Here is a 56,690-nt window from a genome sequence, read left to right on the forward strand (position 1 = left end):
GAACTCAGGCCGAACGGCGAGTCGTTGGCGATCAGCACGGCCTCGTCGAGGTCACCCGCCCGGTACAGCGTGGCCACCGGGCCGAACGCCTCCTCGCGGTGGACGCGCATCTCGCGGGTGATGCCGGCCAGGACGGTCGGCGGGTAGAACCAGCCGGGCCCGTCGGGCCGCTCACCGCCGCACAGCACGGCCGCGCCGCTGCGCCTGGCGTCGTCGACCAGTTCCTCCAGGTCGGCCCGGCCCTGTTCGCTCGCCAGCGGCCCGACGTCCGTGTCCTCCTCCAGCGGGTCGCCGACCTTCAGCGCCGCCATGCCCCGCGTGAAGCGCTCGGCGAAGGCGTCGTAGACGTCCGTGTGCACGATGAAGCGCTTGGCGGCGATGCACGACTGCCCGTTGTTCTGTACCCGCGCGGTCACCGCGACCTGCGCGGCCCGGTCCAGGTCGGCGGACGGCATCACGATGAACGGGTCGCTGCCGCCCAGTTCCAGCACCGTCTTCTTGACCATCTCCCCGGCGGTGGAGGCGACCGCGCGGCCCGCGGGTTCGCTGCCGGTGAGGGTGGCCGCCCTGACCCGCTCGTCGCGCAGGATCTCGTCGACCGCCGCGGAGCCGACCAGCAGCGTCTGGAAACAGCCCTCGGTGAAGCCCGCCCGGTGGAAGAGGTCCTCCAGGTAGAGGGCGGTCTGCGGCACGTTCGAGGCGTGCTTGAGCAGGCCGACGTTGCCCGCCATCAGGGCGGGCGCCGCGAACCGGACCACCTGCCACAGCGGGAAGTTCCACGGCATCACCGCGAGCACCGGGCCGAGCGGCCGGTAGCGGACCAGGGCGCGGGAGGCGCCGGAGTCCCTGACATCGGATGCGGCGGGCTCCTCGTCGGCGAGGAGTTCCTCGGCGTGCTCGGCGTACCAGCGCATCGCCTTGGCGCACTTGGCGGCCTCCGCGCGGGCCTGCTTGACGGGCTTGCCCATCTCGGTGGTGAGGAGCCGGCCGACCTCCTGCTCGTCCTCCGCGAGGAGATCGGCGGCCCGGTTGAGGAGGCGGGCCCGCTCGGCGAACGCGGTCGTGCGGTACGTGCGGAAGGTGGCCTCCGCGAGCTGGAGCCGGCGTTCGATCTCCTCGTCGCCCATGGCCTCGTACGTCTTGAGCGTCTCGCCGTTCGCCGGATTCACCGTCGCGATGGGCATGACTGACCTCCTGGGAGCGGACTGTGCTTAGACCTTCCCGCGCGGCGGTGGCGACCGCAACGCGGGTACGTCTGCGGCGGGTACACGTGTGTCTCAGCCCGAGTGCTCCGCCAGCCGGTCGAGAAACGCGGCCTGCGCGCCGACGATCACCTCGCGGGCCCGGTCGAGGCCGAACCACGCCACCCGGTCCAGCTCGGGGAACTCCCGCGTCCGGCCGGAGCGCGGCGGCCACTCCATCCGGAACGTGCCCGGGTCGATCGTCGCCGGGTCGAGGTCGGCCTCGACCGCCCAGGCGGTGACGGTCTTGCCGCCCGTCTGCCTGACCTCGCCCAGCGGCAGCGCCGGGCCGTCGGGCGGCGCGAGGCCGAGCTCCTCGCGGAACTCACGGCGGGCCGCGTCGAAGGCCGGCTCGTCGGGCTCGTACTCGCCCTTGGGCACCGTCCACGCCCCGGCGTCACGCCGGGCGAAGAACGGGCCGCCCATATGGCCGAGCAACACCTCGAGGCCGTTCCCCGTGTGGCGGAACAACAGCAGGCCCGCGCTCCGCCTCGCCGTCACGGCAGCACCCGCGGGTGGGCGGCCAGCAGCGTCTCCACGGTGTCGGCCTCCTCGGGGCGCTTGTCCTCGCGGTAGCGGACCACGCGGGCGAAGCGCAGGGTGACGCCGGCCGGGTAGCGGGTGGACCTCTGCAGGCCGTCGTAGGCGATCTCCACGACGAGTGCGGGGCGTACGGTCACCACGTAGCCGCTCTCCTCGACGGCCAGTTCCCGCAGCCGGCCGGTCTGCCACGTGAGCATCGCGTCCGTCATGCCCTTGAAGGTCTTGCCGAGCATGACGAAGGAGCCGTCCGCCGCGCGGGCGCCCAGGTGCAGGTTGGAGAGCTTGCCGGTGCGCCGGCCGTGGCCCCACTCGGCCGCGAGCACCACCAGGTCGAGGGTGTGCACCGGCTTCACCTTCAGCCAGGACGCGCCACGCCGGCCCGCGCTGTAAGGGGCGTCGAGGGACTTCACGACGACGCCTTCGTGGCCCCGGTCCAGGGTCTCGGCGAGGAACCCCTCCGCCGCGGCCAGGTCCCCGGGCCCGGACACCGGCGTGCGGCGTACCCGCATCGGCTCGGGCACCAGCCGGGCCAGCTCAGTGTGCCGCTGGCCGAAGGGCAGGTCGAGCAGGTCACGGCCGTCCACGGACAGCGTGTCGAAGAACACCGGGGAGACCGGGACCGCCTCGGCGGCCGTGGCCACGTCCACGCGTGAGCCGACCCGCCCCGCGGTCTCCTGGAAGGACCGGGGCCGCCCGTCCTCGCCGAACGCGACCACCTCGCCGTCGAGGATGAACCGCTCGCCGCGCAACCGCCTTACCGCCGACGTCACTTCGGGGAGCCGGTCGGTGATGTCGTCGAGGGTGCGGGTGTAGACGCGCACGCTCTCGCCGTCGCGGTGCACCTGTACGCGGATGCCGTCCAGCTTCTCCTCGACCACGCAGGTGCCGAGCTTGTCGACCGCCTCGGCCACCGAGGTGGCGCTGTGCGCGAGCATCGGCAGGACCGGGCGGCCGACCGTGAGCCGGAAGCGGTCCAGGGCGGCGGGGCCGTCGGCGAGCAGGGCCCGCGCGACGGTCTGCAGCGAACCCGCCAGCATCACCGCCCGCCGTACGTCCCCGGACGGCGCCCCGGTCGCCTCGGCCAGCCCCTCGACCGCGACGGCGTCCAGCGCGCCCTGGCGGACCTCGCCGCTGAGCAGTCCGAGCAGGAACCGCTGCTCCTCGGCCGTGGCCGCGCCCATCAGCTCCCCGACCAGGCGCACCCGCTCGGCCTGCGAGCCGGCGCCCGAGACCCCGCCCAGCTCGGTCAGCCGGGCGTCCACCTCGCGGACGGTCAGCGACGGTTCGGCGGCCGGGTCGACGGCGCGGCCGATCACCTTCCAGCCGACGCCGAGCCGCCCCTGGGGCAGTCGTCCGGCGAGGTAGGGGATGACGATCGGCGCGTCCTCGGCCTCCGCGTCCCGGAACAGCTCGGCGAGCAGCGCGATCTTCCGGGACCGCGCCGAGGTGGCGGCCACCTCCTGGGACACCTGGGCCAGCCGGGTCAGCAGCATGCAGTCATGGTGCACCGCGGACGGGGGGTCCACACCCGGACAGATCCCTCCCGCGCCCCTGCGCGCGCGTCGAGGCCGGTCATCAGCAGGCCGCCGTCGATGGTGGCACCGGCCGGCAACCGCGGCCGGCCACCTCCACCGGCAAGGTCGCTCGACATGCCGGGTTGACAAACAGGCTTGCCGAAACTGCAATGGGGGCCATGAGCGGCGATGACACGGACGAGGTGCTCGCGGAGGTCGGGCCGAGGCTGCGGCGCATCCGCAAGGAGCGGGGGGCGACGCTGGCCGGGCTGTCGGAGGCGACCGGGATCTCGGTGAGTACGCTCTCCCGGCTGGAGTCCGGGCTGCGCAGGCCCAGCCTGGAGCTGCTGCTGCCGATCGCGCGCGCCCACGAGGTGGCGCTGGACGAACTGGTGGGCGCGCAACCGGTGCGCGATCCGCGGGTTCGGGCCGACCCGATCCGCAGGCACGGGCGTACCCACTGGCCGCTGACCAGGCAGCCCGGCGGTCTCCAGGCCTTCAAGGTGCTGGAGCCGCAGCGGAAGGAGGAGCCGGAGCCGCGGACCCACGAGGGTTACGAGTGGCTGTACGTGCTGTCCGGGCGGCTGCGGCTGGTGCTGGGCGAACACGACGTCGTGCTGTCGGCGGGAGAGGCGGCCGAGTTCGACACCCGGGTGCCGCACTGGTTCGGGTCGACGGGGGAGGGGCCGGCGGAGTTCCTGAGCCTGTTCGGACCGCAGGGGGAGCGGATGCACGTCCGGGCCCGCCCGAGGAAACGTGGCGGAGACGACTGACTCCGGTCGGCCCCGGCTGTTCCCTGATCGGCAAGCGACCGCTTAGTATGCGGTCGAGCCCGGTCAGACGAAGCAGTCCCGTGGAGGCCCCGCATGCAGGCATGGCAAGTGCACGAGAACGGTGAGCCGAGCGAGGTGATGCGCCTCGCCGACGTGGCACAGCCGGTACCCGGCGACGGCCAGGTCCTGCTCAGGGTGCGTGCCGCGAACATCAACTTCCCGGACGTGCTGATGTGCCGGGGCCAGTACCAGGTCAGGCCGCCGCTGCCGTTCACGCCCGGCGTGGAGATCTGCGGCGAGACCCCGGACGGACGCCGGGTGATCGCCAACCCGGCGCTGCCCCACGGCGGCTTCGCCGAGTACGCCGTCGCGGACGCCGCCGCCCTGCTGCCCGCGCCCGACTCGCTGGACGACGCCGAGGCCGCCGCCCTGCACATCGGCTACCAGACCGGCTGGTTCGGCCTGCACCGGCGGGCCCGCCTGGAGGCCGGCGAGACCCTGCTCGTGCACGCCGCCGCCGGCGGGGTCGGCAGCGCGGCCGTCCAGCTCGGCAAGGCGGCCGGCGCGCGGGTCATCGGCGTGGTGGGCGGCGCCGACAAGGCCGCCGTCGCCCGCGAGCTCGGCTGCGACGTGGTGATCGACCGGCGGAGCGAGGACGTCGTCGCCGCCGTGCGGGAGGCCACCGGCGGCCGGGGCGCCGACGTGATCTACGACCCGGTGGGTGGTGACGCCTACGCCCAGTCCGCCAAGGTCGTCGCCTTCGAGGGCCGCATCGTCGTCGTCGGCTTCGCGAGCGGCACGATCCCCCACCCGGGCCTCAACCACGCCCTGGTCAAGAACTACGCGATCCTCGGCCTGCACTGGGGCCTGTACGCCACCAAGAACCCGAAGCTGATCCAGCACTGCCACGAACAGCTCACCGAGCTGGCCGCGCGGGGCGCGATCCGGCCGCTGGTGAGCGAGCGCGTGCCGCTCGGCGGGGCCGCGGCCGCCGTCCAGCGCGTCGGCGACGGTGTCACCACCGGCCGCGTCACCGTGCTGCCCGGCCTGGAGAACGGAGCCGCCGCATGACCGACGCCGACGAACTGCGCCGCCGCACCCGGGAGTTGCTGGCCGCGCACCCGCCCGCCGAGACTGCCAGGCAGGACTTCCTCACCGCCCGCTTCGACGCGGGTCTGGCCTGGGTGCACTACCCCGAGGGCCTCGGCGGACTCGGCGCCCCGCGCTCCCTCCAGGCCGTCGTGGACGCCGAACTGGAGGCAGCCGGCGCCCCCGACAACGACCCCCGGCGGATCGGCATCGGCCTCGGCATGGCCGCGCCGACGATCCTGGGCTACGGCACCGAGGAGCAGAAGCGGCGGTTCCTGCGGCCGCTGTGGGTGGGCGAGGAGGTCTGGTGCCAGCTCTTCAGCGAGCCGGGCGCCGGGTCCGACCTGGCCGCGCTCGGCACCCGGGCCGTCCGCGAGAGCGGGGGAGACTGGGTGGTCAACGGGCAGAAGGTGTGGACCTCCAGCGCCCATGTCGCGCGCTGGGCCATCCTCATCGCCCGTACCGACCCGGACCTGCCCAAGCACCAGGGCATCACCTACTTCGTCTGCGACATGACCGACCCCGGCGTCGAGGTGCGGCCCCTGCGGCAGATCACCGGCGAGGCCGAGTTCAACGAGGTCTTCCTGACCGACGTCCGCATCCCGGACGCGCACCGGCTCGGCGCGGTCGGCGACGGCTGGCGGGTCGCCCAGACCACCCTCATGAACGAACGCGTCTCGATCGGCGGCATGCGCCTGCCCCGCGAGGGCGGCATGATCGGCCCCGTCTCCAGGACCTGGCGCGAGCGCCCCGAACTGCGCACCCACGACCTGCACCAGCGGCTGCTCGGCCTCTGGGTCGAGGCCGAGGTCGCCCGCCTCACCGGCGAACGACTGCGCCAGCAGCTCGTCGCCGGCCAGCCCGGCTACGAGGGCTCCGGCATGAAGCTCGCGTTCGCCCGCCTCAACCAGGAGATCAGCGGCCTGGAGGTCGAACTCCGCGGCGAGGAGGGCCTGCTGTACGACGACTGGACCATGCGCCGGCCGGAACTCGTTGACTTCACCGGCCGCGACGCCGGCTACCGCTACCTCCGCTCCAAGGGCAACAGCATCGAGGGCGGGACCAGCGAGGTCCTGCTGAACATCGTCGCCGAACGCGTCCTGGGCCTGCCCGCCGAGCCGCGCACCGACAAGGACGTCGCCTGGAAGGACCTCGCCCGATGAGCACATCGCCCGACCTGCTGTACTCCGAGGAGGAAGAGGCCCTCCGCGCCGCCGTCCGCGACCTGCTCACCGACCACTGCGACGCCCCCGGCGTGATCGCCCGCACCGAGTCGGACACCCCGCACGACCTGTCGCTGTGGAAGGCGCTCGCCGAATCCATGGGTCTGGCCGGCCTGCTGGTGCCCGAGGCACTCGGCGGCCAGGGCGCCACGCACCGCGAGGCCGCCGTCGTCCTGGAGGAGCTGGGCCGCGCCGTCGCCCCGGTGCCGTATCTGACGAGCGCGGTCGTGGCCACGGAGGCCCTGCTCGCGTGCGAGGCCGACGACCTCCTCGCCGAGCTGGCGTCCGGCCGCAGGATCGGCGCCCTCGCCGTCGCGCTGCACGTCGCCCCGGGCGGCGCCCACCGCGCCGTACGCCTGGAAGACGGGCTGCTGTACGGGCAGTTGACCGGGATCGCCGATGCCGCCGCCGCCGACGTGCTGCTGGTGCCGGCCGAGGACGGCGGGCTGTACGCGGTCGGCGCGGACGCCGTCACGCTCACCCCGCAGGTCTCCCTCGACCTGACCCGGCCGCTCGCGACGCTCACCCTCGACGGGGCCCCGACCCGCCGGCTGGGCGCCGCCGAACCCGCCGTACGACGCGCCCTGCGCGCCGGTGCCGGACTGCTCGCCGCCGAGCAACTGGGCGTCGCCGACTGGACGTTGACGGAGACCGTCCGCTATCTCAAGGAACGCAAGCAGTTCAACCGGCCGGTCGGCGGCTTCCAGGCGCTCAAGCACCGGCTCGCGCAGCTGTGGCTGGAAGTCGTCAACCTGCGCGCGGCCGCCCGCAACGCCGCCGACGCGCTCGCCCGGGACGAGGACGCCGACGTGGCGGTCGCCGTCGCCCAGACCTACGCGGCGCCCGTCGCCGTCCACGCCGCCGAGGAGGCCGTCCAGTTGCACGGCGGCCTCGGGATGACCTGGGAGCACCCCGCCCACCTGTACCTGAAGCGGGCCAAGGCCGACTCGATCGCCTACGGCACGGCCGGCGCCCACCGCGCCGAACTGGCCGACCTGATCGACCTCCGCGCCCCCTGACGTACACCTGGGCAACGCCCGCGAGAAGCCCGCCCCACCAGGGGCGGGCTTTTTCGTGTGCCCCACACGGACGAAGTGAACTCGTGACGGCGGACCGGACAACTCCCCCCGCGGCGCTGCTCCCTGAGCCCGGCGGATCGCATACTCGCTGAGGTTCCCCACGACTCCACCAGGGAGGCAGAGCATGGCCCTCACCACCCGTCGCAGAGCCCTCAGCACCCTCGGCGCAGCCCTCGCGGGCACGGTCGCCCTGCCCGCCGCACGCGCGGCGGCGGACGAACACCGGCACGGCACACGGCCGTTGTGGCGCGCCCACGCGCACAACGACTACGAGCACCCGCACCCCCTGTTCGACGCCCTCGGCCACCGCTTCGGCAGCGTCGAGGCCGACATATACCTCGTCGGCGACCAGCTCCTCGTCGCCCACGACCCGGTCGACCTCGACCCGTCCCGCACCCTCGAATCCCTCTACCTCGCCCCGCTGGCCGCCCGCGTCCGGGCCAACCACGGCTTCGTGTACCGGGGTTACCGCAAGCCCCTGCAACTGCTCATCGACATCAAGACCGAGGGCTCCTCGACCTACCTCGAACTCGACCGCCATCTCCGGCCCTACCGGCACCTGTTCACCACCTACGCCCACGGCCGCGTCCACCCCGGTCCGGTCACCGCCGTCGTCTCCGGCGACCGGGCGGCCCGCATCCCGATGGAGGCCCAGACCGTGCGCCGGGCCTTCTACGACGGCCGCCTCACCGACCTCGGCAGTTCCGCGCCCGCCTCCTTCGTCCCGCTGATCTCCGACAACTGGACGCTCAACTTCACCTGGCAGGGGGAGGGCGCCTTCCCCGAGGCCGAGCGGCAGAAGCTGCGGGACATCGTCCGGGCCGCGCACCGGAGCGGACAGCGCGTGCGCCTGTGGGCCACCCCCGACCTGGCGGGCCCGGCCCGGGACGCGGTGTGGGCCGAACTGCTCGCCGCCGGCGTCGACCACCTCAACACCGACGACCTCGCCGGACTCGAGACGTTCCTGGACACGCACCGGTAACGCACAGACACCACACGTTCGGAGGACAGGTCAGCCGCCCGGACGAACCCTCCGTTACGCCACACTTGCGGCCGAACGCCGCGAAGTGGACGTGGCGGAGGAGGTTGACGATGGCCATTTCCATCTCTGTGGTGCTGCTGCTCATGATCCTGGCGGTGATCTTCCTGCGCAGCGGCGGACTGAAGGTCTCCCACGCCCTGGTGTGCGGGCTGCTCGGCTTCTACCTGGCGAGTTCGAGCATCGCCCCCGCCATCCACAGCGGCGTCTCCACGACGGCGGAGATCGTCAGCGGCCTGAGACCGTGACCGCGCGCGGTCTCACGGTGTGGAGAACACCCCGATGCCGTTCGGCACGGGGCGTTCGGCCCCGCCGCTGGGGTGGTTGCGCACCGACACGACGCCGGCGCCCGGCGCGCGGGCGACCAGCGTCGTCGATCCGCCACCGTCCAGGCTGAACGCGTCTACCGAGCCCAACGTCCGCATGAGGTAAGCCACTTCGGCGATCGTCAGACCGCTCCGGTAGGCGGGGGCCCCGTCCACCGCGAGCAGCAGCAGGCGCCGTCCGCCGTCCGCGACGCCCACGGCGGTACGCACGGCCGAGACCGCGTCGTCCAGACCGGGCAGCGGCCGTCCGCCCCTGAGCACCGGGTAGCCGCCGAGTGCGAAGCGGTACGGTGCGCGGGACGCGGACGGCACGAGCCGGTAGCGGACCTTCACCGCCTGGCCGGTGGAGAGTTCACGCAGGCGTCGCGCTCCCGCCTCCCGGCCGACGAGCACCGTGGTGCCGCGGGCGACGGGACCACTGCCCGGTGTGCCGGCCGTGGACACGACCCGGCCGCCGCGGACCGTCACCTCGTAGGTGTCCGTGCTGCAGGGGGCGGCCCGGTCCGTGTCCGTGCCGCACGTCGCACGGACCCGGGAGGCGGCGCCCCAGCGGGAGGTGAAGGCGCCGACCGCTCCCACGGGCAGCGCGTACTGGTTGAGCCCGGCGAGCGGCAGCCTCCCGGCGGGGGTGCCGACGGTGCCGGCGAGGGTCAGGCTGTCCAGCCGTGCCCGGCGGTCGTCGCCCACGCCGATCACGTTCCTGGTGTTCGTGCCGGGTGGCAGGGCGGGGCCGAAGCGCTGGCCGTCCGGCACCGCGGCCTTCAGCACCCGCCCGTTCGCGATCGCCGGTCCCACGGTCGCGCCGGTGGCCTCGACACCCGGATGCTGGGTCTCGGTGATGTTGAAGAAGTCGCCGTTGACCCCGGCCACAGCGCCCTGCGCGTCCGCGAGCCGGGAGACGGCGGCCCGCGCGGCGACCGCCCCCGGGTACAGCAGACCGAGGCGCACGCGCCGCTCGCGCAGGTCGACGCTCAGCACATGGACGTGCGTGGGGCCCTTGGCGGCCTGGAGGTCGAACTGCCGGTAGTCGACGCCCGGCGCGACCTCGACGGCTCCTCGCGCGGCGGCCGCCGGCGTCGCCCCCACGAGGGCCGCACCGGTCAGCGTGCCGAATGCCGCGAGGAGGGTCAGGACCGACCTGCCTGTCCTCGATCGCCTCTGACGACGCGTCACGACTCCCCCTGATGTCTCGTCAACTGTCCCAGGACTCGGGGGAAGTGCACCAGACGGCGGGGTCCCGCGGGGTGGCTAGCCGTCGACGACCCGCGAACGGGTGAGGAAACGCACCCCCTCGGGTGCTTCGAGGGAGAAGCCGCTGCCCCGGCCCTCGACGACGTCGACGATCAGCCGGGTGTGACTCCACACCTCGTACTGGCTCCTCGACATCCAGAACCCCACCGGCTCCGCGACCCCCTCGACGTCGAGCTCCGCGAGCAGGACGTCCGAGCCACCGGTGCGGAACTCGCCCTCCGGGAAGCACATGGGGGCGCTGCCGTCGCAGCAGCCGCCGGACTGGTGGAACATCAGGGGACCGTGCGTCTCGCTGAGCCGGCGCACCAGCCGGGCGGCGCCCGGGGTGAGTCGCACCCGGGGGACGTCCTCGTCGTCGGTGCGCGGGGATTCCTCCTGCATGCCGTCCGCCCCCATCCGGTCGCCGGAAACCTGGTCACCGGCCCTGCGCCGGGCCGGTGACCAGGGCAGCAGACGGAACGTTGCGACACGGTTGCGGACGGGGCGCCGTACGGCGTGAAAGGGGTGTCGGGGCGGGTTCCCGGACGAGCCGGGGAGAGCCAGGTGACGCCCGGCGGCTCGGCTCCGGGACCGGCGTGCGGTACGCGCGAGGTCCGGAGGGGAGTACGGTTGCGGGACCGAGCGCATCTCGCACGCCGTCATCGGTTTCGGCGTCGCTCTCGGGGAACGGCACAGGCCGGCGTACCCCGCGTCCGGCCGGAAAAGAGCCGCATCATGCCTCCTGGCTCGTGCTCTCCCGCCGTCTTCCGTGTCCGGACCCGCGCAGCGCGGTAGCGGATCTCCCGGCTTCCGGGATGCCGTGGAGGCATTCCGGCATCTCGCACGCGGCCCTGGACCGATCAGCACGTCCGGACCGGTCGGCGGGGCTCTGAACCGCTCTAGAGGATGCGAGACACATGTATTCACAGGACTCGATCTCCGGCCGCCGGCGCGGCCGTCCCGAACCGTCCGCGGAGGTGCTCGCCGGACTGGCCTGCCTCATCTGCGGCGCCGACTACCGCGCCGCGCCCGAGCCGCAGGCGGTGGTGGTCTCCCACCGCGACGACAGACAGCTTCTCGCCTGCCACGGGACGTGCGCGCGCATGGCGAGCGGGTCGGTCGACGGCCTGGACGAGACGCCGCTCCCGCTGGCCGAGCGCGTCGGAAGGTACCGGCCCGGCGGCTCCTGACCCGGACAGCGGGCCGCCACGACCAGCACGCCTGGAACAACTGAACGAAATGATGAGGAAGCGCATGAGCCTGATGAGTCTCGGAGTGCTCGCCTCCTCCCGCAAGGAGAACGAGTTCCGTCTGCCGCTGCACCCCGCCCACCTCGACCGGATCGCCCCGGACCTACGCGAGAAGATCTTCCTCGAACAGGGCTACGGCGAACGGTTCGGCGTCCCCGACGACGCGCTGCGGCCACTCGTGGCCGGCCTGGTCCCACGCGAGCGGATCCTCGCCGAGTCCGACATCGTGCTGCTGCCCAAACCGATGCACGACGACATCGCCGCGCTGCGCGAGGGCCAGGTGCTGTGGGGATGGCCGCACTGCGTGCAGGACGAGAAGATGACCCAGATCGGCATCGACCGACGGCTGACCCTGATCGCCTGGGAAGCCATGAACCACTGGACCTCCACGGGCGCCTTCAGCGTCCATGTGTTCCACAAGAACAACGAACTCGCCGGATACTGCTCGGTCCTGCACGCCCTCCAGCTCGGCGGGCTGACCGGCAGCTACGGGCGGCGTCTGCGCGCGGTGGTCATCAGCTTCGGCGCCACGGCGCGCGGAGCGGTCACGGGCCTGGGCGCCATGGGGGTCTCCGACGTCACGGTCCTCACCCAGCGCGCCGCGGCGGCGGTCGCCTCACCGATGCCGTCGGTGGTGATGGGCCACTTCGAGGAGCAGGAGGACGATCCGTCCCACCTGCGGGCCGTCACCGCGGCCGGTTCCGCGCCGCTGGCCGAGTACCTGGCCGGGTTCGACATCATCGTCAACTGTGTCCTGCAGGACACCGACGCGCCGCTCATGTTCGTCAACGACGAGGAACTCGCCCTGTTCCGGCCCGGGACGTTCTTCATCGACGTCGCCTGCGACGAGGGCATGGGCTTCGCCTGGGCCCGTCCGACCAGCTTCGGCGAGCCCATGCTCGCGGTGGGACCGGACTGCCACTACTACGCGGTGGATCACAGCCCGTCCCACCTGTGGAACTCCGCCACCTGGGAGATCAGCGAGGCGCTCCTTCCCTACCTGGGCACGGTCATGAGCGGCCCGGCCGCGTGGGACGACGACAGCACGGTCACAAGGGCCATCGAGATCCGCGACGGTGTCGTCCAGAACCCGAAGATCCTCTCCTTCCAGCACCGGACAGCCGCCTACCCCCACACCCCGGCCCCGGACCCCTCCGCGGCCCCCGCACACACCTAGGTCCCCCCGCACACACCTAGGTCCCCCCTCACGCCGGTGTCGCATCCGTTCGCGCAGCCGGCCTGAGACACCCCGAACCGGGCGGTGGTCACTTCCTCCGCGGCGGTGCCACCGCCCGGGACGGGAACGCGGCGCGAGCGGTCCAGCCGGGTTCGGACCCGGTGCCATGATCGCGTCACCGACCTGTGGCCCCCGACGCCGCGGCCGGGGGCGCCGACCGACGCGCTGACGCCAACCGTTCGTCCACGTATGCCAGTTGGCAGGAGCCCGTCATGACCACGGCACTGCAGCCTCCGCTTCCCTCCCAGCCTGTGCTGCGCCTGCGCCTGGCGCCCCGCGGGGGCATGTCCCGGCCCATCGACGGAGCGTGGTGGCCGCGCTCCTACGACCTGCTCGGCGAACTCCCCCAGCTGCTCGCCGGACTGCCCCGCGCGTGGGGCGACATCGGCAGCGCCACGGTCAGCGGGCCGATGTGGTCCGCGCCGCCCGGTCGGATGCTCGTGGCCAACCAGGTCGTACGACTGCGCAGAAGCCTGATGGCGTCCGCCCCGCACACCATCGTCCTGCTCGCTGCCGGCCGGGGGCGCCGGGAGCTGCTGGTCGTGCCTCCGGACACGACCGCGGAGGCTGCCGAACCGCTCATGGCGGCCGCCTCGGGCGGTCACGCCTGAGACCTCCGCGCCCCGGCCCGCCCGGCCGGTCACGGGGGCAGTGACGGCCAGGCGGGTGGTCACTCGACGTGCTCGCCGAAGTCCGGAGCCGCGATACGCCGGTGAGGGCCCAGGCGTGTGGTCCAGCGCCGTGCGGGAGGGTGTCGATGACGAGGGTGGCCGGCAGGCCGGGATCCTGAGCGGCCGGTCCCGCTCGTCGAGCCCGCCTGGACCAGCACGGCCTTCGACGCCGCCGGCGTCCGCCCCGACCAGCCGCTGAGGGTCTACGCCCACCAGCGCCCGGTCTTCGAGGGGTACATGGCCCAGGCGGTCAAGGACGGTGAGGCCCCCGCCGTCGTCGCCCGGCAGATCGTCGCCGTCAGTGGGGAAAGGCGCGCATCCCGCCATAATCGGACCATGGGAAAGAGCTACGAGCGGATAGACGGCAGGCTGCGTGCCTTCATCGAGGCGCAGCACATCTTCTTCACCGCCACGGCGCCGCTGGACGGCGACGGCACCATCAACCTTTCGCCCAAAGGCCTCAACGGATCCTTCGCCGTACTCGACGAAGTCACCGTCGCCTACCTCGACTTCGCCGGCAGCAACGCCGAGACGATCGCGCATCTGCGCGAGAACGGCCGTATCACCTTGATGTGGTGCGCCTTCGACGGTCCGCCCAACATCGTGCGGGTCCACGGCCGGGGAGAGCCCGTCTTCCGCGACGACGCACGCTGGGGCGAGCTGCTGAGGCACTTCCCGGACATCGACGGGGCCCGGCACGGACTGCGCGCGATCATCGTGGTGACCGCGGAGAAGATCCGCGACACCTGCGGCTACGCCGTCCCGTTCATGACCTACGACGAGGACCGGTCCCTGCACGCCTCGCGCTTCGCACGCGAGAGCGATGACACGCTCGACGCGTACTTCCAGAAGAAGGAACACATCGCGACCAGCATCGACGGCCTGCCCGGACTGCCGCTGCCTCCACTGTCACGTACCGAGTGAGACCTCCGACGGTCAGGCTCGCCACGTCGACCGGCGGCCCGCGGGCGGGCAGCGACGCGGCGCGTGGACCGGCCTGTTCGACGTCGGTGACCTGAGGGGCCGGTGCGGGTGCCGGTCGCGCCCGGCCGGGGAGGGGCCGGGGTCCGGTGGGTGGAGGTGCAGGTTCCGCTGCTTCACCGGGCCCCAGCCACAAGGGCCTGGTGCCCATGAAGATGTCGGTTACACCCTTTTTCGCCTCATCGGATGTTCTGGTGGTGGGCATGACTGCGGGCCCCGGAAGTCTTCCGGGGCCCGCGGTGTGGTGTGTGCCGGTCGCTGGGTTACCAGCGATACCAGCGACCCTTGCGGCCGCCGGTGTCCGCCGACCGCATGACGAAGCCCAGCAGCCAGACGACCAGCACGATCACGGCGATCCACCACAGTGCCTTCAGGGCGAAGCCCGCACCGAAGAGGACCAGAGCCAGCAGTAGAACGAGAAGCAGGGGAACCATAGTTATCAACCTCCGAGGCTCCTGATGCCCGGCCGATCACAGAACACACGGCCTTTTTCCCTTGTTTCTCCACGAGTCCTGGGGGCACCCGACGCGCTTTCGACCACCGCGCCATTCGCCCCCGAGTCGACCGGAGAACCCACTCGTGCCACAAACGGAAGCCCAACACCCGTACGCAAGGCGGATGTTGCATGACGCCGGTCGCGGGCAGCCGATGGACGGGAGGGAGAACCCGTGAAGCGACGCTCCGATGCGTACACACCGCCGTCATGGGCCAGGGCGGGCAACCGGTGGACCCCGTGGGTCTTCTGGCCGCTGCTCTGCCTGAGCAGTGCTCTCCTCGTGTGGCGGGTGGTCGAAGGCGACAGCGCGGTTCGCATCGTGGTGGCGGCCGCACTGGTCCTCTTCTACGCCTGGCTGCTGGCCGCCAACCGGACCGCGAGGCGCAAACGGGACAGGCTCTGATCCACTGCCTCGATGTGACCGTGGTCTCGTCCTTCCCGGTGGGGCAAGGGGTGGGGGTTACTCGTCGTGGAGTTCGTCGCGGACGCGGCGTGAGGGCTGGAAGGCGTACAGGTCGAGGATGCCGGGCGGATCGGCCAGGCCGGGCCCGCCGTCGCCGACCCAGGTGGCGATGTCGGCTGCGGCGCCGGGGTCGTTGACCTGGCCGAGCCAGACGGGGCGTCCGCCGGCGTTGCGTCCCTCGGCCGAGGGCTGGATGACGACGACGTTGGCGCGCTCGCACGCGTCGAGGCAGTCGGTGCGCCGGACCATCGCGACGCCGGCCAGGGCGGTGCGCAGGTCGGTGAGCTGGCCCTCGTGGTCGAGGTGGGGAACCTTGGCGGCTGTGCCGCAGCAACATCCCCGGCAGACGGTGACAGTGCAGCGGGCGCTGCCGGCACCACCCGTTGCTGTCGGGGCGGGGGTGCGGCTGCGCCGGGCGCGCTTGCTCACGCGAAGTCCTTTCCGAGGGCGTTGGTCCAGGCGTGTTCGCGCAGCAGGCGCAGGCCGTTGAGGCCGACGACGGTGGAGCCTTCGTGGCCGGCCACGCCGAGGGGCAGCGGGAGGGTGGCCACGAGTTCCCAGGCCACCCGTGCGGTGATGCGGCCTGCGGCGATGACCACATTCTGCACGACGAGGCGACGGGCCCTGCGGGAGAGGGCCACGACGGTGGGGAGGGTGGCGAGTTCGTCGCGGACGACGACGGCGCCGGCCGCTTCCAGGGCGAGGTCGCCCCCGCCCGCCGCCCCCGGTCACCGCCCCAGGCCACCGCAGCGGGTTCGCCATGTGGCCGTGCGATGCGGCTCGGGATGACCGGAGCGGCTTCGCCGTGCTCAGGTGGGTGAGGGTGCCGACGCAGTGCGCGGCGGCCGTATCGAAGATCGAGTGAGGCGAATCACTAAAGATCTACGCGCCGCACGCAACTGCGAGCCGTGCCAACACTGTCTGACAGGGAGTCGGGCCCATAGGGGGTCGGGGAGCGAGAGAGCGGGGTAGGTCGTGGGGCGACGCAGTGGCGGCATAGGAATCGCACTCGTCACGGTCGCGACGCTGGTGGGCGTGAGTGCCTGCGGCGGGGGCGGCAGTGACAAGGCGAGCGGGAACGGGAACGACGCGAAGGCATCGGGAAAGGCGAGCGCGAGTGCCTCGCCCAAGCCGACGAAGCCGGCGGGCCCGCCGATGCTGCTGGAGACGATCACCCCGCAGACGGGCACCACGGTCGGTGTGGCCATGCCCGTCTCGGTGATCTTCACCGACCCGGTGGCGGAGAAGGCGCGGGCCGCGGTCGAGAAGCACATGAAGGTCAGCGCCTCGCAGCCGGTGGCCGGCGCCTGGCACTGGATGGGCGACAAGCGTGCCGACTGGCGGCCCAAGACGTACTGGCCCGCCCACACCACGGTGAAGGTCGACGCCGACATGAAGGGCGTCAGCAACGGCAACGGGCGCTACGGCGTCCACGGCTACACGCACACCTTCAAGATCGGTGACGACGTGCGCGCGGACGTCTCGGTCACCGGCCACACCATGAAGGTGACCCGCAACGGCAGCCCCGTGCGCACCCTGTCGATCAACGCAGGCAGCCCCGAGTACCCGACGTGGAACGGCACCATGGCCGTCATCGACAAGCAGGAGAAGGTCCACATGACCTCCTGCAGCGTCGGCATCAGCTGCGACAAGGGCAGCGCCAACTACTACGACCTGACCCTGCCCTGGGACGTCCACCTGACCCAGTCCGGCACCTACGTCCACTACTCGACCGGCGACCCCAACCCGGGCAGCGGCAGCGCCCGCGGCTCCCACGGCTGCGTCCACCTGTCCATGTCCGATGCCAAGTGGTTCTACGGGCAGGTCAAGCAGGGCGACCCGGTCACCATCACCGGCTCCTCCCGCGCCAAGGCGCCCGCCGACAACGGCTACGCCGACTTCAACCTCGCCTGGGACCAGTGGCTGGCCGGCAGCGCGGCGGGAGAACAGACGACCGCGACCCTGTGACACCCCGGGGCGACGACACCGGTCGGCCCCGCCCGCTCGCAGACGGACACCCCGGCAGGCTGCCGGGGGCCGGCGAACCTGTTCGCCGGCCTCTGGGAACCCGGGCTTGCCGGAGCGGAGGGCGGGGCCTCACGCCTTGACGGCCGCCGCGACCCGCAGGGCGGCCTGGGCGGGCGTGAGGTGCGTGGTGTCGACGACCTCGGCCTCGCCGTGCAGCCACGTACGGGCCGCCTCGGCGTAGGGACCCAGGTGTCGGAGGCGGAACGAGGAGGGACCCATGACGGTGTCCCCCTCGATGCGCCGGCGGAGGGTGTCCTGGTCGGCGTGGAGGACGAAGTGCCGTACCGGGACGGCATGGTGGGCGAGGCCCGCGCTGATCTCGCGCCAGTACTCCTCGACCAGGACGGGCCCCGCCCGGGGAGGCTGCGGCCTGTTTCCGGGCGGGGCCGGTGTCAGGAGGCGTCGTCGTCCACCGGACACGTGTAGCGGCCCTCGGGGCCCCAGCTGGTGACCGACCGGGCGCCGTCGGCCAGAACTCCGCAGGTCAGGTCGGTGACCTTGGTCCCCTGGGGGGTGATCTCGCGGATGTGGATCTCCTTGTTCTGCGGGTAGTTGTGGCTGCCGTCCAGGGTGATGACCCCGGACTCCCCGACGTACTCGCGGACGCCGGGATCCTGCAGGTAGGTGACGAGCGCGCTGGGGGAGAAGGAGCGGTCGGTGGTGAAGATGGCGTCCATGGCCTCGGAGAGGATGTTGACGGCGTCGTAGCCGACCGCGGAGTCGGCCTCGGCGGACAGGCCGAAGGCGTCGTGGAAGCTTCCGGCGAACGGGCCGCCGGGGGCCGGCAGGCTGAACTGGTTGTAGAAGAGGGTCAGCGCGCCGTACCTCTGCGGCATCAGCTTCGGGTGCAGGATCAGGTCCGGGGCGGGGCTCTCCGCGAGCACCGCGACGCCGCCTCGGTGGGCGCGGCAGGCCCGGTTGTGCTGCATGTAGAGGAACAGGTCCTCCATGACGCTGGAGCGGCCCGCGTAGAGGACGAATCCGTCGGTGCGCTGGACCAGGGTGCAGACGGTGTCGGCGACGGCGCGGGTGCGGCGGCCGTCGTCCACCTCGCCGTAGGGCACCAGGCGCACGAGTCCGCTCGTGCGGTAGGCGGATTCGAAGCGGTGGGCGAGGTCGGCGCTGAAGTACTCGTCCTGGGGGTCGAAGACGACGACGGCGGCCGGCCCGGTGCGGCCGGGGGCCGGGGCGGCCAGGGTGTGCAGCCGGGGTGAGTCGCGGGCGAAGGCCGCCACCACCTCGGCGATGCGTGAGTCGGGCGGGGACAGCTGGAAGTACGACACGGGGGAGGCGCCCTCGACCATGCGCTGCCCGGAGACGCCGGTGCCCAGCACGGTGATGCCGCGCGCCCCCAGCTCGATCGCGGCCTGCTGCGATTCCGGGCGGCTCTGGGTGAGGCCGATGACCGCCGCGACGTGGTCGCGCTCCGCGCGGTCGATGATGGTCTGCGAGACGTCCACGGCGGAGTGGCTTTTCCCGGTTCCGGTGCCCGTGGTGTCGGCTGCGCCGCGAGAGCCGTAGCGGAAGTATTCGCCGGCGTTGGCGATGAGCAGCCGCACGGGCACCTGCGACTTCAGGTGGCTGTCGTTGACCTGCTTCTGGGCCAGCAGCGCGCCGCGCAGCATCTGGAAGCCGGTGGGCACGGTGCGCTTGGACTCCGAGCCCACGCTCAGCGGCGCGAAGAACACGAGACTGCGATACGGCCGGCTGGTGTCCACCTGGGCGTTCTGGCGGCCGAGGGTCCTCTCCAGCTTCCTCAGGTCCGGCGCGTACAGGCCGTGCGCGAGGTCGCAGCCGTCGGTGCCGTCGGTGAGCCCGACCACTTCCCCGCTCGGCACGTGCCGGCAGGAGGCCGAGGCCGAGGCGGTGGTGGCGGTCGGGGTGGGGGTGGGGGAGTGCGCGTCGGAGAAGTGCTCCACCACCGCCCGGGACAGGAAGAAGCCGCCGGCGCACAGCACCGCCGCGGCGGTGACGGCGGCCGACGGCCTCGCCCAGTCCAGGCGGCTGGGGCGGTGGGGCGTCACGGCGCGGTGGACGGCCAGCCAGTCCTTCGCCGTGCCGTCGTCGTCGGTGCGCGGCAGGGGCAGCACGTTCACGGCCTCGGTGGCCCGGCCCGCCGCGGCCGCCGCGAACAGCGCGGTCAGCGCCTGTTCGGCGCGGCGGGTGTCGGGGACGCCGCCCTGCGCCGGTACGGCCGGGCGCGGGGGGCCGGCGGCGTAGGAGGGGAGCTCGGCGGTGGCGGCGCCCAGCACCAGCAGGGGGCCGGTGCCGGTGTCGCGGGCGACGGCGGCGTAGGTGTCCAGGAACTTGCGGCAGGCCGAGCCCTCGCCGCCCACGGTCGGCAGGAGCACGACGAACGCCCAGCGGCGGCGCGGGCGGCGCCGGCTCCACACCCGGGGCCGTGCCGCCCTGACCAGGTCCCGGATCAGCGCGGTGAGCAGGACCTGCCGGACCACCGCCTCGTCGCGGACCGCCAGGGCAGCCGCCTCCGGGTGCCGGGGCTCGGCCGAGTCCTGGGCGAGGGTGTGCCGGTGCGCCGCGCGCAGGGCCGATGCCGCGTTGAGGAAGCTGCGCCCGGTCTGGTTCAGCATGCGGCCCACCCACGGGTGATGCCGGTCGACCCGCATGCCGTACCACTGACGCCACAGCCAGCCGGCCGGTACGACGGTCAGCAGCCGGACCAGCGCCCCCCATCTCCCGCCGACGGCGTCGCCGAGCTGCGCCGTGTTGGGGGACGGTTGGTATCGCTGGGTGAACCGGTTGCAGAGCATGCTCTGCAGGGCCCGGCGTTCTTCTTCCGCGCCGGGCGGCAGCGCGGCGCGCAGGACCGCGAGGCAGGTGTCGAACTCGGGCAGCCGCAGGGGTCCGGCCTTCTCCGGCATGGAGGCGCGCAGCTGGAACGCCACGTCCTCCAGCAGCTGTACGTGCGGGGCGGCCGCGGCGTCCTCCGGCGGGCCGGTGCGCGCGGGCCGCGCGTCGTCGACGACCGCGTGCGGCGCGAGGCTGGCCAGATACCGGTCCGGCTCGTTCTCGGAGGACACCAGGCGTTGCCGGTACGCCAGCACGAGGGTGGTGAGCCCCTGGTCCGGCTCGGCGGTGGCCGCGCCTGGTGCCGGGTCGCCGTCCGGCTCGCGTGCCAGCAGCAGGGCCGGCAGCCGGTGCCGGCGGGACTGCGGCAGGTGCGGCCGGCCGGTCTGCCGCTCGGCGACGTACTGGTCGATGACCTGGACGACCTTGTCGAAGCCGGCGGGCAGGACGAGCTGTTGCTCGTCTCCGGGGGATGGGTGCAGCACGCGGTACCTCCAAGTCACCTCTGTGCGTGGAGTGTTCCGCGCCCCCGGGAGGCACATGGGCGATACGGAGATTTTGTCGCTATTCGCTGGCTAATGAAACGATGTGGCCGCCGTGCAGCCGTATTGTGGTCGCACGGCACGTCGTTTCTCTCCCCTCGCGCGGCGAACGGTGGACCGCGCCCCTTGGTGGCCGGCGAGCTGCTCACCCCTGCGGGCAGGCACGCACGGGGAGCGGTGCCACCGGATCGGCGGATCGCCGCCGGCCCGGCCGGGGTGTGTTCCGCGCCGGACTCAGGGGCGCGGTGCGCCACAGCCACGCGCGGCTGCCCAGTGTCAGGGCAAACCAGTCACAGGTTCCCGCCGGGCGGCGGGTGGCAGCATGGCGCTCTCGCAGTCCGCCACGACGTCCGCGACATCCGCGTCCTCCGGGCATCCCGACCTGACCCCTCCCTCCCCTCCGCGCGTCTTCGCAGGTCCTTGACGGTCTCTTGACGTCAGCGGCGGGCATGGAGGGTGCGTCCCGGGTTACGAGCGCAATGTGACACGTATCGGATTGGTCGCCCTGACACTGGCCGCGGGACTCGTGGCCGCCGCCGCGGCATGGGTCTCGCCGTGGTGGCTTCTCGCCGCCGTCCCACTCGTCCTGCTGGGAGCCCTGGGCACCTGGGACCTGCTGCAGCGACGGCACACCGTGCTGCGCAACTATCCGGTCCTCGGTCACGCCCGCTACCTGCTGGAGCGGATCCGCCCCGAGCTGCAGCAGTACTTCGTGGAGCGCAACTTCGACGGCCGCCCCTTCGACCGGGACGTGCGCAGCATCGTCTACGAACGGGCCAAGGGCACCGACGCCGAGCAGCCGTACGGCACCGAGCAGGACGTCTACCAGCCCGGCTACGAGTTCCTCATCCCCTCCATGGCCCCCTGCGCGGTGCCCGAGACGCCGCCGCGGGTGCGGATCGGCGGCCCCGACTGCACCCGCCCCTACGACATGGCGCTGCTGAACGTGTCGGCGATGAGCTTCGGCTCCCTGTCGGCCAACGCGATCCTCGCCCTGAACGGAGGCGCCGCCGCCGGCGGATTCGCCCACGACACCGGGGAGGGCGGCCTGTCGGAATACCACCTGCGGCCGGGCGGCGACCTCGTCTGGGAGATCGGCACCGGCTACTTCGGCTGCCGGACCCAGGACGGCGCCTTCGACGCCGGAGAGTTCGCCGACAAGGCCGCGCACGACCACGTGAAGTGCGTGTCGCTGAAACTCTCCCAGGGCGCCAAGCCCGGCATCGGCGGAGTCCTGCCCGGAGCGAAGGTCAACGCCGAGATCGCGCGGGTCCGCGACGTTCCCGCCGGGCAGACGGTGATCTCACCGCCGTATCACCGGGTCTTCTCCACCCCGCGCGAACTCGTCCGCTTCGTTGCCAGGATGCGGGAGCTGTCCGGCGGCAAACCGACCGGCTTCAAACTCTGTCCGGGCTCGCGCAGCCAGTTCCTCGCGGTGTGCAAGGCCATGCTGGAGGAGGGCACGGGTCCGGACTTCATCATCGTGGACGGCGCCGAGGGCGGCACCGGCGCGGCACCCCTGGAGTTCGCCGACCACGTCGGCACCCCGCTCACCGAGGGCCTGCTGACCGTACACAACGCCCTGGTCGGCGCCGGCCTGCGCGACCGTGTCCGGATCGGCGCCAGCGGCAAGATCGCCACCGGCACCGACCTGGTCAAACGACTCGTCCAAGGCGCCGACTACGGCAACGCGGCCCGCGCGATGATGTTCGCCGTCGGCTGCATCCAGGCGCAGCGCTGCCACACCAACACCTGCCCCACCGGCGTCACCACGCAGGACCCCCGCCGGGCCCGCGCCCTCGACGTCGGCGACAAGACCCTCCGCGTCGAGCGCCTGCAGAAGGCGACCGTGGCCAGCGCCCTGCAGCTCATGGCGTCCATGGGCGTCACCGACCCCGCGCAGTTGCGCCCGCACATGCTGCACCGGCGCATCGACCCCTACACCGAACGCTCCTACGAGCAGCTCTACGAATGGCTGGAGCCCGGCCAGCTGCTCGCCGAACCGCCTCAGTCCTGGGCGGCCGACTGGCACGCCGCCGACCCCGACCGCTTCACCGTGTGATCTGGAGGATCCCCTGTGGCACCCACCGTGGCCCGCGTCATCGTGGACGCGCTGAGCGAGCTTGGCGTACGCCAGGTCTTCGGCGTCGTCGGAGACGCACTCAACCCGCTGACCGACGCCATCCGCACCACCGAGGACCTGGAGTGGATCGGCTGCCGCCACGAGGAGGCGGCCGCGTTCGCCGCGAGCGCCCAGTCACAGCTCACCGACACCCTCGGCGTCTGCATGGGCACCGTCGGCCCCGGCTCCGTCCACCTCCTCAACGGGCTCTACGACGCGGCCAAGAGCCACACCCCCGTCCTGGCGATCACCGGCCAGGTGCCCCTCGCCGAGATCGGCAGCGACTACTTCCAGGAGGTCGACAACGACGCCCTGTTCAGCGACGTGGCGGTCTTCCGGGCCACCATCACCTCCCCCGACCAGCTGCCGCAGATGCTGGAGACGGCGGTGCGCACCGCGCTGGGCCGCAAGGGCGTCGCCGTCCTCACCGTGCCGGGAGACCTCGGCGAGCAGGAACTGACCACCGACCGGCCCGCCCGCTTCTCCCTCAACGCCCCGCTGACCCGGCCGGACGAGTCCGCCGTACGCCGTGCCGCCGAGCTTCTCGACCGCGCCGAGCGCGTCACCCTGCTGGTCGGGCGGGGTGCCCGGGCCGCCCGTGAGGACGTACTGGCCCTGGCCGACCGGCTGGCCGCACCGATGGTGCTCACCCTGAAGGCCAAGGAGGGCTTCGAGGACGAGTCGAACACCTTCCAGGTCGGGCAGACCGGACTGATCGGCAACCCCGCCGCCGCTGCCGCCCTGCAGGACGCGGACACCCTCCTGCTGCTGGGCACGGACTTCCCCTACCGCGACTGGTATCCGCAGGACCGCACCGTCATCCAGGTGGACACGGAGGCCGCCCACATCGGGCGCCGGGTGCCCGTCGAGATCGGACTCGTCGGCGACACGGGCGCCACCGTCCGCGACCTGCTCGGCCACCTGAACGCCGCGCCCGCCGGTACCGAGGGCGCACGCGACCGCTCGCACCTGGAGAGCGCGCGCAAACACTTCACGCACTGGCGCGCGGGCCAGGCCCGGCTCGCCGACCCGCAGCACGACACCAACCTGGTCGGACGCATCCGCTCCGCGCTGGACAACCGGACGCACGACATCCGTCCGGAGGCCCTGGCGGCCGTGGTCGACCGGATCGCCGACGACGACGCCGTCTTCACCTCCGACACGGGCATGGCGACGGTGTGGCTCTCACGGTTCGTCGAGATGCGCGGCGACCGGCGGCTGATCGGCTCCTACAACCTCGGCTCGATGGCCAACGCGATGCCCCAGGCGCTCGGCGCCCAGTGCCTGGACCGTGACCGCCAGGTCGTGGCGTTCTGCGGCGACGGCGGACTGAGCATGCTTCTCGGCGACCTCATGACGCTGAAGACCAGCCGCCTGCCCGTCAAACTCGTCGTCTTCGACAACCGCCGCCTGGGCATGGTCAAGCTGGAACAGGAGCAGGCCGGACTGCCCGAGTTCGGCACCGTACTGGACAATCCCGACTTCGCCGCCGTCGCCACCGCCATGGGCATCACCGGCATCCGGGTCACCGACCCCGCCGACCTGGAGGAGTCCGTACGCCGCGCCTTCGACACCCCCGGCCCGGTCCTGCTCGACGTCCTCACCAACCCTGACGAGATCGCCGTCCCGGCCAAGCCCACCGTCCAACAGGGCTGGGGATTCGCGGTGGCCAAGATGAAGGAGGTCGTGCGCAGCCACGGGGACACCGACGGGCGCTGACTCCGAAGGGGAGAAGGGGAGCGCACCGGGGCCGGAAGGGGCCTGTGGGGACTCCTTCCGGCACTGCCCGCGGCGCCCTCGCCCTCGGCACCCACCCTCGGGGCTCGCGGATCGCTCGCAGGTCACCGCGTCGATGCCGCCGCCCCCGACCGGGTCACGGGCCAGGGCATCGGCCGGTGGGCGACTCGCCGGGCCCTGCCGCGGTCATGCCTTGACGGACCCGCCGAGCCATACGGCGCGGTGGCCTGCCGGGTGCCGCACGCTCCCGCCGCACACCCGGGCACGACGACATGCACGGTGCGCACGCCTTCACCGGTCTCGACGTCGAGGACATCTCCCGCGCGGACCGCCACAGAGCATCGCCCTCATTTGCAGACCGGGTCCGAGGCGGCGCCCGCCGGAACGGAGGCGTCAGCGCCTGACGCGCGGGCTGACCTGCGAGGCAACGTACGCGCGACACCCGCAGATCAGGGCCGCGGACGCCTGGAACCGCCCCAGGTCTGCCCATGCCCGGCACAGGTGCCCACTGAGAGGTGAAGACGCCGGGGATACTGTGGCGGAGTCGTGAATGGGGAGGGGTGGTGGCGGTGGCGGTGGAGTGGCGGGAGTTCGCCGAGCAGATGGCTGGGCTGGCGCGGGATCTGCTGGCGCAGGATTCGGTTCAGGCGACGCTGGATGAGATCGCGGCGTCGGCGGTGAAGCTGGTGGAGGGCTGCGACGAGGCGGGGATCCTCGCGGTGCGCAAGGGCCGGGCGGTGACGCTGGCGGCCTGCGGCGGGATGGTGCGGGAGGCGGACCGGCTGCAGGGGGAGCTGGGCGAGGGGCCCTGCTTCGACCTGGCCCGCCGCAAGGACGGCAGCCGTGTGTACCGGATCGAGGACATGCGGCAGCCGCAGCCCACGTGGCAGCGTTTCGCCGCGGAGGCCCGCAGGCTCGGGATGGGCAGCATGACCGGTGTCCTGCTCTACACCGACAACGACGACTTCGGTGCGCTGAACCTGTACGCACGCCGTCCCGGAGCGTTCGGCAAGGACATCGAGACGGCGGGCTGGATGCTGGCCTCGCACGCCGCGGTGGCGCTGGACAGCGCCCGCACCATCGACCAGCTGGAACACGCGATGGAAAGCCGGCACGCCATCGGTGAAGCGCTCGGCATCCTCATGGAGCGCCACGGCCTGAGCGAGGACGACGCCTTCGACGTGCTGCGCCGCGTCTCCCAGGACCACAACATCAAACTGCGCGACGTCGCCCAGCGCGTCCGGACCGAGAGCGTCGCTCCGGCCTGACCGCTCCGGCCTGACCCTGAGCCGAGCGGTCCGCCCGCACGGGGAGCGCACCGCGCGGGGCGGCATGGGGCGGGGCGGGCAGGTGACGGAGGGCGCACCTGTCCGCTTCCGTGCGTGTCGACCCGCCGGCGGGGATCGCGGGTCGTGCGGGGCCGTGGGTCGCGGTCCCCTTCCGGCCCGGTGGTGCTCGACGACAGGCCACCGGAAGGGTGGGCGGCAGGACCCAGCCCCCTGGTGTGGAGGGCCGGTTTCCGGGTAAGCGCGGGCGAATAGCCGTTCACCGGTGGCTGACACAACGAAAGAGCCCTAAATGATCATCCCGCTTATGAAGCAGGCGGCCGATGAGCAGGGCACGGGTGAGGACGCCACGCTGGGTTCCAGCGTGGCGTGGGATGTCGGCGCGATTCGCGCCGCCGACGCGCGCCGCACTCCGCGCGCCTTCCTCGCCCGCGCCCGGCAGCACGGCCCCGCGCAGGCGGCCGCGCTGGCGCCGGACGCCGAACTGGTCGTCGGCGAGCCCATCACCCGCACGCCCCGGCATGCGCCCGGTCCGTGTCGCCCGCCCCTCCGCTTACGGCTCCCACCTGGCATACGTCGGCGCCGATCCGCGGCCCGGCGATGAGTTCCCTGCCTGCGGGTGAGGACGGCGTCGTCCCCGACGAGCAGGCTCCGCAGGTGACCGTGGCCCTGGAAGGCGACGGCGCGGACATCGCCCGCGCCCGCCACATGGCCGCGGACTTCTTGACCCGGGTGCAGGCCGAGCACGGCCTGCCGGTCTCCGGCTGGGCCATGGACGTCACGCAGCTCGTGGTGAGCGAGCTGGTCACCAACGCCTGCAAGTACGCGCCGGGCCCGGTGTTGCTGGATCTGCGCATCACCGACGGCATGACCGAGGTGCAGGTGTGGGATTCCAGCCCGGTCCTGCCGGTGGCCCGCGCCGCGGATGCGGGGAGGGTGGGCCAGCACGGCCTGGAGATCGTGATGAGTGTCGCCCAGGGGTTCGAGGCGCAGCGGAGGCCGGTCGGCAAGCGGATCACGGCCCGTATCGCCCTGCTGGACAGCCCGGGCGGCGCCGTCGCCGGGCACGACCCGCTCTAGTGTCGCGACCAGGCGACGTTCGCCCCGTCGTGACGCACGGCACGGGGCTGAGACGAGGCGGGCAGGGTGTCGGGGCAGGCAGCGGAGACGAGGCGGCGCTGACGGGGCGAGGAAGCAGAACCCTTCGTCTTGCTGCCGGTGTGCACGGTTCGTCCCGCTGCCTGTGTGCACAGCTCGTCCCGTTGCCGGTGTGCACGGTCGGGTTACGGGGGTGTGCCTTCGGCAAGCCGGTCAAGAGCGGCGAACGTGCCGAACGACGAGCTTGGCGCTGGCCAGGCCGATGGCGGCGCCTGCGGCGACGTCACTGGGGTAGTGGGCGCCGGACTGTACGCGCTCGACGGCCACCATGGCAGCCGGGATCGCACAGACCAGGGCGGCGGCCGGCCAGGCGGGAGCGACGCCCGCCGTGAAGGCGGCCGCGGCCGCGGTGTGGCCCGAGGGAAAAGAGGAGGAGTCGGGGCGGTCGTGGACCTCGTCGTGCGGGATCCACTCCTTCGGCGGCCGGGGACGGTCCGCCAGCCGTTTGCCCAGACCGTTGGCGACCACCTGCGCCATCGCGAGGGAGGCCAGCCCCGCGGCTGCCGCGGTACGGCCGCGCCGCCCACCGAACACGGCCATCACCGCCGCGGCACCGCACCACAGTTTCGTGCTCTCCGCGGCCTCCTCCACACCGGACAACGCCTTGGCCACACGCGTGGGGATGCGGGACGCAGCCTGCTGCGTCACCACGCGGTCGGCTTCCCGCAGACCCTTCAGCAAGTTCATGAACTGCCCGTATCCGCTGGAGCGCTCTTCACACCGAAGCGGTTCCCGACGTGCCGAGGCACGGGTCCGACGCGGGACGATCCGCCTCCGCCTCCCGGAGGCGGACGCCCCCAGGCGCCGGCCCGCTGCCCTTCGCGGAGCAGCTTCGTGCGGAAGGTGACCGCGGATCTGACCGCCCCTCGGGCCCCAGTCTGCGGGAAAGCGCCCTTGTCACGCCCGGTGGCGACTACCTCGCTGCCGGGCACGCGAAAATCTGTCCTGGCCGGAGTAGACATTGGCTGATCGTGCGGTTATGGTTTCTCTCGTAGCCGAGATCGAGAAGGGCCCGGCAGAGATGAACTGCCGGGCAGCAGTACGCAGTTGCAGTGTGCATGGCGGTGCGGTGGTGGAGTTTCGAAGCCAGAGCAGGTGCAGGACGGCGACGGGACTGACGACCGGACCGGGTGGCCCGCAGTGATCAGGGGCCGCCACCAGCAGGACCGCGGTACCAGCAGCGCAGTTCCGAGTGGTTCCCCGGGTGAAGGCGTCTGGCTGCGGACGCGCGCACCGGGAGGTTCGGCAGTGGGGTTCCAAGCCAGAGCAGGTGCAGGACGGGCGACGGGGCTGGCTGCCGAAGTGTGGCGCTTGTGCGAGGCCACCAGCAGTGAGTAGTACCAGCAGTTCGCAGTACCAGCAGTGAGTAGTACCCGTACGGCAAGTGATTGATTCAGAGGGAAGAACGGAGGAGTGGAACGCCATCAGGATCGCCCGGACGGCAACAACTGGTCCGGGTACCGCAGGACATCGATAGTGAGGTGGTCTCCGGTCACGCATCCGCGATCCCCGCATCCCCGGCAGCATCAAGGCCGGGTCCGCGGAAACAGAGGGCCGGCGCAGCACGAGGGCCGGCAGATGGTGTAACAGTTCCTTCGGGGCCCTGGTGCCGGTACGGCACCAGGGCCCCTCGACGCATTCCACGAAGAGGTGCGATGACAGCAGACGATTCCTACGGCCGTCTCGACGACGACGACTACCCCGCCTACACCATGGGCCGGGCCGCCGAGATGCTCGGCACCACCCAGGGCTTCCTGCGTGCCATCGGCGAAGCCCGCCTCATCACCCCGCTGCGCTCCCCGGGCGGCCACCGCCGCTACTCCCGCTACCAGCTGCGCATCGCCGCCCGCGCCCGTGAACTCGTCGACCACGGCACCCCCATCGAGGCCGCCTGCCGCATCGTCATCCTCGAAGACCAACTCGAAGAAGCCCAGCGCCTCAACGCCGCCTACGCCCGAGCCGGCCAAGCGGCCGATCCACCGGCCGGGCGCTTCCGCCACGCCACGTCCGCCACCGCTCCCGCACCACGCGCGGCGCGGTAACGGGTCCCCGCGTCCGGCTTCCCGGTCGTCTCCATGTCCCCGAGGCCGGCCTGCGGGCGGACCTGGGAAGAACGATGACAGGCGGCCGGGCCGCGCCAGGCCCACGAACGCCACCCGCCCACGATCACCCGCGCCGCCCGCGCCAACGGCCCCAATGCACCGTCCGTCCCACGTCGGCAAACGCGCCGCCGAACTCCTCCACGACACAGCCGACGTCAAGCGCTGGGCACACAACCGGTCCCGCGCCGCCGTCCACATCACCGCTCTGCCCTGACCCGGCCGTCCGGTTCGCCCGGAGGCCGCCGTGGACGGCTTCGCGGGCGGACCGGCTACTCCCACTGCGGTGACAGTGCTACGGCGCCGATCGCCTCCCGCACTGCGACCCGCCCAGCAGCCCTGGATGCCTGGACGAGGCCGGGGGAGTGCGCCGTTCGGGGACTCGGGCGCCGTAAGGGCGGTGCTGCTGTTGTCGGAGGAGTGAACGCTCAGACGCTCGACCAGGCGTCGAGGAACGCCTTTCGTCCGGCGGGATCATCCGACCTGCGGTCGGCGTGCAGGACGTGCCAGGCGGTCAGTTCGAGATCCCGGAGCCACAGTTCCCCGAGGACCTGTGGCTTCAGGTCGGGAAGACGGTCGGACTCGACGAGGGCTTGACCGATCACTTCCCCTGCGGCGACACGTTGCGGCGGGGTCATCTCATCGACGGCCGAGAGGATCTGTCGGGCCAGGGCGGTTCCTTCGCCTGCCAGGGCTTGCAGCATCTCGGCCTTGATGTTGGCGGGCAGCAGGTAGGCGGTGCCCGAGGACCTCCACAGGTTGGACCAGAAGCGTTCTCCGGCCGCGGTGGGAGCAGGCAGCGCGGCCAACAGCCCGAGGAGATGGCCGATGGCCGCGTAACCACCGGAGTGGGCGGCCGCGACGACGGCGATGCCGGCGACACACTCCACGTCGAGATGCCCGGCTTCGAGGTCGGCGACCAGGTCCAGCCGGTGTTCCAACTGGTCTGTGAGGGGGGTGGACACATGCGGTCGGACCTCAGGAAGCATCGGCGATCCTTGCGGGTAGGCGAGGGGTGGTGCCCATTCGGAAGCCCTGATCTTTCCCACGGCAGGCCGATCTACTCGGCTTCCGGAGGCCCAATTGGCGGCGGGACACGGGGCCGGAGTCAACACGGCGGCGAGAGCTCCGGTGAAGGACTGCGCGGCACCTCCCCTCTGCCGAATTTGAACACGCCCTCGTCGCCTTCCTTCTTACCCGCCTTCCGACCGCGACCACGCCGTGGCTCAATATCTGTGACGGCGGGGTAAGTATTTGGCGTACCGCGCGGGGAGTGTATTTACCGCATCCGACAGGGTGGGGATATTCGGCGTACCTGGGCCGCTACATCGTGCTACTGTCGATCTCAGTTGCAGTTGTGGTTCCCGAAAATCAAGCATCTTCGCCGGTGCATTTCCCGGCCGTTGAAAGCTTTTTCGTATTGCCGGTCACTTTCCGGACGGGGCATCATCGCGGCGACCCGGTATCCGCGCCTCGCGGGGCCCGGTTGTTCTGCCCCAAAGGAGCTGTATCGTGGCATCAGGCATCGTGAAGTGGTTCAACGCGGCCAAGGGTTTCGGGTTCATCGAGCAGGACGGTGGGGGCGCCGACGTGTTCGCCCACTTCTCGAACATCGCCGCCGAGGGCTTCCGCGAGCTGCTCGAAGGCCAGAAGGTCACCTTCGACATCGCGTCGGGCCAGAAGGGCCCGATGGCCGAGAACATCGCTCTCGCCTGACGCTGACGCACACTTCGCAGCTGGGGCCCGCACCCCTCGGGGTGCGGGCCCCAGCTGCGAATTTCTCGTGCAGCGGTGTCACCTGAACACCGCTCGCGCCTCTCCAGGGGTCACGTCTCCTCGGAGCCGCAACCGATCGGCGTCCGGAGTGTCACGTCCACGGGCCGTCACGAACTTCGCCCGTGGCGTGCCACGCCGAATTTACTGCACATCAGATTTCATTTCGCATTCCATCCGGTCCGTGCTTGTGATTCCCCGCGCTGAATTTCCGCTGCGGGAATTCCTTGGTACGTGCCGTGTATCAAGGAAGGTTTTCCATGAACCCCACACGTACGAACAGTCGCTCCTTCCGCCCCCGTCGGACCGAGGGCCCCGCTTTCGGCTCCGGCGCCGGTTCGCGGCAAGGAGGCCGCTTCGGCTCGCCCGCCGCGAGCCGTTCCGGGAGCCCGCGCCGTTCCGGCGGCCAGGGTCGACGGTCCGCAGCGGTGCAGGGCGAGTTCGCCCTGCCTGAAACGATCACTCCCGCGCTGCCCGCGGTCGAGGCGTTCGCCGATCTCGACATGCCCTCGCAGCTGCTGGCCGCGCTGAGTACGCAGGGCATGAGCGTTCCCTTCCCGATCCAGGGCGCGACCCTGCCCAACACCCTCGCAGGCCGCGACGTCCTGGGCCGTGGCCGCACCGGTTCCGGCAAGACCCTCGCCTTCGGCCTGGCCCTGCTGGCCCGCACCGCCGGACAGCGCGCCGAGCCCTGCCAGCCGCTGGCCCTGATCCTCGTGCCGACGCGTGAGCTCGCCCAGCAGGTCAGCGATGCCCTCACCCCCTATGCCCGCGCGGTGAAGCTGCGCATGGCCACCGTCGTCGGCGGGATGTCGATCGGCAGGCAGGTCAACGTGCTGCGCGGTGGCGCCGAAGTCGTCGTCGCCACGCCGGGCCGGCTCAAGGACCTCATCGACCGCGGGGAGTGCCGGCTGAACCAGGTCGCGATCACCGTCCTGGACGAGGCCGACCAGATGGCCGACATGGGCTTCATGCCACAGGTCACCGCCCTGCTCGACCAGGTCCGGCCCGAGGGCCAGCGGATGCTGTTCTCCGCCACCCTCGACCGCAACGTCGACCTGCTGGTGCGCCGCTACCTCACCGACCCGGTCGTCCACTCCGTCGACCCCTCCGCGGGCGCCGTCACCACGATGGAGCACCACGTGCTGCACGTGCACGGCGCGGACAAGCACCGCACCACCACCGAGATCGCCGCCCGCGACGGCCGCGTGATCATGTTCCTGGACACCAAGCACGCCGTGGACCGGCTGACCAGGGACCTGCTGAACAGCGGTGTCCGGGCCGCCGCCCTGCACGGCGGCAAGTCCCAGCCGCAGCGCACCCGCACCCTGGCGCAGTTCAAGACCGGGCACGTCACCGTGCTCGTGGCCACGAACGTCGCCGCCCGTGGCATCCACGTCGACAACCTCGACCTCGTCGTCAACGTCGACCCGCCCACCGACCACAAGGACTACCTGCACCGCGGCGGCCGTACGGCCCGTGCGGGCGAGTCCGGCAGCGTCGTCACCCTCGTCACCCCGGGGCAGCGCCGGGACATGACCCGGCTCATGACCGCCGCCGGCATCGTGCCCCAGACCACTCAGGTCCGCGCCGGTGAAGAGGAACTGAGCCGCATCACCGGCGCCCAGGCCCCCTCCGGCATCCCCGTGACGATCACCGCTCCGGTGGTCGAGCGGCGTCAGCGCAGCGCGTCCTCACGCGGTCGTCGCAGCCCCGCCGCGGCTGCCCGGCGCGGAGCCGGGCGGCAGTCCTCCTTCGACGCGGCGGCGTGAAGACCTCGTGATCAGGACACTGGCCCACTTCTGCAGGAGGCACCGCTTGACGCTGGTTCAGACGCAGCCCCACTCGGCGAATGCCACCCCCGCACACGGGAAGGTCGCCGACGCCATGGAAACCGCCGGACCACAGGTTCTCGACGACATGACCGTGGAGGTGGCCCTGTCCATCATGGTCAGTGCCCGAACCCGGCACCTGCTCGTCTGCGACGACGACGGCGCGTGCACCGCACTGGTCACCCACGCCCAGCTCACCGCGGTCCGCGACGGCTCCGCCTACACGGACCGTCTCCAGCTGCGGGACGTCCTCGGCGACCGGGGGCCGTTCACCTCGCCCCTGACCACCATGGCGGAAGCCCAGTACGCGATGCGCTGCCGAAAGCCCGGTGCCCTGCCGGTGGTCGACGCGCACGGCAGCCCTCCGGGTGTCCTCGCCCTCGCCGGCTGAACCGCCGACCACCGCGGAAGCACCACTCCACCTTTCGTCCCTCTCCCTGTGAGGCATCATGCGCTGTGTCATCGCCCGCTTCCCGTTCGACCTCACCAAGATCGGCGTCCTGGAATCGATGAAGGGCGTCAAGCCCGAGAAGGTTTCCGGCGAGTCCGTGATCATCGGTCGCCGGGTCTACCCCGTCAAGCAGGTCGGTCAGGTCATCACACGCCAGGACCGCCGTGACTTCAGCGCCGGCGAAGTCCTCCGGGCCATGGCGCAGCTCGGCTTCACCTGCCGTGGCCTTCCGCAGGCCGTCGCGCCCGCACAGGTTCTCACCCCGGTGCAACTGGCTTCCGAGATGCTCGGCACCTCTGTGGCAGCCTGACCTCAGGTGCCGGGGGTGCGGACGCGAGCGAGCTGAGCCGCATCCCCTGGGCCGATCGACTCACCCGCGGCGCGCCTCGGCCGTGCGTGCAGCCGCCGGTGGAGGATCAGTGGGCGGCGGCTTCTGAAGGAGCAGCCGCCCCGGCACCGCCCCACCGCGTGAAGAGGTCCGGCCATGCAATCGTTCGACGACGACCACGCGCCGGACGGCGGCCGTTACGGCGAGGCCGTCTTCCCACCCGGACAGGCGGGCGAAGGGGAGCGCATCGACTTCGGCGCCCTCGCCTACGACGACATCACCATGGCGCGGCTGCGGGCTCTGGGCGTCGGCCCGGGATGGCGCTGCCTCGACGTGGGCGCCGGCACGGGCACGGTATCCCGCCGGCTGCTGGACGAGGCCGGAGTGGCGAGCGTGCTCGCCGTGGACCGCGACGTACGTTTCCTCACCGGGCGGCCCGTGTCCGGGCTCGACGTGCTGGAAGCCGACATCACCGCTGCGGACTTCGTGCCCGGCCAGTTCCAGCTCGTGCATGCGCGCTTCGTACTGATGCACCTGCCCGAGTACAACCGCCTGATCGCATCCCTGGCGGAACGCGTCGCGCCCGGCGGTGTGCTGGTGCTCAGCGACGCGGTCGACCTGACGAGCGAGCAGACGCCCCGTACGCCCTACACCGCGGTGATGCGGGCGATGTGGCAGGGGCTGCGGGCGAGCATCGGCACCGATGTCTCCTGGGTGCCGTCGTACCCCCAGTTGCTGCGCGGGGCGGGGCTGGTGCCCGTAGCCGCCGAGATCCATGTGCCACCGCTCCTCGCGGGCAGCCCCATCAGCCGCTTCTGGGCGGACACCTGGGAGCGCAGCAGAGGAGCGATGCTCGCCACCGGCCTGGTCGACGATGCGGCCATCGACACGGCGGTCCGCTACCTGGACTCCGAGGAGTGCGCCGCGCTGTCAGCCGGAATGCTCACTGTCTGGGGACGCAGACCCCGGGAAGCGGCACGGGCCAGATCGACCGGGTGAACCGCCGGTCCGCCCGACACCGTTCGGGGCGGCGCTGGTCAACGGCAAGGGATCCGCAGCTCACCCCCGCTCACCAGTGGGGAACGGTATTTTGCCCTCCAAGGGCTGCTCATCCGGTCTGCCGGCAGGGCCGGACGGCGGCCGATCGACAGCCACGGGGGCCCGTATGCGTTGGATCGGCAGGCGGCACAACTCCACGCCGGAGTCCGGCGATTCGACAGCTGAGGTGCTCGCGCGGCTACGGGAGGGAAGCGCCCGGGCCGAGCAGGACGGCCGGCAGGGCAGGCGCGGCAAGGCGGTGGAGCGGTATCGCGAACTGCTCGTCCGCGCCGCAACCGCACCCGGGCCCGACGACCCCGCCACCCTGGCTCTGCGACACCAACTCGCCCACTGGACAGGGGAGTCGGGCGACCATGAGGGCGCGGTGCAGCTGTTCGCGCAGCTCCTGTCCGACCGCGAGCGACTCCAGGGGCCTCACCATGTGGACACCGGACTGGCCCGTCACCAACTCGCCCACTGGCACGGCCGGGCAGGGCGGCCCGAGGAAGCCGTACGCCGTTACGAGCAGATGCACCGCTCGGCCGAGCAGGAGGGCCGTACCGAGGCCGCACTCAACCTGCTCGGCGACATGGGCCATTGGCAGCAGCGGGCCGGCGACAACGCCGCCGCGCTGCGCACCTTCACCCGGATGCTGAAGACCGCCGAGCGCGAGCTCGGCGCTCGACATGAACTCGCAGGCATCGCCCGCCAACGCTATGCGGAACTCGCCGGCGGTCTTCCCTTCGGTCACGAGCGGGGGCACGACAGCCTGGAGGACCTGTTCGCGGCGGCTGCGGAGGTCGAGCGGAGCGGCGACCTCGCGCGGGCGAGCCGCATGTACGGCCATGTCGTCGAGAAATGCGAGCAGTTGTACGGGGCGGGCAGCGACCGGACGCTCGGAGCACTGGTCGCGGGAGCGAAGGCGGCCGTGCGGACGGACGACCTGGACCATGCAGTGGCCTGTTTCGACAAGGTGCTCGCGTGCATGGAGCTGAGAGGCGAGGGCCCGGGCTCGCCCGAGTACGCCACGCTGTCCCAGCAACGGGACGGACTCGCCCAGGCCACCCGGAAGACCACACTCCACATCAGTGACACGGCGGGAACCCTGCTGGCCCGGCAGGTGGAAGCGGCACCCTCCACGGCCTTCGGGCTGCTGGCCCGAGAAGCCCCCGCCCGGCCCCTCACCCGGGTCTTCCCGGTCAGCGACGGCAGCGACGGCAGCGACGGTCCGCGACCGCACAAGGTGAGTGTCGAGCAGTGGCTCGGCGTGATCCAGCGCGTGGCCGACCAGGGGTGCGAGGCCCGCGCCTTCTACTTCGCCCGTGCGGACCGCCGGCCGCGACCCGAGGAGATCGCCCTGTGCGAGCGGCTGGGGCTGCTCGGCGTCTACGTCTCCCACGAGGGCGCCGGCGACGTCCACGTGCAGGCGTACTCCTTTCGGCAGGGCACACCCCACGTGGTGTCGATCGTCGTGGTGGACGACGAGCAGCAGGCGCGGGAGTCCGCTCCGGCGCGCGGCCCGGGCGGTGCCACGGCCGTCCACGCCGGAGCCGAGGCCCTGGGGCAGTGGCGGCAGGCAGGGCGGGCCACGCCTGCGCGGGCGGTGGAGGATCCGGCGGCCTTCGGGTCCTACGAGGTCCTGGAACGCGTCGGGGAGGGCGGGTTCGGCCGCGTCTACCTCTGCCAGGATCCGGACGGCGTCATGGTGGCGGTCAAGACCCTGCACGCGCAGTACGCGGCGAACTCCTCGATCCGCGAGGGGTTCACGCACGAGGTGCAGGCGGCCCGCCGGGTCAGCGGCCGGTTCACCGTGCCCGTGATCGCCGCCGACACCGGCGGCGACACCCCCTGGATGGCCGTGCCGTTCGTGGCCGCGCCCTCGCTGCAGGAGGTGGCCGAGCGGTGCGGCGCCCTGGAGGCTGCCACCGTCCGCGGTATCGGCGCGGGCATAGCCTCCGCGCTCGACGCCATCCACGCCGAGGGCATCGTGCACCTCGACCTCAAGCCCGCCAACGTGCTGATGACGGAGGACGGCCCCCGCGTCATCGACTTCGGTATCGCGCAGATCGAGCGGCTGACCGAGCCCCGCAGCGGGTTCGCCGGCACGTACGCCTACGCCTCGCCGGAACAGATCCGCGAACACGAGCGGTTCACCCCGGCCAGCGACGTGTTCTCCCTCGGCACACTCCTCGCCCGCCTCGCCCTGGGGCGCCTTCCCTGGGGCACCAAGGTCCTCGCCGTGATCAGCAACATCTGCGACGGCACACCCGACCTGACGGGTCTGCCCGCCGAACTCGAAGAGGTGGTGCGGTCGTGCCTCCAGGTCGATCCGACCGTGCGGCCGACCCCCGCCGAGGTCGCCGCGGCCCTCACGGCCGACCCGGCGGGGACACCTCTCGGACCGGAGACGGAACGCCACGCCCCACCGCCCCTGCCGGCCGAGGCGACCACCCTCATCCGTGAGCACGCCACCCTCCCGGCCACCCGCCGCCTCGAGACGCTCCTCCCCACACGAGGCCGGCGGCCGGACGACACCGCGGCCGCCGCAGGGACGTCGACGGGCGACGACCCCGGCGACACACCGCCCGAGGCCGTCACCCCCGACACCGCGGCCCGCGACCTGGAAGCCCAAGTCCTCGCCTGGGAACGCGAAGGCGGCTCGAAGCCGACCGGGCAGGTACGCCGGGAATGCGGCGCCTTCGCCGCGGAAGCACGTTCCCGGCTCGGCGAGGACCACCCGCTGGCCCTGCGCCTGAGGGTCTCCCACGCCATGCTCGGCTGTGACGGGCCAAGCGGAACGGCGTACGCCGAACGCGTCGTGGACGAGGTCGCCGTACGTCTCGGTGACGCCCATCCCACCGTCCGGGACGCTCGTACGCTGCTGGCGGCACTGAAGTCCGCCCAGCGGGGCTGAGACGTACAAGATCGAGTGGACGGTCGGCTCGGCCAACGTGTGCCAGGAGCGCGGCACTTGACCCTCACGTGGCGCCATGCCGGACGGTCGGTGGCGTGGAAGAGCACCTGACCGTGGGACGCGTGGCCGAGCTCGCGGACGTGAGCGTCCGCACGCTGCATCCCTACGACGAGATCGGCCTCGTACGGCCGTCCACGCGCACCGCGGCCGGATGTCGGGCCTACTCGGCGGCCGACGTGGAGGGGCTGCGGGAGGTGCTCGCCTACCGGCGGCTGGGCTTCGGACTGCGCGAGATCGCACATCTGGTGGACGACCCGGCCACCGACGCGGTCGCCCACCCGCGCAGGCTGCGCGGCCACGACTCGACGCCGCCAGAGGCCCACTCGTGCGACCGTGCGCACACCATCCCGTCCACCCCGGCGCCCACCTGTGCCGGCGTTGACGTCGCGGGGACCGCGCCGGTGATCACCCGGAGGAGCGTCGCCGGCTGGGCGGGCGGCCACCTCGGGGTTGTGGTCGTCGAAGAAGAGTGTTCCGCCGGTGTCCAGGGCGGCGATCTGGGTGGTCCGGTTGAACCGTGACCGCGCCCGCGTCCGTCACGTCTGCGGGCAGGCTTCCCCGCGGGGCGTGCGGCGGGAGCGGAGTGCCTGGGCGAGCAGGGCGAGGGAGGCGAGGACGGCGACTGTTCCGGCGTAGGCGACGGACGTCTCGTGCAGTCCGGTGTGGGTGACGGCGATGCCGGCGATGACGGCGGGCACGCTGAAGGACAGGTAGGAGATCACGAAGGCCACGGAGAACAGCTCGCCGCGTTCGGCGGGAGCGGCTATCCGGGCCAGGGTGCCGAAACTGGCCAGTGACGAGGCTCCGAAGCCGACCCCGGCGATGACGGTACCCGTCGCCGCCGTGAGCAGGGAGTTCTCCTCGACCCCGGTCAGGGCGACGGCGGTACCGGCCAGCAGCAGGCTCGCGCCGAGGGTGAGGGTGCGCGAGGTGGGCCAGCCGCGCAGGGCGAATGCTGTCAGGGAGGCCGGCACGGTCAGCAGGGTGACCACCAGGCCGCCGACGACATGGCTGGAGAGCCCGAACAGGCCGACGGCGACGGACGGTCCGAGCGAGAGGTACAGGCCGCCGAGTGCCCAGCTCGCGACGAGGATCGGCACCAGGCGCAACAGGTCGGCCCGCAGATGCGGTGCGATCCTCAGGCGGGGCTGGAGTGAGCGGGCGGCGCCGGGCCGGCGCAGCGACGTCTCCGGCAGCGCCAGGGCGGCGGCCCCGGCCACCAGCAGGGCGGCCAGCAGCAGCGTGTACACGAGCCGGGTGGGGTGCGGCCCGTACTCGACGAGGAAGCCGGTGCCCAGCGCGCCCAGGCCCAGCCCGAAGGTGGGAGCCGCGCCGGTGATGACGCCGGCGCGGTGGGGTGCGTGGGCGGGGTTGAGGTCGGCCAGGGCCGCGCCGAGGGTGGTCATGGCGGCGCCGGTGGCGATGCCCTGGACCAGGCGCGCGGTGAGCAGCAGGGCGACGTCGTCCGCGGTGAGGAACAGCACCATCGACGCCGCTTCGAGAGCGAGGGCGGACAGCAGGACCGGGCGGCGTCCGAGATGGTCGGACAGGGCGCCGAGCACCAGCAGGGCCGCGATCATCCCGAGCACGTAGATCGCGAACACCGTGGTCAGGGTGGTCGTGGAGAAGTGCCACTGCTGCTGGTAGACGACGTAGAGGGGGGAGGGCGCGCTGGAGGCGGCCATGAAGAGCACGAAGACGACCGCGAGGGCGGCGAAAGCGACCGGGCGGCCCAGCGTGCGCCGCCCGCGGCCGGTCCGGGATGGGGCGGCGGACGGGGAGGGTTGTTGTTGGGGCAGAGCGGAGGTGGGCACGAATCTCTCCAAACGCAGTGATCGATGCGTTAAGACGCTACCACTAACGCAGCGATCAGTGCGATAATTCCGTCATGGTTGACGCTTCAGTCCAGGTACGTCCCGGCGGTCGCTCCGCGAAAGTGCGCGCGGCCGTGCACCGCGCCGTCGCGGAACTCCTCGCGGAGGAACCCGCGGAGGCCCTGACGATCCCCGCCGTCGCCGCCCGCGCGGGCGTGCACGCCACCACCGTCTACCGGCGCTGGGGGTCGGCCGCCCAGCTGCTGAACGACGTCGCCACCAGCCGCTTCAGCGGCGATGTCGTCGTACCCGACTCCGGTTCCCTGGACGGCGACCTCGAACGCTGGCTGGCCGACGTCGCCACCGACCTCGCCGACCCCGACACGCTCGCCCTGATGCGGGCCACCATCGGCTCCGGACCGGAAGGCGGCTGCGCCTGCACCGGCGACCGCCACGAACAACTCAGCGCCATCATCGAACGTGAACGCTCCCGAGGCGGCCACGCGCCCGAGGTGGGAAAGGCCGTCGACTTCCTGCTCGGCCCGCTGTACTACCGCGCCATCTTCAGCGCCCAGCCCGCCTCCGGCGACTGGGCGCGGGAACTGGTGGCCACATTCCTGGCGGTGTCCCGATCCCAGTCCTGAGCCGTTCGCCGACTGCCACGACGCAGCCGGCGTCCGGCTCTCCGCGGAACGGCCCGTGAGGGCGCCGCGTGCCCGGCCGCGTGACGGCCGTGACGACGAAGCCCCTCACCCCGCTCGTGGTGGGACCGGTCGCGCCCGGCTGCGACGGAAGCCTGCCGGAGGTCGAGTCGCGGATACGGGCGGGGCCCGACAGGGCAGGGCCGCCTGATTCGAACAGCGCGAGGACGACGGCGTCGAGACTCCGTGCCACGTCGTGGCTGGCCACAGCGGACCGTCCGACCGGCGCACGGGACCGGGCCTGTAGCCCGGCGCGCGGGACAGGGCCTGAAGCCCGATGATCCGCCGCCCGCGGGTGTTGCCGGCAGGCCCTTCCCGTCAGCGCCGGGTCAGACGCGGTCGGCCGCGATGAGGAGGTACTGGAACGATCCGTCCCGGTAGGAGTTGATGAACGCGTCCTCGATTCCCGTCACCAGGGATGACGTGGCCCGCAGTTCCCAGTAGGGCAGGGTGTCGGGAGTCAGGTCGACGACGGCCTGTGGCACGAGGCGGTTGTCGGCCATGGCGCGGAGATACTCCCGGCGCGAGTGGATGTTGCACTCGAAGTGCGCGTTGATCTGCGAGACCCACTTCGACGGCTGGCCGTAGCGCGGATTCCAGCAGCCGGTGATGGTCACATAGCGGCCGCCGACCTTCAGGACGCGGGAGTGTTCGGCGAACAGGTCGTGCAGATCGACGTACATGCTCGACTCGTTGTTCCACGACGCCGCCGCCGAACCGGTCTCGAACGGCGTGGCGAGCATGTTGCAGACGCGGGCGCGGACATGGTCCTGCATGCCGAGTTCGAGGGCCCGGCTGTTGGCGAATTCGGCCTGCTTGGCCGACAGCGTGACACCTTCGACCTCGCACCCGAAGCGCTGGTGGGCCATCACCATCGAGCCGCCGCGGCCGCAGCCGGCGTCCAGCAGGGTGCCCTGCGGCTCGACGTCGCCGAGATGGTCCAGGAGGAACTCGGTCTGCGCCGACTCCAGTCGGTGGAGTTCGGCGATCAGTTTCTTCTCGCACTCGGCGTCACCTGGGCCGCCCAGTGCGGCGGAGTCGACTTCGCCGATGCCGTAGTGGTGGTGGTACAGGCCGTCGACATCGCCGAGGCGCAGGTTCACGGGCCTCGCCTCGCCGTCCCAGTAGCGGGCGATGTCTCCCTGGTACGGCGTCGCCGGGCCGGGGATGCGCAGAGCGGCGGAGGTGGGGGTGGATTCGGCGGTGGCGGTGAGTTCGGCGTTGGTCACGGATGAGTCCATTCTCTTACCAGAAGTCGGGCAGGCTGTAGCGATAGGTGTTGGACTGGTGCCAAAGGTGGTTGCCGTCGACCCAGGCGGCCACCCCGCGAAGGAAGCGCTGCACAACGGGGACGGGCCACTCGGCGGCCAGGTGCGCGGCCGCGGTCTCGAAGTCGTGCATGAGTTCGTTGTGGATCTCGACCGACTTCAGATAGGCGTCGCGGTCGGAGAGTCCCTCACGTTCGGAGATCACCACGGGCAGGTTCAGGTGCCGGCCCGGCGCGTCGAGTTCCTTGGTGTACGAGTACAGGTCGTTCACGATGGTCGTCGCGTTGCCCGCCAGGGCGATGACCCTCTGCATGGCCGGTCGGGCGTGCAGGTCCGCCGGAAGCTCGTAGCCGCCGACGGTGTCCGTGATGGTGGGGCACGGGCGGAAGTTGTTGAACTGGCGCATCGCCAGGTACTCCCACACCTGGGGGACGTGGTCCAGTTGGGCCCAGGCCGCTTCGGCGAGGTAACCCAGGTGCAGCCGGGACATGTCGTGCCGCAGCCGGTCCGCTTGGGACGGGCTCGCCGCCCGGACGAAGTACTCCATGGCGGAGCGGTAGGCGCGCCGGGGCGCGTCCGCGTGGAGCGACGCCGCCCACTGCGGCTGGTACTCCGCCGCGGTGTGCAGGGCGTCGAGCGCGGTGTGCGCGAGCAGAAGCCGCTCGCCGAGGCCGACGGGCGATCCGCCGTGGTCCTCGCAGTAGTAGTCGTCCACCGCGTTCTCGGCCACCATGAGTCGTGTGGCGAGCATCAGGTGGTCGATGCTGGGCGCGTCCGGATGGCACCCGACCATGTAGCGGCCGACGGAGAAGCCGTCGAACTCCTCCTCCCAGTCCTCGGGATACAGGGTGACCTCGTCGAGAGCCCAGGACTTGATCCTTCGGCTGACCTCCTCGACCCGCGCCGGGTCCGGCTCGGCGATCGGGTGGTGGTAGAGGCCGGGGATCGCCTTGGTTTCCGCCGTGGCTGCCGAGGGCGCCGGGAGCTCCTCGGGCAGGGAGATGCGCAGACCCGCGGTGCCCAGACCGGTGGGACCTCTCAGGATCCGTTGCAGCGCGGTGACCGGCGCAGGCGTCGGGGCTGATGGTGCGCCGAGGGGTGACGTGGGCGGCTCGGACTCCGCGGGAGGCGGGGAAGGCGCGCAGCGAGGGCGGCCGATGACGGCCTCGGCCTCGCGGGCGGAGGTCAAGGCATCGCCGAGTACGTGACCGGCGACGCGGGGTACGCCCCCCGGCAGGCTCGGTTGCAGGCTCGGTTGCAGGCTCGATTGCGGGGGAGGCGGCTCAGGCGCGGGCATGCATGCTCCTTGGCGGGGTGTGCGGCTGTCCGAGGGCTTCCGGGCATGCGCGACGGACCCGCGGAGTCCGGGGCGTCGCACCCTGCCGTGCGGGCCGGGAGTTACCTGGGCCGGCAGGCGATCTGCACGTTCTCCAGCACGCCGACCGCGTCCGGCACGAGGATGGCAGCGCTGTGGTAGGTGCTGACGAGGCCCGAGGTCTCGGTGGTGGCGGTCCGTTCCCCAAGCTGGATCGCGGAGGCAGGTCCAGCCGTGCTTCCGAGCTGGAATCGACAGTCATCGGGCAAGCCCTCCACGTTCGGGGACGGTGACGCGCGGAGGAGGACGACACCGGGCAACGCGAAGAGACAGGCGGGTACAGGGCGGAATCCGTCCAAATCCAGGAGGAACACTAATGGCGCCTTTGCTCCCCGAAACAAGAAAATGTGCCGGCATTAACTCGATGCGCTGATCGCGGCCGGCTCATGTTTGTCCTGGTCCCGACGGGATTCAGCCACGATCGCCGAAGCGTTCCGGCAGCCGACGCCGCGCGCCGGTGCGGTCGGCGGATCGCCGCGCACCGGCTCCGTGGCATCGACCGTCTTCCCGCGCTGACGGTCTCGCTGCTCGGCTTCACGGGAGGAGCGGCAGCGTCGTGACTGACCGGATCGTCGCGCGGTTGCGGGCCGGCATGGCCAGGTTCATGCGCGGCGGGATCCTGTCGCGGCGCCGCGGCCAGGGGCATGCGTGGTGGGACCCGGTTGCGGCGCCGCGGCCAGGTTCATGCGTGGCCGGGCCGGTCGGGGAGCTGGTTGCCTTGCTCGATGAGGGTGTCGAGCTGGGTGGCGAGGTGGGGATGGCCGGCGGTCAGGTAGGGGCGGGTCGCGGCCAGCGGGGGGACGAGGGCTGCGGGGTCGTTGTGGGCGAGGGCCGCGTCGAGCTCGCCGAGGGGGGTGCGGGCGGCCGGGGGGAGGCCGGTGAGGGAGGCGATCTGTCCGGCGAGGCGGCGCAGGGCCGCGGCGTTGTCGCGGGCCCAGGCGGTGTGGGTGCGGTCGGCGGCGCGGCGTTCGCGCGTGGCCTGGACGCGCTGTTCCGCGGTGGTTCCGGCGGGGCCGGGGCGGTTGCGGAGGTAACGGCGTTCGGCGGCCTGGCGGCTGGCGACGCCGAGGGGGTGTGCGAGTTCGGCCCAACTGGCGCCGGCGAGGCGGGCGGTTTCGATCAGGCCGGTCTCCCATCCGGCGAGTTGCTCGCGAATCTGCCGTAGCAGCAGCAGAGACGCCAGGGCCTGCTGTGGTTCGGTGCCCGCGTCCGCCGGGTCGGCCGTCTGGTGGTTGGCCTCGTGCACGGCGTGGCCGATGGTCTCCAGGGCCGCCGCGGCGGCCAGGAACGAGGCGGGGCTCCGAGCGTCGGCGGGGGAGCGGGGCGGCTGGTCGGCTGTCGTCACGGGAGCTCCTTCTGGTCTGTCATCCTTTCGACGACAGATGGTTTGTCATCCATTGGATGACATGTTACAACGGTGGCTGTGAAGCGCATTGGCGGGTCCAGCCCGAACCTTCTGGAGGTGTTTCGCGATGTTGATGCGCACTGACCCTTTCCGTGAACTCGACCGGCTCGCGCAGCAGCTGACCACCACCGGCACCTGGACGCGGCCCTCCGCGATGGCGATGGACGCCTACCGCGAGGGTGACGAGTACGTGGTGGCCTTCGACCTCCCCGGCGTCAGCCCGGAGGCGATCGACATCGACGTCGAGCGGAACATGCTGACCGTCAAGGCCGAGCGCCGGCCGGTGGCGAAGGCCGACCACGTGCAGATGGAACTGTCGGAACGGCCGCTGGGCGTCTTCTCGCGCCAGCTCGTGCTGGCCGACACCCTGGACACCGAGCGCATCAAGGCCGACTACGACGCCGGTGTGCTGACCTTGCGCATCCCGATCGCCGAGCGCGCCAAGCCCCGCAAGATCTCCATCGGCGGGGAGTCCTCGCGCAAGGAGATCTCCGACTGAGTCCGGCGATCCAGCCGGCCGGCGGCGCAGGACGGGCACCTGACACCCCCTCCGCCCGTCCTGCGCACCATCCGGCCGAGGAAGGCGGTGGCTGACGTGCCCCTGCGACGCGAGGCGTTTCTCGGCCAGGTCAAGGAGCGCGGCGAGTACGAGACCGTTCACGAAGCGGAACGCGCGGCACGCGTCGTTCTCGCCCTGCTCGGCGCTCATCTGGTCGGCGGCGTGCGTGCCGAGCTGGCCGCCCGCCTGCCGGAGGTGTTCGCCCTGATCCTCCTCAACCCGCTGCAGAGCGCCGAGCCGCTTTCGCCCGAGCGGTTCGTGCGGGCCACGGCGGCCTGGATCGAGGGGGCCACCGAAGCGACCGCGACCTGGGACGTCAGCGCCGTCCTCAGCACCGCCGCCGACGCGGCCGGCGATGACCTCATGCGGCAGATCCTGCTCCAACTGCCCGCCGGCTACGACCTCCTCTTCGGCCGCCCCCAGCCCATCTGAACGCTCACCCACCTGGCGCCCGGACCCCTCCGGGTGTGCCGGCGAGGACGACAACGGCGACGCCGCACCCGGCTTGCAGAGCGGGGCTCCGGTGCGAAGCCGGCGCACCGGACGACGATGGCGGCGGCCGGGTCGAGCGCTTCGGGCGGGCCCCGCCACTGCTCGACGACGAGGCCTCCACGTGCACCGGGCCGGCTCTCCGGCGAGCCGACGCGTTCCGGTTCGGTCGGCGGACGTACGACATCTTCGCCGGCTCCTGGAGAGCAGGCGCGGGTCCGGGAAACCCCGTCGGAGACGCGTTGCACAGGCGGCTGACGATCCAGGCCCGCCGCGCCATCGGCCGCCCGCGGTACGAAACGGCCACGACCTGAAGCACCCTCACCCCGCCACGTCGGTACTACCGGGGTTGGCGAGGCCGAACAGGGCGTCGGCCCCGGTGAGCCGCAGCAGTCTGACGACCTCCGATGCCGTTGCACCGACCAGTACCAGGTCGACTCTCGTGGTGAGCGCCTGCTCGCGGGTCCGGAGCAGAACGGAGAGTCCTGAGCAGTCGCAGAAGGTCACACCGGAGAGGTCGACCACCAGCCGCCGGGTGCTGCCGTCCAGGCATGGACCGAGTACCTGCCACAGTTCCGGCCCGCTGTCCCAGTCGAGCTCACCGAAGGCGGTCACCGTGGTGGTGTTTCCTCGCCAGGCGACCGCCGCCCTGAACTGTGCGAAGTCCTTCATGCGTGACCCCCTTGCGCAGCGGCGCGGCGGTCTTCGGTGCGTCCGTCCTCGGACACTCGCCCATGTTCCTCACCTGCGACACCGGCCCAAGCCCAGGCCGGATGCCCACGGTTCGACCCTAGCCAAGCCGGTGGGCCCCTGTCGCGCCGACCCTGGTCGAGCCGAGGCCGGAGAGCCGGTCAGTCGCGGAGGGCGTGCTGGAGGGAGTCGCGGCAGTCGATGAACGTGTCGACGCCGACGATCTGCAGGGTGCGCAGGACCGAATGGGTGGGTGCGGACAGCCGGAGCCAGCCGCCGGCCTGGGTGAGGGCGTGGTGGGCGGCGATGAAGATGTTGATGCCGGTGGAGTCCATGAAGGTGACCCGGCTCAGGTCGGCCACGATCCGGGGGCGGGGATCACCGAAGACGTCCAGGGCCTGGCGGAGGTCGTTGCCGGTGTCGTGGTCGATCTCTCCCGCCAAGGTCAGAACGCGGATGCCGTCGGTGGCGGTGGTGACGACCGACAGCCGGGCCGACTGTCTGGCCCGTTCGGTGTCAGCGATTTCGTCCTCAGCCATGTCGGTGATACTTGCACACCGGTCCTTCACCCCGAGGGCTGCCCTGCACACAGCGGGTGCTGCCGCCGGGCCGGGAACCGCCGGTTCCGAAGGCGTGCGGCGTGGACCGCGGACGCGCGGGTACGCAGGGGGTGTGTACGGGGTAGTGACGAGAGACCGTGACGGGTGTGCCGGTGAGTGAGGACGACGCGGCGCCGGATGAGCAGGCCATACAGACCACGATGGCCCTGGAGGGCGCGGGCGCGGACATCGCTCACGCCCGCCATCAAGCCGCGGACTTCCTGATCCGTGTCCAGTCCGGGTACGGCCTGCCGGTCTCGCAGCGGGCCATGGACCTGACCCAGCTGGTGGTGAGCGAACTGGTCACCAATGCGTGCAAGTACGCCCCGGGTCCGGTGCTGCTGGATCTGCGGATCGTGGGCGGTCTCGTCGAAGTGGCCGTGTGGGACAGCGACCCGGTGCTGCCGGTGGCCCGGGCCGCGGACGCGGGACGGGTGGGCCAGCACGGTCTGGAGATCGTCATGGCCGTCGCCCACAGCTTCTCGGTGCAGCGGGAGCCGGTCGGCAAACGCACCACCGTCCGCCTCGCTCTGGTGGACGACCCCGGCGGCGCCATCACCGGCCACCAGCCGCTGTAGGGAGGCGGCCGGCTGTCACGGTACGGGTGTCGCGTCATCGGCGTAGCGGCCGGGGCACCACGCGCGAACGAGAGTCTGCCGAGTTTCCGGTGATGCCGGGGGAGTCGGGGGAGTCGGGGGAGCCGCGTCGGCTCTGCCGACCGGTCCACTGTCACGTCCCGCCGGTGCTCGGCCCCGGACCGGCCGGTGGCGGGATGTCCGGCGGCAGCGGTCGCGGTCGCGGTCGCGGTTCGGCGAAGCCGGAACGGGCGCGCGGATGCGGGTGGCCGGGCGGCGCCGAGGGGACCCGCACCGGGTCCGGGCCGGTGAGGCTTCTTCGATACGGGGTAGTCGACGGGTCCGGCACGAGGTGCCGCAACCGGGTCGCCGCACCCCGTGTGCTCATCGGAGATACGCCTGATTCAAAAGAGCAGAACGAGGCGTGAAGATCGACGCCCTGGGCACTCGTCCCGTCACAAGCTGCCGCGTCGGCCCCGGTGCGAGACCCTGGGACGGGGGCAGGCGTTCGGGCCACACCTCGAGGAGCGACCGTGAGCATGCGTATCGGAGTGGAGGAAGAGTTCCACGTCCTGGAGGTGGAGAGCGGAATGCTCGTGCCGCGCGCAGGTCAGATCCTCCGAAGACTCTCCTCGCAGACCTTCACGTCCGAACTGCACCAGTCCACCGTGGAGACCAACAGCGCGGTCCACACCCGCCTTCACGACCTGTACACCGACCTGGCCAGGACACGGCGGCGGCTGGACACGGCGGCCTCCTCGCTCGGGCTCGCGGTCGTGGCCGCGGGCACCGCGCCCCTGGCGCCCGCGGCCGCCGCCCGCCCCACCGCGGACGCCCGCTACCGGCGCATGGTCGAGGACTACCGCAAGGTCGCCGACGAGCAGCTCATCTGCGGGGCCCAGATCCACGTCGACATACCCGACCGCGACACGGCGGTCCGTGTCATGTGCGCGGTCTCCCCGTGGCTGCCCGTGCTGCTGGCCCTGTCCGCCAGCTCGCCGTTCTGGCAGGGCGCCGACACCGGCTACGCGAGCTGGCGCACCCTGCTGTGGCAGCGCTGGCCCACCGCCGGCCCGGTCGGCTGCTTCGCGAACGCCGACGAGTACGACAAGGCCGTACGGGACCTCATCCGGGCCGGGATCATCAGCGACGCCGGGATGATCTACTACGACGTCCGCCCCTCCGCGCACCTGCGGACCCTGGAACTGCGCATCTGCGACGCCTGCCCGCGGGCGGAGACCGTCGTCCTGATCGCCGGACTCTTCCGCGCCCTGGTCAGCGACGCCCTCGATCGGCTGCGGAAGCCCGGCGCGACCGGATGCGACGGGCACCACGAGTGGTTGCGCGGAGCCTCCTGGCGGGCCGCCCGCTCCGGCCTCGAAGGCACCCTCGTGCACCCCGAGACCCGCAGGGAGGCCGCCGCACCGCAGGTGGTCGCCGGGATGCTGGCCCGGCTGCGCCCCGCGCTGGAGGCCAACGGCGACTGGCAGACCGTCCACGCGCTCACCGAGGCCGCCCTCGCCGACGGCAGCGCCGCCCGCCGCATGCTCCGTACCGCACACGACGAGGACCTGCTGGCCTGCGTCGACATGCTGATCGCCGAGACCCGCGGCGAACGCCGACACCCCGGCCGGAGGACCGCCGCTCGCGACGACGTGTCGTCCGCGCACGCCCGGGCGGCGCGCCGGCCCTCCCTGGGCTCCGGCTCCCCGGAGGCGATCGGCTTCTGACCGGCCGGTGAACCCCATGGAACCAGCACCCCGCGCACGCGCCGCGGACCGGCGGCGCCGGCCGACGACGGCCCGGCACCCCCGACGACCCCTCACCGCCCACGAGTTCAGGAGAGATCCCGTCATGTCCAGCAGCATCCAGTCCGTGGCCGGCAGGCGCGACCAGGCACCCCCATGCCGGCGCGCCGACGACGGTGTACGGAAGGGAGGCGGCCCCTCATGTGCGGTCTGAGCGGTGAGATCCGTTTCGACGGCCGTCGCCCCGACGTCGGGGCCGTCGAGCGCATGGGTGACCGGCTCGCCGACCGCGGGCCCGACGGCCGGGGAATCTGGACGCGCGGCGCCGTGGCGCTGGGACACCGGCGACTGAAGATCATCGACCTGTCGGACCTCGGAGGGCAGCCGATGACCGACGCCTCGGGCGAGATCACCGGCGTCTTCAACGGCTGCGTCTACAACTACCGGCAGCTGCGCGAGGAGCTCTCGGGTCTCGGTCACCGCTTCACCTCGACGTCCGACACCGAAGTCGTCCTGAAGGCCTATCAGCAGTGGGGAACCGCCTGCGTCGAGCACTTCCACGGCATGTTCGCCTTCGCCCTCGTCGAGCACCGGACCGGCCGGGTGGTGCTGGCGCGCGACCGGCTCGGCATCAAGCCGCTGTATCTGGCGCAAACGCACGAGCGGCTGCGGTTCGCCTCCTCGCTGCCGGCCCTTCTCGCGGCCGGGGACGTGGACACCTCGCTCGACCCCGTCGCCGTCCACCAGTACCTGAGCTGGCACGCCACGGTGGCCGCACCGCGCACCGTCCTCAGCGGCGTACGCAAGCTCCCGCCCGCCACCGTGCGGGTCGTCGAACCGGACGGCACCCACCGCGACCACCGCTACTGGCAGCCGTCCTACACCCGCCGGGCCGAGCACGCCGGCATGGACGCGGACGACTGGCGGGACGCTGTGCTGGAGGCGCTGCGCACGGCCGTACGCCGGCGCACGGTCTCCGACGTGCAGGTCGGTGTCCTGCTGTCCGGCGGCCTGGACTCCAGCCTGATCGTCGCCCTGCTCGCGGAGGACGGCGCGCAGGACCTGATGACGTTCAGCGTGGGATTCGACTCGGAGGGCGGCGAGGAGGGCGACGAGTTCCGCTACTCCGACCTGGTCGCCCGCCGCTTCGACACCGACCACCGCCGGCTGATGGTGCCCTCCGACCGGGTGTCCACCGCCCTGGACGGCGCCGTCGCGGCGATGAGCGAACCGATGACCAGCCACGACGTCGTCGCCTTCTACCTGCTGTCCGAGCAGGTCTCCAAGGACGTGAAGGTCGTGCAGAGCGGCCAGGGCGCCGACGAGGTGTTCGCCGGCTACCACTGGTACCCACGGCTGGCCGAGGTCTCCCGTGAGGACGAGCCGGAGCGGTACGCCGACACGTACTTCGACCGGCCGCACGCCGACTTCGCCCGCGTCCTCCAGCCCCACATGCTGCCCGCCGACGACGTCTCCGGCCGCTTCGTCCGCGAGCACATGGCGGCCCCCGGCGCGCAGACCGCCCTCGACGCGGCCCTGCGGCTGGACACCCACGTCATGCTCGTCGACGACCCCGTCAAGCGGGTGGACAACATGACCATGGCGTGGGGCCTGGAGGCCCGGGTGCCGTTCCTCGACCACGAACTGGTGGAACTGGCCGCGGCCTGCCCGCCGGAACTGAAACTGGCCGACGGCGGCAAGGGCGTACTGAAGGAGGCGGGCCGCAAGATCCTTCCCCGCGAGGTCGTCGACCGACCCAAGGGCTACTTCCCCGTCCCCGCGATCAAGCACATGGCGGGGCCCGTCCTGCAACGGGTGCGCGAGGCACTCCAGGCCCCCGAGGCCAAGCAGCGGGGCCTCTTCCAGGAGTCCTACGTGGCCGAACTGCTCTCGGCGCCCGACGAACACCGGACCAGGCGCGGGGCCAACGCCCTGTGGCAGGTGGCTCTGCTGGAGATATGGCTGCAGACGCACGGGATCAAGTGACCGGCGAGCCGGCCGCCCGAGCCCCGCACGGGCAGGCGCCCGCCCGGCCGTCCGTCGTCGTGCACCCCGGGGCGCCCGGCCCCGCCCCGGGGACCGCGCCGGACGGGCCGCCGCCCAACACCCGACCCGTGGACGCCGGTGATCCCGCCTGCTCCGCCGCTCCGGTTCCGCAGCACCTGCCGGCGGCGGCCGGCCCGCGTGACGCCGTGACCCGGCTGCACGCGCACGGCTGCTGGTACCCCTCCGCCCACCCCGACGGCACCCGGGTCGCCTTCATCTGCGACCGCTCCGGCGTCCCCCAGCTGTGGACCGGGCCCGTGGACGGCGACGAGGTCCGGCTGCTCGACTCCTCCCCGGACCCCGTCACCGAGGTGTCCTGGTCGCCGGACGGCCGCTGGATCGCCTACACCACCGCGCCGGGCGGCGGCGAGCACTCCCGCGTCCTGTGCGTACGGCCCGACGGGACCGGTCGGCGCGTCCTGGCCGGCGCCGACCCCGACAGCACCGCCTACCTGGGCTGCTGGGCCCACGACGGCTCGGCCGTCGCCGTCACCGTCGCCCAGCCGGCCGCCCACCTCTCCCGGGCCGCCGCGGCACACACCCCGGCGGACCCCGGCCCGGACGACGGCCACCCCTACGGCACCCGCCTCCCGGCAGACTGGGCCGACCGCGACGGCCACGCGAAGCTTCTGGGGGGAGCGCCGTATGACCCGGCCGCGGGTTCGGGTCCCGCTCCGCGGCGTCCACCGGGACCGGGGCCGGCGGAGCCTTCGCCGCGGGCCCGGGTGACGCCTCGGGTCAACACGGTGGGGGAGACGTCGACAGCGACGGGGACCTGGACCCGGCCGTGGCCCGAGGGGGCGGGAGCGGGGGCGGAGCTACGGCCGGGGGTGGCGCCGTACGGCCTCGCGGCGGGCCCGGGAACCGGGGCGCCACCATGGCCGGGGGCGCCTGACACGGGCACGGCGGGTGCGGGGGCCGGGCCGGCGCCCTGGCCGGGGGTCACGTCCGAGGTCACCGCCGAGGTCTTCGCCGTACCGCAGACCGCTCCGGCGGCCGTTCCGCAGGCCCCACCGCACTCCGTCCCGCAGGCCGCGCAGGGTGGCGGACTGTCGGCCTATCTGATCGACCCCGACGGCCTGACGTCCCCCGCGCTGCTCGCCACGGAGGCGCACGCCGCCACCCTCCGCGTGTGCGACCTGAGCCGCGACGGCGAACTCGCGCTGCTGCGCCGGGGGCCGCGCGGCCGCCGGGAGGCGTTCGTCCGGCGCATCGCCGACTCGGTCACGACGTGCACGTTCCCCGTCGCCGACGGCGACCCGTGGATCGGCCGGTTCTCCTCCGACGCTCGGACACTGTGGCTGCGCAGCAACGCCGACCGCGAGTACGCGGCCCTGTTCGCCGTCGCGCTCGACGCCGACGGCGGGCCGCGCGGGACGTCGGTCGTGACCGAACGCGAGGGCAGCGACCTCGAACTCCTGACCTTCGCGCAGGACGGCCGTACCGCGGCCCTCGCGTGGAACGTCCAGGGCGCGAGCGCACTCGACCTCGTCGAGACCTTCCCCGACACGCCTCACGCCCCGGACGACGTCACGGGCCCGTCGAGACCGGTTCCCCTGCCCCACGAGGTCGTGACACGCGTCGTACCGGCCGGTCCGGGGCGCCTGCTGCTCGCGCTGTCCGGGTCGCAGCGCCGGCCAAGCGTGTGGTGGGAGTACGAAGGCGTGTCCCTGCTCCGCACCCCCTGGTCCTCCCGGGACGAGGACGCCGTCCCGGGAGGCCGCCCGCCCGTACGGCCGGTCGCCCTACGCCTCCACGCCCGGGACGGACTGCCCCTGAGCGGGTGGTACTACAGGGCGCCGGGCCGCGCCGCGGACGAGCCCGCGCCCTGCGTGATCCACCTGCACGGCGGTCCCGAGGAACAGGAACGCCCGGTGTTCAACCCGCTCTACCACGAGTTGCTCGGACGCGGACTGGACGTCTTCGCGCCCGACGTCCGCGGGTCCTCCGGGCACGGCAGGTCGTTCGTGGACGCCGACCTGGGCGCCGGCCGCTTCGCCGCGCTCGACGACGTCGCGGACTGCGCGGCCCACGCGGTGACGGCCGGCCTCGCCGACCCGACCCGGCTTGCGGTCATGGGCCGCTCCTACGGCGGCTACCTGGTGTTCGCGTCCCTCGTGCGGCACCCGGACCTGTTCCGTACCGGCGTCGCCGTGTGCGGCATGTCGGACTTCCTGACCTTCTTCGCCGCCACGGAGCCCTGGATCGCGGAGTCGGCCGCGCACAAGTACGGTCATCCCGAACGGGACCGCGAACTCCTGCACGCCCTCTCGCCGATGAGCCGCATCGACGCGCTGCGGGTCCCGCTGCTCGCGGTGCACGGGGAGCACGACACCAACGTGCCGCCGGGGGAGTCCGAGCAGTTCGTGCGGGCCGCCCGCGAGCGGGGCCTGCCGGCCGAACTCCTCACCCTGCGCGACGAGGGGCACGACTTCCTGCGCGCGGACAACCGCCGGCGGTTCCGCCGGGCCGCCGCGGACTGGATGCAACGGCACCTGCATCTCTGACTTCCGCGCCGAGGCCGACCGGAGGGGGCTCGGTGACCGGCTCGTCCACGCCGTCACGGGCAGCACGCGCGCATCACGGCCGTACCGGGTGCGGCGCCGACCGTCGGATGAAGCGGGGGGAGTACGTCGGGACAGCCGGGGAACACAGCGCGCCATGGGGCTTTGACAGCGTGGCGAGCGGGTTCGACTCCGCTGATACGCCATCGTGGACGGAAAGTGTGGTTGGTCCCTTTTGTTCATCTGGTGAGGACATGCGATGGCGGCAGTGACTGAACCGGTGGCACCGGTCCCGACGGCGAGGCGGACCAGGGGTCAGGTGATCGTCTCCTGGGTGACGACGACGGATCACAAGAAGATCGGGCATCTGTACCTGATCACGTCGTTCGCGTTCTTCCTGGTGGGTGGTCTGCTGGCGATGGCGATCCGGGCGGAGCTGGCCCGTCCGGGACTGCAGTTGCTCTCCAGCGAGCAGTACAACCAGGCGTTCACGATGCACGGCACGATCATGCTGTTGTTGTTCGCGACGCCGACGTTCGCGGGGTTCGCCAACGCGATCATGCCGTTGCAGATCGGTTCGCCGGATGTGGCGTTTCCGCGGCTGAACATGTTCTCGTACTGGCTGTTCCTGTTCGGTGGCCTGATCGTGCTGGGCAGTTTCCTCACCCCGCAGGGGGCGGCGGACTTCGGGTGGACCGCGTACACACCGCTGAGCGGTCCGATCCGGGCCGGGTATGCCGGCGGGGATCTGTGGATCATGGGGTTGGCGCTGGCCGGGTTCGGCACGATCCTGGGGTCGGTCAACTTCGTCACCACGATCATCTGCATGCGGGCTCCGGGGATGACGATGTTCCGGATGCCGATCTTCACCTGGAACGTGCTGCTGACGTCGGTGCTGGTGCTGTTGGCGTTCCCCGTCCTGGCGGCGGCGCTGCTGGCGCTGGAGGCGGACCGCAAGTTCGGCGCGCACGTCTTCGACGCGCAGTACGGCGGGGCGATCCTGTGGCAGCACCTGTTCTGGTTCTTCGGGCATCCGGAGGTCTACATCCTGGCGCTGCCGTTCTTCGGGGTGATCACGGAGATCATCCCGGTGTTCGCCCGTAAGCCGATCTTCGGCTACATGGGGCTGGTGGGGGCGACGATCTCCATCGCGGGGCTTTCGGTGACGGTGTGGGCGCACCACATGTTCGCCACCGGGGCGGTGCTGCTGCCGTTCTTCTCCTTCATGACCTATCTGATCGCGGTGCCCACCGGGGTGAAGTTCTTCAACTGGATCGGCACCATGTGGAGAGGGTCGCTGTCGTTCGAGCCGCCGATGCTGTGGGCGGCCGGCTTCCTGGTGACGTTCCTCTTCGGCGGGCTGACGGGAGTGATCCTGGGCTCGCCGCCGCTGGACTGGCACGTGACCGACACCTACTTCGTGGTCGCCCACTTCCACTACGTGCTGTTCGGCACCATCGTGTTCGCGATGTTCGGCGGCTTCAGCTTCTGGTGGCCGAAGATGACCGGCACCATGCTCGACATGCGCCTGGAGAAGATCCACTTCTGGACCCTGTTCGTCGGTTTCCACACCACCTTCCTGGTCCAGCACTGGCTCGGCGCCGAGGGCATGCCCCGCCGCTACGCCGACTACCTGGCCGCCGACGGCTTCACCACGCTGAACACGATCTCCTCCATCGGCGCCTTCCTGCTGGGCCTGTCCACCCTGCCGTTCCTCTACAACGTGTGGAAGACCGCCAGGTACGGCGAACGCGTCGAGGTCGACGACCCCTGGGGCTACGGCCGCTCCCTGGAATGGGCCACCTCCTGCCCCCCGCCCCGCCACAACTTCCTCGCCCTGCCCCGCATCCGCTCCGAATCCCCCGCCTTCGAACTCCATCACCCCGAAATCCTGCGGCTGGACCAGAAGGAGACCACCGGTCAGCGCGACGCGTTCGACGCCCCGGGGCACGAGAGCGGCCGGTCATGACCCTGGGGCCGGCGGGGTGGCGACCGGTCGTGACCCCAGGGCAGGATGGTGGCCGGTCCTGCCCCCGTGGCCGGGGTGGCGGCCGGTCCTGCCCCCGTGGCCGGGGTGGTGGCCGGTCCTGACTCCGTGGCCGGGGTGGTGGCCGGTCCTGACTCCGTGGCCGGGGTGGCCGCTGGTCTGACCCCGTGGCCGGCACCGCATCCCGAGTCCGGACTGGTTGATACTTCAAAGACTCCGGTGCAAGATGGCCGCGCCGACGTAGGCCGTCGCTCGCCGAGGAGTCAACATGAGCAGTGCCGAGTTTCCGCAGGTCACCACCACGGCGGGCACGGTCCGCGGACACCGGGAGAACGGCCTCACGGTCTTCCGCGGCATCCCCTACGCCCAGCCACCGGTGGGTGAGGCCCGCTTCGCGGCACCGCGCCCGGTGGCGGAGTGGGACGGGGTGCGCGAGGCCCTGACATTCGGCCCGCCGCCGCCGCAGGAGCCCATCGGCCCCACGGCCGCTCCGCCCGAGGCCGCTCCACATGCGGCCGCCCCGGACGACGACTGGCTGACGGTCAACGTCTGGACACCGGAGCCGGACCCGGCCGCCCGGCGGCCGGTGATGGTCTGGATCTACGGCGGCGCCTACAAGTTCGGCTCCACCGACGACCCCGCCTACGACGGCGCCCGCCTCTCCCGCGACGGCGACCTGGTCGTCGTCACCCTCAACTACCGCGTCGGCATCGAGGGCTTCCTCCAGATCGAGGGCGCCCCCGCGAACCGCGGGCTCCTCGACCAGGTCGCGGCCCTGACATGGGTACGGGAGAACATCACGGCCTTCGGCGGCGACCCCGGCCGGGTCACCGTCTTCGGCGAGTCGGCCGGCGCCGGGTCCATCGCCGCGCTGCTCGCCATGCCACGGGCCCGCGGACTGTTCCGGCGGGCCATCGCCCAGAGCGTGCCGGGCACCTACTTCTCGGGAGAGCTGGCCGCGGACATCGCCCAGGCCATGAGCGAGGGGCTCGGACTGCGCCCGACCGTCGCCGACCTGTCCGGGGTGGACCCGCGCAAGCTGCCCGGCGCGGGGGCCGCGCTGACCGCCCGGATGCGCGAGTTCGCGCACCGCTGGGGCCCGGTCGCCCACACCCCGACCCCCTTCTCGCCCGTCGTCGACGGCGACGTCCTGCCCACCGCGCCATGGGAGGCCCTGGCGGGCGGCGCCGCGCGGGACGTGGAGCTGGTCACCGGCCACAACCGGGACGAGTACCGCCTGTTCCTCCTGCTCGGCGGACTGCTCGGCACGGTGGACGAGACCATGGCCTCGACGGCCCTCGGCCTGTTCGGGCCCGGCCCGGACGCGGAGCAGGCGTACCGCACCGGCTTCCCGGACGCCTCCGCGGAGTACCTCTTCGAACTCGTCCAGTCCGACTGGCTGTTCCGCATGCCCTCCCTGCACCTCGCGCAGGCGCAGTTCACCGGCGGCGGCCGGGCCCACGTGTACGAACTCACCTGGCCCGCCCCGGCCGACGGCGGCGCCCTCGGTGCCTGCCACGGCCTGGACGTGCCCCTGACCTTCGGCGTCTACGGCGGTCTCGGCGCCCTGCTCATCGGGGCCGCACCCTCACCGGAGAC

The 56,690-nt window shown here is 72.1% G+C and carries 49 protein-coding genes and 4 pseudogenes (2 of these 53 only partly in view); 34 read left to right on the forward strand and 19 right to left on the reverse strand.

Features of this window, described 5'->3' with window-relative positions; genetic code table 11:
* The 3 genes from AC07AZ_RS22005 to AC07AZ_RS22015 form a co-directional block, all read right to left on the reverse strand.
* A protein-coding gene (locus AC07AZ_RS22005; RefSeq protein ID WP_478850228.1) for an NADP-dependent succinic semialdehyde dehydrogenase crosses the window boundary here: on the reverse strand, positions 1-1,184 show its 5' portion. 202 nt of this gene lie to the left of the window's left edge; the window shows 1,184 of its 1,386 coding nt (coding positions 1-1,184); its start codon is at positions 1,182-1,184; the stop codon falls past the left edge of the window.
* 93 nt (positions 1,185-1,277) lie between these two features.
* Entirely contained in the window at positions 1,278-1,742 is a 465-nt protein-coding gene (locus tag AC07AZ_RS22010) for an NUDIX hydrolase (protein ID WP_478850230.1), read from the reverse strand.
* Positions 1,739-3,277, reverse strand: coding sequence for an ATP-dependent DNA ligase (locus AC07AZ_RS22015; protein ID WP_478850232.1), 1,539 nt, complete (start codon positions 3,275-3,277; stop codon positions 1,739-1,741). The genes AC07AZ_RS22010 and AC07AZ_RS22015 overlap by 4 nt, the downstream gene beginning before the upstream one ends.
* 200 nt (positions 3,278-3,477) lie before the next feature.
* Here AC07AZ_RS22015 and AC07AZ_RS22020 point away from each other — a divergent pair, with 200 nt between their 5' ends.
* The 6 genes from AC07AZ_RS22020 to AC07AZ_RS22045 all read left to right on the forward strand — a co-directional run bounded on the left by AC07AZ_RS22020 (position 3,478) and on the right by AC07AZ_RS22045 (position 8,749).
* Positions 3,478-4,071, forward strand: coding sequence for a helix-turn-helix domain-containing protein (locus tag AC07AZ_RS22020; RefSeq protein ID WP_478850234.1), 594 nt, complete (start codon positions 3,478-3,480; stop codon positions 4,069-4,071).
* Positions 4,072-4,164: 93 nt separating this feature from the next.
* Positions 4,165-5,142: an NADPH:quinone oxidoreductase family protein gene (locus tag AC07AZ_RS22025; protein WP_478850236.1), complete on the forward strand. Its 978-nt coding sequence runs from the start codon at positions 4,165-4,167 to the stop codon at positions 5,140-5,142.
* Complete coding sequence (locus AC07AZ_RS22030) at positions 5,139-6,323, forward strand: acyl-CoA dehydrogenase family protein (RefSeq protein ID WP_478850238.1); 1,185 nt, start codon at positions 5,139-5,141, stop codon at positions 6,321-6,323. Before AC07AZ_RS22025 ends, AC07AZ_RS22030 begins: the two co-directional genes overlap by 4 nt.
* Positions 6,320-7,402, forward strand: coding sequence for an acyl-CoA dehydrogenase family protein (locus AC07AZ_RS22035; RefSeq protein WP_478850240.1), 1,083 nt, complete (start codon positions 6,320-6,322; stop codon positions 7,400-7,402). Before AC07AZ_RS22030 ends, AC07AZ_RS22035 begins: the two co-directional genes overlap by 4 nt.
* Positions 7,403-7,586: 184 nt before the next feature.
* Complete coding sequence (locus AC07AZ_RS22040) at positions 7,587-8,444, forward strand: phosphatidylinositol-specific phospholipase C/glycerophosphodiester phosphodiesterase family protein (RefSeq protein WP_478850242.1); 858 nt, start codon at positions 7,587-7,589, stop codon at positions 8,442-8,444.
* Between the two features lie 110 nt (positions 8,445-8,554).
* A complete protein-coding gene (locus AC07AZ_RS22045) occupies positions 8,555-8,749 on the forward strand; it encodes a hypothetical protein (RefSeq protein ID WP_478850244.1) in 195 nt (64 codons plus the stop codon).
* A gap of 12 nt (positions 8,750-8,761) precedes the next feature.
* On the opposite strand, the gene AC07AZ_RS22050 is transcribed toward AC07AZ_RS22045, so the two are convergent.
* On the reverse strand, positions 8,762-10,000 hold the full coding sequence (locus AC07AZ_RS22050) for a phosphodiester glycosidase family protein (RefSeq protein ID WP_478850246.1): 1,239 nt from the start codon (positions 9,998-10,000) through the stop codon (positions 8,762-8,764).
* A 75-nt stretch (positions 10,001-10,075) separates the two neighbouring features.
* The gene (locus AC07AZ_RS22055) at positions 10,076-10,459 is read right to left on the reverse strand and encodes a DUF779 domain-containing protein (RefSeq protein ID WP_478850248.1); all 384 of its coding nucleotides are present in this window, start codon (positions 10,457-10,459) and stop codon (positions 10,076-10,078) included.
* A 515-nt stretch (positions 10,460-10,974) separates the two neighbouring features.
* On the opposite strand from AC07AZ_RS22055, the gene AC07AZ_RS22060 reads away from it, so the two are divergent.
* From AC07AZ_RS22060 to AC07AZ_RS22075, 4 genes are all read left to right on the forward strand, one after another.
* Entirely contained in the window at positions 10,975-11,247 is a 273-nt protein-coding gene (locus tag AC07AZ_RS22060; RefSeq protein WP_478850250.1) for a hypothetical protein, read from the forward strand.
* A gap of 64 nt (positions 11,248-11,311) precedes the next feature.
* Positions 11,312-12,484 (forward strand): N(5)-(carboxyethyl)ornithine synthase, encoded by a 1,173-nt coding sequence (locus AC07AZ_RS22065; protein ID WP_478850252.1) that lies wholly within the window; start codon positions 11,312-11,314, stop codon positions 12,482-12,484.
* A gap of 272 nt (positions 12,485-12,756) precedes the next feature.
* Positions 12,757-13,155, forward strand: coding sequence for a DUF5994 family protein (locus tag AC07AZ_RS22070; RefSeq protein WP_478850254.1), 399 nt, complete (start codon positions 12,757-12,759; stop codon positions 13,153-13,155).
* Between the two features lie 396 nt (positions 13,156-13,551).
* On the forward strand, positions 13,552-14,139 hold the full coding sequence (locus AC07AZ_RS22075) for a pyridoxamine 5'-phosphate oxidase family protein (protein WP_478850256.1): 588 nt from the start codon (positions 13,552-13,554) through the stop codon (positions 14,137-14,139).
* Between the two features lie 320 nt (positions 14,140-14,459).
* Here AC07AZ_RS22075 and AC07AZ_RS22080 read toward each other — a convergent pair whose 3' ends face one another.
* Positions 14,460-14,630: a DUF5670 family protein gene (locus AC07AZ_RS22080; RefSeq protein WP_102911389.1), complete on the reverse strand. Its 171-nt coding sequence runs from the start codon at positions 14,628-14,630 to the stop codon at positions 14,460-14,462.
* Between the two features lie 234 nt (positions 14,631-14,864).
* On the opposite strand from AC07AZ_RS22080, the gene AC07AZ_RS22085 reads away from it, so the two are divergent.
* On the forward strand, positions 14,865-15,095 hold the full coding sequence (locus tag AC07AZ_RS22085; protein WP_478850258.1) for a hypothetical protein: 231 nt from the start codon (positions 14,865-14,867) through the stop codon (positions 15,093-15,095).
* A 57-nt stretch (positions 15,096-15,152) separates the two neighbouring features.
* Here AC07AZ_RS22085 and AC07AZ_RS22090 read toward each other — a convergent pair whose 3' ends face one another.
* Both AC07AZ_RS22090 and AC07AZ_RS22095 read right to left on the reverse strand, forming a co-directional pair.
* On the reverse strand, positions 15,153-15,584 hold the full coding sequence (locus tag AC07AZ_RS22090) for a (2Fe-2S) ferredoxin domain-containing protein (RefSeq protein WP_478850260.1): 432 nt from the start codon (positions 15,582-15,584) through the stop codon (positions 15,153-15,155).
* Positions 15,581-15,868 (reverse strand): annotated as a pseudogene (locus AC07AZ_RS22095) (heavy metal translocating P-type ATPase); the annotation flags it as partial. The pseudogene AC07AZ_RS22095 and the gene AC07AZ_RS22090, both read right to left, overlap by 4 nt.
* A 262-nt stretch (positions 15,869-16,130) precedes the next feature.
* Here AC07AZ_RS22095 and AC07AZ_RS22100 point away from each other — a divergent pair.
* Complete coding sequence (locus tag AC07AZ_RS22100; RefSeq protein WP_478850262.1) at positions 16,131-17,123, forward strand: L,D-transpeptidase; 993 nt, start codon at positions 16,131-16,133, stop codon at positions 17,121-17,123.
* Between the two features lie 129 nt (positions 17,124-17,252).
* Here the strand turns inward: AC07AZ_RS22100 and AC07AZ_RS22105 are convergent.
* Together AC07AZ_RS22105 and AC07AZ_RS22110 are read right to left on the reverse strand one after the other, a co-directional pair.
* Positions 17,253-17,528: pseudogene (locus AC07AZ_RS22105) on the reverse strand (ATP-binding protein); the annotation flags it as partial.
* Between the two features lie 47 nt (positions 17,529-17,575).
* Entirely contained in the window at positions 17,576-20,476 is a 2,901-nt protein-coding gene (locus tag AC07AZ_RS22110) for a hypothetical protein (protein WP_478850264.1), read from the reverse strand.
* 538 nt (positions 20,477-21,014) lie between these two features.
* On the opposite strand from AC07AZ_RS22110, the gene AC07AZ_RS22115 reads away from it, so the two are divergent.
* The 5 genes from AC07AZ_RS22115 to AC07AZ_RS22135 all read left to right on the forward strand — a co-directional run bounded on the left by AC07AZ_RS22115 (position 21,015) and on the right by AC07AZ_RS22135 (position 26,758).
* Entirely contained in the window at positions 21,015-22,595 is a 1,581-nt protein-coding gene (locus tag AC07AZ_RS22115; RefSeq protein ID WP_478850266.1) for an FMN-binding glutamate synthase family protein, read from the forward strand.
* A gap of 15 nt (positions 22,596-22,610) precedes the next feature.
* Positions 22,611-24,374 carry a thiamine pyrophosphate-dependent enzyme gene (locus tag AC07AZ_RS22120; RefSeq protein WP_478850268.1) on the forward strand — a complete coding sequence of 588 codons (1,764 nt, stop codon included), beginning with the start codon at positions 22,611-22,613 and terminating at the stop codon, positions 24,372-24,374.
* Positions 24,375-24,994: 620 nt separating this feature from the next.
* A complete protein-coding gene (locus tag AC07AZ_RS22125) occupies positions 24,995-25,660 on the forward strand; it encodes an ANTAR domain-containing protein (protein WP_478850335.1) in 666 nt (221 codons plus the stop codon).
* A 310-nt stretch (positions 25,661-25,970) separates the two neighbouring features.
* Positions 25,971-26,282: a hypothetical protein gene (locus AC07AZ_RS22130; RefSeq protein ID WP_478850270.1), complete on the forward strand. Its 312-nt coding sequence runs from the start codon at positions 25,971-25,973 to the stop codon at positions 26,280-26,282.
* Positions 26,279-26,758 (forward strand): ATP-binding protein, encoded by a 480-nt coding sequence (locus AC07AZ_RS22135; protein ID WP_478850272.1) that lies wholly within the window; start codon positions 26,279-26,281, stop codon positions 26,756-26,758. The genes AC07AZ_RS22130 and AC07AZ_RS22135 overlap by 4 nt, the downstream gene beginning before the upstream one ends.
* Positions 26,759-26,989: 231 nt before the next feature.
* Here the strand turns inward: AC07AZ_RS22135 and AC07AZ_RS22140 are convergent, their stop codons facing one another.
* Entirely contained in the window at positions 26,990-27,523 is a 534-nt protein-coding gene (locus tag AC07AZ_RS22140; protein WP_478850274.1) for a phosphatase PAP2 family protein, read from the reverse strand.
* Between the two features lie 968 nt (positions 27,524-28,491).
* Here AC07AZ_RS22140 and AC07AZ_RS22145 point away from each other — a divergent pair.
* Complete coding sequence (locus AC07AZ_RS22145; RefSeq protein WP_478850276.1) at positions 28,492-28,878, forward strand: MerR family transcriptional regulator; 387 nt, start codon at positions 28,492-28,494, stop codon at positions 28,876-28,878.
* A gap of 485 nt (positions 28,879-29,363) precedes the next feature.
* Here the strand turns inward: AC07AZ_RS22145 and AC07AZ_RS22150 are convergent, their stop codons facing one another.
* Positions 29,364-29,924 carry a hypothetical protein gene (locus AC07AZ_RS22150; RefSeq protein ID WP_478850278.1) on the reverse strand — a complete coding sequence of 187 codons (561 nt, stop codon included), beginning with the start codon at positions 29,922-29,924 and terminating at the stop codon, positions 29,364-29,366.
* Between the two features lie 523 nt (positions 29,925-30,447).
* Between AC07AZ_RS22150 and AC07AZ_RS22155 the strand changes: the two genes are divergently transcribed.
* From AC07AZ_RS22155 to AC07AZ_RS22185, 7 genes and pseudogenes are all read left to right on the forward strand, one after another.
* On the forward strand, positions 30,448-30,651 hold the full coding sequence (locus tag AC07AZ_RS22155) for a cold-shock protein (protein WP_402173310.1): 204 nt from the start codon (positions 30,448-30,450) through the stop codon (positions 30,649-30,651).
* A 317-nt stretch (positions 30,652-30,968) separates the two neighbouring features.
* Positions 30,969-32,480, forward strand: coding sequence for a DEAD/DEAH box helicase (locus AC07AZ_RS22160; RefSeq protein WP_478850281.1), 1,512 nt, complete (start codon positions 30,969-30,971; stop codon positions 32,478-32,480).
* A gap of 46 nt (positions 32,481-32,526) precedes the next feature.
* On the forward strand, positions 32,527-32,931 hold the full coding sequence (locus AC07AZ_RS22165) for a CBS domain-containing protein (RefSeq protein ID WP_478850283.1): 405 nt from the start codon (positions 32,527-32,529) through the stop codon (positions 32,929-32,931).
* A 58-nt stretch (positions 32,932-32,989) separates the two neighbouring features.
* Positions 32,990-33,301: an SCO5918 family protein gene (locus AC07AZ_RS22170; RefSeq protein ID WP_478850285.1), complete on the forward strand. Its 312-nt coding sequence runs from the start codon at positions 32,990-32,992 to the stop codon at positions 33,299-33,301.
* A gap of 174 nt (positions 33,302-33,475) precedes the next feature.
* A complete protein-coding gene (locus AC07AZ_RS22175; RefSeq protein ID WP_478850287.1) occupies positions 33,476-34,318 on the forward strand; it encodes a class I SAM-dependent methyltransferase in 843 nt (280 codons plus the stop codon).
* A 166-nt stretch (positions 34,319-34,484) separates the two neighbouring features.
* Positions 34,485-37,271, forward strand: a complete 2,787-nt coding sequence (locus tag AC07AZ_RS22180) for a protein kinase domain-containing protein (RefSeq protein WP_478850289.1) — start codon at positions 34,485-34,487, stop codon at positions 37,269-37,271.
* Positions 37,272-37,393: 122 nt separating this feature from the next.
* Positions 37,394-37,627, forward strand: a pseudogene (locus tag AC07AZ_RS22185) (MerR family transcriptional regulator); the annotation flags it as partial.
* 240 nt (positions 37,628-37,867) lie between these two features.
* Here AC07AZ_RS22185 and AC07AZ_RS22190 read toward each other — a convergent pair.
* Complete coding sequence (locus AC07AZ_RS22190) at positions 37,868-39,145, reverse strand: MFS transporter (RefSeq protein WP_478850291.1); 1,278 nt, start codon at positions 39,143-39,145, stop codon at positions 37,868-37,870.
* A gap of 74 nt (positions 39,146-39,219) precedes the next feature.
* On the opposite strand from AC07AZ_RS22190, the gene AC07AZ_RS22195 reads away from it, so the two are divergent.
* The gene (locus tag AC07AZ_RS22195; protein WP_478850293.1) at positions 39,220-39,789 is read left to right on the forward strand and encodes a TetR/AcrR family transcriptional regulator; all 570 of its coding nucleotides are present in this window, start codon (positions 39,220-39,222) and stop codon (positions 39,787-39,789) included.
* A gap of 386 nt (positions 39,790-40,175) precedes the next feature.
* On the opposite strand, the gene AC07AZ_RS22200 is transcribed toward AC07AZ_RS22195, so the two are convergent.
* The 4 genes and pseudogenes from AC07AZ_RS22200 to AC07AZ_RS22215 form a co-directional block, all read right to left on the reverse strand.
* On the reverse strand, positions 40,176-41,075 hold the full coding sequence (locus AC07AZ_RS22200) for a geranyl diphosphate 2-C-methyltransferase (RefSeq protein ID WP_478850337.1): 900 nt from the start codon (positions 41,073-41,075) through the stop codon (positions 40,176-40,178).
* Between the two features lie 16 nt (positions 41,076-41,091).
* The gene (locus AC07AZ_RS22205; RefSeq protein ID WP_478850295.1) at positions 41,092-42,411 is read right to left on the reverse strand and encodes a family 2 encapsulin nanocompartment cargo protein terpene cyclase; all 1,320 of its coding nucleotides are present in this window, start codon (positions 42,409-42,411) and stop codon (positions 41,092-41,094) included.
* 101 nt (positions 42,412-42,512) lie between these two features.
* Positions 42,513-42,608 (reverse strand): annotated as a pseudogene (locus AC07AZ_RS22210) (hypothetical protein); the annotation flags it as partial.
* Between the two features lie 563 nt (positions 42,609-43,171).
* The gene (locus tag AC07AZ_RS22215; protein ID WP_478850297.1) at positions 43,172-43,834 is read right to left on the reverse strand and encodes a type III effector protein; all 663 of its coding nucleotides are present in this window, start codon (positions 43,832-43,834) and stop codon (positions 43,172-43,174) included.
* A gap of 127 nt (positions 43,835-43,961) precedes the next feature.
* On the opposite strand from AC07AZ_RS22215, the gene AC07AZ_RS22220 reads away from it, so the two are divergent.
* A complete protein-coding gene (locus AC07AZ_RS22220) occupies positions 43,962-44,393 on the forward strand; it encodes an Hsp20/alpha crystallin family protein (protein WP_478850299.1) in 432 nt (143 codons plus the stop codon).
* A 96-nt stretch (positions 44,394-44,489) separates the two neighbouring features.
* Positions 44,490-44,885, forward strand: coding sequence for a DUF2267 domain-containing protein (locus AC07AZ_RS22225; RefSeq protein WP_478850339.1), 396 nt, complete (start codon positions 44,490-44,492; stop codon positions 44,883-44,885).
* Positions 44,886-45,263: 378 nt separating this feature from the next.
* Here AC07AZ_RS22225 and AC07AZ_RS22230 read toward each other — a convergent pair whose 3' ends face one another.
* Entirely contained in the window at positions 45,264-45,614 is a 351-nt protein-coding gene (locus AC07AZ_RS22230) for an STAS domain-containing protein (RefSeq protein WP_478850301.1), read from the reverse strand.
* A 179-nt stretch (positions 45,615-45,793) separates the two neighbouring features.
* Complete coding sequence (locus AC07AZ_RS22235) at positions 45,794-46,171, reverse strand: STAS domain-containing protein (protein WP_478850303.1); 378 nt, start codon at positions 46,169-46,171, stop codon at positions 45,794-45,796.
* Between the two features lie 221 nt (positions 46,172-46,392).
* On the opposite strand from AC07AZ_RS22235, the gene AC07AZ_RS22240 reads away from it, so the two are divergent.
* The 6 genes from AC07AZ_RS22240 to AC07AZ_RS22265 all read left to right on the forward strand — a co-directional run.
* On the forward strand, positions 46,393-46,809 hold the full coding sequence (locus tag AC07AZ_RS22240) for an ATP-binding protein (protein ID WP_478850341.1): 417 nt from the start codon (positions 46,393-46,395) through the stop codon (positions 46,807-46,809).
* Positions 46,810-47,345: 536 nt separating this feature from the next.
* Complete coding sequence (locus AC07AZ_RS22245; protein ID WP_478850343.1) at positions 47,346-48,536, forward strand: carboxylate-amine ligase; 1,191 nt, start codon at positions 47,346-47,348, stop codon at positions 48,534-48,536.
* Positions 48,537-48,755: 219 nt separating this feature from the next.
* Positions 48,756-50,540 carry an N-acetylglutaminylglutamine amidotransferase gene (locus AC07AZ_RS22250; protein WP_478850305.1) on the forward strand — a complete coding sequence of 595 codons (1,785 nt, stop codon included), beginning with the start codon at positions 48,756-48,758 and terminating at the stop codon, positions 50,538-50,540.
* Positions 50,513-53,107: an alpha/beta fold hydrolase gene (locus AC07AZ_RS22255; RefSeq protein WP_478850307.1), complete on the forward strand. Its 2,595-nt coding sequence runs from the start codon at positions 50,513-50,515 to the stop codon at positions 53,105-53,107. Before AC07AZ_RS22250 ends, AC07AZ_RS22255 begins: the two co-directional genes overlap by 28 nt.
* A gap of 256 nt (positions 53,108-53,363) precedes the next feature.
* Positions 53,364-55,073, forward strand: a complete 1,710-nt coding sequence (gene ctaD / locus AC07AZ_RS22260) for an aa3-type cytochrome oxidase subunit I (protein WP_478850309.1) — start codon at positions 53,364-53,366, stop codon at positions 55,071-55,073.
* A 286-nt stretch (positions 55,074-55,359) separates the two neighbouring features.
* Positions 55,360-56,690: the 5' portion of a carboxylesterase/lipase family protein gene (locus AC07AZ_RS22265; protein WP_478850311.1), read on the forward strand. It continues 202 nt past the right edge of the window; only the first 1,331 of its 1,533 coding nucleotides appear in the window; it begins with the start codon at positions 55,360-55,362; its stop codon lies beyond the right edge, outside the window.

This window comes from Streptomyces sp. NPDC043878 (genome assembly GCF_056435735.1).

Bases quoted from the DNA above. Each gene is read 5' to 3' on its own strand.
- AC07AZ_RS22255 (WP_478850307.1), top strand. From the start codon at position 50,513: ATGGCTGCAGACGCACGGGATCAAGTGACCGGCGAGCCGGCCGCCCGA.
- AC07AZ_RS22070 (WP_478850254.1), top strand. From the start codon at position 12,757: ATGACCACGGCACTGCAGCCTCCGCTTCCCTCCCAGCCTGTGCTGCGC.
- AC07AZ_RS22035 (WP_478850240.1), top strand. From the start codon at position 6,320: ATGAGCACATCGCCCGACCTGCTGTACTCCGAGGAGGAAGAGGCCCTC.
- AC07AZ_RS22230 (WP_478850301.1), bottom strand. From the start codon at position 45,614: ATGAAGGACTTCGCACAGTTCAGGGCGGCGGTCGCCTGGCGAGGAAAC.
- AC07AZ_RS22030 (WP_478850238.1), top strand. From the start codon at position 5,139: ATGACCGACGCCGACGAACTGCGCCGCCGCACCCGGGAGTTGCTGGCC.
- AC07AZ_RS22170 (WP_478850285.1), top strand. From the start codon at position 32,990: ATGCGCTGTGTCATCGCCCGCTTCCCGTTCGACCTCACCAAGATCGGC.
- AC07AZ_RS22145 (WP_478850276.1), top strand. From the start codon at position 28,492: ATGACAGCAGACGATTCCTACGGCCGTCTCGACGACGACGACTACCCC.
- AC07AZ_RS22075 (WP_478850256.1), top strand. From the start codon at position 13,552: ATGGGAAAGAGCTACGAGCGGATAGACGGCAGGCTGCGTGCCTTCATC.
- AC07AZ_RS22240 (WP_478850341.1), top strand. From the start codon at position 46,393: ATGGCCCTGGAGGGCGCGGGCGCGGACATCGCTCACGCCCGCCATCAA.
- AC07AZ_RS22245 (WP_478850343.1), top strand. From the start codon at position 47,346: ATGCGTATCGGAGTGGAGGAAGAGTTCCACGTCCTGGAGGTGGAGAGC.
- AC07AZ_RS22015 (WP_478850232.1), bottom strand. From the start codon at position 3,277: ATGCTGCTGACCCGGCTGGCCCAGGTGTCCCAGGAGGTGGCCGCCACC.
- AC07AZ_RS22130 (WP_478850270.1), top strand. From the start codon at position 25,971: ATGATCATCCCGCTTATGAAGCAGGCGGCCGATGAGCAGGGCACGGGT.
- AC07AZ_RS22195 (WP_478850293.1), top strand. From the start codon at position 39,220: ATGGTTGACGCTTCAGTCCAGGTACGTCCCGGCGGTCGCTCCGCGAAA.
- AC07AZ_RS22060 (WP_478850250.1), top strand. From the start codon at position 10,975: ATGTATTCACAGGACTCGATCTCCGGCCGCCGGCGCGGCCGTCCCGAA.
- AC07AZ_RS22125 (WP_478850335.1), top strand. From the start codon at position 24,995: ATGGCTGGGCTGGCGCGGGATCTGCTGGCGCAGGATTCGGTTCAGGCG.
- AC07AZ_RS22020 (WP_478850234.1), top strand. From the start codon at position 3,478: ATGAGCGGCGATGACACGGACGAGGTGCTCGCGGAGGTCGGGCCGAGG.
- AC07AZ_RS22140 (WP_478850274.1), bottom strand. From the start codon at position 27,523: ATGAACTTGCTGAAGGGTCTGCGGGAAGCCGACCGCGTGGTGACGCAG.
- AC07AZ_RS22025 (WP_478850236.1), top strand. From the start codon at position 4,165: ATGCAGGCATGGCAAGTGCACGAGAACGGTGAGCCGAGCGAGGTGATG.
- AC07AZ_RS22220 (WP_478850299.1), top strand. From the start codon at position 43,962: ATGTTGATGCGCACTGACCCTTTCCGTGAACTCGACCGGCTCGCGCAG.
- AC07AZ_RS22055 (WP_478850248.1), bottom strand. From the start codon at position 10,459: ATGCAGGAGGAATCCCCGCGCACCGACGACGAGGACGTCCCCCGGGTG.
- ctaD (WP_478850309.1), top strand. From the start codon at position 53,364: ATGGCGGCAGTGACTGAACCGGTGGCACCGGTCCCGACGGCGAGGCGG.
- AC07AZ_RS22045 (WP_478850244.1), top strand. From the start codon at position 8,555: ATGGCCATTTCCATCTCTGTGGTGCTGCTGCTCATGATCCTGGCGGTG.
- AC07AZ_RS22040 (WP_478850242.1), top strand. From the start codon at position 7,587: ATGGCCCTCACCACCCGTCGCAGAGCCCTCAGCACCCTCGGCGCAGCC.
- AC07AZ_RS22205 (WP_478850295.1), bottom strand. From the start codon at position 42,411: ATGCCCGCGCCTGAGCCGCCTCCCCCGCAATCGAGCCTGCAACCGAGC.
- AC07AZ_RS22080 (WP_102911389.1), bottom strand. From the start codon at position 14,630: ATGGTTCCCCTGCTTCTCGTTCTACTGCTGGCTCTGGTCCTCTTCGGT.
- AC07AZ_RS22135 (WP_478850272.1), top strand. From the start codon at position 26,279: ATGAGTTCCCTGCCTGCGGGTGAGGACGGCGTCGTCCCCGACGAGCAG.
- AC07AZ_RS22235 (WP_478850303.1), bottom strand. From the start codon at position 46,171: ATGGCTGAGGACGAAATCGCTGACACCGAACGGGCCAGACAGTCGGCC.
- AC07AZ_RS22250 (WP_478850305.1), top strand. From the start codon at position 48,756: ATGTGCGGTCTGAGCGGTGAGATCCGTTTCGACGGCCGTCGCCCCGAC.
- AC07AZ_RS22175 (WP_478850287.1), top strand. From the start codon at position 33,476: ATGCAATCGTTCGACGACGACCACGCGCCGGACGGCGGCCGTTACGGC.
- AC07AZ_RS22160 (WP_478850281.1), top strand. From the start codon at position 30,969: ATGAACCCCACACGTACGAACAGTCGCTCCTTCCGCCCCCGTCGGACC.
- AC07AZ_RS22180 (WP_478850289.1), top strand. From the start codon at position 34,485: ATGCGTTGGATCGGCAGGCGGCACAACTCCACGCCGGAGTCCGGCGAT.
- AC07AZ_RS22065 (WP_478850252.1), top strand. From the start codon at position 11,312: ATGAGCCTGATGAGTCTCGGAGTGCTCGCCTCCTCCCGCAAGGAGAAC.
- AC07AZ_RS22150 (WP_478850278.1), bottom strand. From the start codon at position 29,924: ATGCTTCCTGAGGTCCGACCGCATGTGTCCACCCCCCTCACAGACCAG.